This window comes from Micromonospora sp. NPDC023644, from assembly GCF_040640115.1.
GTDB lineage: Bacteria > Actinomycetota > Actinomycetes > Mycobacteriales > Micromonosporaceae > Micromonospora.
The window spans coordinates 1-57,671 of sequence record NZ_JBFABA010000027.1 but is presented as its reverse complement, the minus strand read 5'-3'; the positions used below and the strand labels follow the sequence as shown (position 1 = coordinate 57,671).

At 74.8% G+C, this 57,671-nt stretch carries 47 protein-coding genes (1 of these 47 running past the window's edge); 18 read left to right on the top strand and 29 right to left on the bottom strand.

The window, feature by feature from the left end:
- From AB0G08_RS19530 to AB0G08_RS19505, 6 genes are all read right to left on the bottom strand, one after another.
- Positions 1-1,070, bottom strand: the 5' portion of a protein-coding gene (locus AB0G08_RS19530; protein ID WP_358089682.1) for a M20/M25/M40 family metallo-hydrolase. 79 nt of this gene lie to the left of the window's left edge; 1,070 of the gene's 1,149 nt are visible here — the first part of the coding sequence; its start codon is at positions 1,068-1,070; its stop codon lies off the left edge, out of view.
- Positions 1,071-1,424: 354 nt separating this feature from the next.
- Positions 1,425-2,237: a SigB/SigF/SigG family RNA polymerase sigma factor gene (locus tag AB0G08_RS19525; protein ID WP_358089679.1), complete on the bottom strand. Its 813-nt coding sequence runs from the start codon at positions 2,235-2,237 to the stop codon at positions 1,425-1,427.
- A gap of 179 nt (positions 2,238-2,416) precedes the next feature.
- Positions 2,417-2,884: a MaoC family dehydratase gene (locus tag AB0G08_RS19520; RefSeq protein WP_358089677.1), complete on the bottom strand. Its 468-nt coding sequence runs from the start codon at positions 2,882-2,884 to the stop codon at positions 2,417-2,419.
- Positions 2,881-4,053, bottom strand: a complete 1,173-nt coding sequence (locus AB0G08_RS19515) for an acyl-CoA dehydrogenase family protein (RefSeq protein WP_358089674.1) — start codon at positions 4,051-4,053, stop codon at positions 2,881-2,883. Before AB0G08_RS19515 ends, AB0G08_RS19520 begins: the two co-directional genes overlap by 4 nt.
- Before the next feature lie 34 nt (positions 4,054-4,087).
- Entirely contained in the window at positions 4,088-4,846 is a 759-nt protein-coding gene (gene fabG / locus AB0G08_RS19510; protein ID WP_358089671.1) for a 3-oxoacyl-ACP reductase FabG, read from the bottom strand.
- Between the two features lie 15 nt (positions 4,847-4,861).
- Entirely contained in the window at positions 4,862-6,010 is a 1,149-nt protein-coding gene (locus tag AB0G08_RS19505) for an acyl-CoA dehydrogenase family protein (protein ID WP_358089668.1), read from the bottom strand.
- Positions 6,011-6,099: 89 nt separating this feature from the next.
- Between AB0G08_RS19505 and AB0G08_RS19500 the strand changes: the two genes are divergently transcribed.
- Genes AB0G08_RS19500 through AB0G08_RS19490 form a run of 3 tightly spaced genes read left to right on the top strand, consistent with a single transcriptional unit; the run spans position 6,100 to position 9,302 of the window.
- Positions 6,100-6,765, top strand: coding sequence for a TetR/AcrR family transcriptional regulator C-terminal domain-containing protein (locus AB0G08_RS19500; protein WP_358089665.1), 666 nt, complete (start codon positions 6,100-6,102; stop codon positions 6,763-6,765).
- Positions 6,766-6,813: 48 nt separating this feature from the next.
- Positions 6,814-8,232 (top strand): aldehyde dehydrogenase family protein, encoded by a 1,419-nt coding sequence (locus tag AB0G08_RS19495; protein WP_358089662.1) that lies wholly within the window; start codon positions 6,814-6,816, stop codon positions 8,230-8,232.
- On the top strand, positions 8,229-9,302 hold the full coding sequence (locus AB0G08_RS19490) for an alcohol dehydrogenase catalytic domain-containing protein (RefSeq protein ID WP_358089659.1): 1,074 nt from the start codon (positions 8,229-8,231) through the stop codon (positions 9,300-9,302). The genes AB0G08_RS19495 and AB0G08_RS19490 overlap by 4 nt, the downstream gene beginning before the upstream one ends.
- Positions 9,303-9,444: 142 nt before the next feature.
- On the opposite strand, the gene AB0G08_RS19485 is transcribed toward AB0G08_RS19490, so the two are convergent.
- The 9 genes from AB0G08_RS19485 to AB0G08_RS19445 form a co-directional block, all read right to left on the bottom strand.
- Positions 9,445-12,180: a LuxR C-terminal-related transcriptional regulator gene (locus AB0G08_RS19485; RefSeq protein ID WP_358089656.1), complete on the bottom strand. Its 2,736-nt coding sequence runs from the start codon at positions 12,178-12,180 to the stop codon at positions 9,445-9,447.
- An 86-nt stretch (positions 12,181-12,266) separates the two neighbouring features.
- Complete coding sequence (locus AB0G08_RS19480; protein ID WP_358089654.1) at positions 12,267-12,878, bottom strand: TetR/AcrR family transcriptional regulator; 612 nt, start codon at positions 12,876-12,878, stop codon at positions 12,267-12,269.
- A 103-nt stretch (positions 12,879-12,981) separates the two neighbouring features.
- Positions 12,982-13,749: an SDR family oxidoreductase gene (locus AB0G08_RS19475; protein WP_358089652.1), complete on the bottom strand. Its 768-nt coding sequence runs from the start codon at positions 13,747-13,749 to the stop codon at positions 12,982-12,984.
- 222 nt (positions 13,750-13,971) lie between these two features.
- The gene (locus tag AB0G08_RS19470) at positions 13,972-15,252 is read right to left on the bottom strand and encodes an ABC transporter substrate-binding protein (protein ID WP_358089649.1); all 1,281 of its coding nucleotides are present in this window, start codon (positions 15,250-15,252) and stop codon (positions 13,972-13,974) included.
- A 99-nt stretch (positions 15,253-15,351) separates the two neighbouring features.
- Positions 15,352-16,467, bottom strand: coding sequence for a branched-chain amino acid ABC transporter permease (locus tag AB0G08_RS19465; protein WP_358089646.1), 1,116 nt, complete (start codon positions 16,465-16,467; stop codon positions 15,352-15,354).
- On the bottom strand, positions 16,464-17,342 hold the full coding sequence (locus AB0G08_RS19460; RefSeq protein WP_358089643.1) for a branched-chain amino acid ABC transporter permease: 879 nt from the start codon (positions 17,340-17,342) through the stop codon (positions 16,464-16,466). Before AB0G08_RS19460 ends, AB0G08_RS19465 begins: the two co-directional genes overlap by 4 nt.
- 27 nt (positions 17,343-17,369) lie before the next feature.
- Positions 17,370-18,092, bottom strand: a complete 723-nt coding sequence (locus AB0G08_RS19455; protein WP_358089641.1) for an ABC transporter ATP-binding protein — start codon at positions 18,090-18,092, stop codon at positions 17,370-17,372.
- A complete protein-coding gene (locus AB0G08_RS19450) occupies positions 18,089-18,874 on the bottom strand; it encodes an ABC transporter ATP-binding protein (RefSeq protein WP_358089639.1) in 786 nt (261 codons plus the stop codon). The genes AB0G08_RS19455 and AB0G08_RS19450 overlap by 4 nt, the downstream gene beginning before the upstream one ends.
- A 214-nt stretch (positions 18,875-19,088) precedes the next feature.
- On the bottom strand, positions 19,089-19,994 hold the full coding sequence (locus AB0G08_RS19445; protein ID WP_358089636.1) for an alpha/beta hydrolase: 906 nt from the start codon (positions 19,992-19,994) through the stop codon (positions 19,089-19,091).
- Between the two features lie 170 nt (positions 19,995-20,164).
- Here AB0G08_RS19445 and AB0G08_RS19440 point away from each other — a divergent pair, with 170 nt between their 5' ends.
- The 10 genes from AB0G08_RS19440 (at position 20,165) to AB0G08_RS19395 (ending at position 29,823) form a co-directional block, all read left to right on the top strand.
- On the top strand, positions 20,165-21,379 hold the full coding sequence (locus AB0G08_RS19440; protein WP_358089633.1) for a hypothetical protein: 1,215 nt from the start codon (positions 20,165-20,167) through the stop codon (positions 21,377-21,379).
- On the top strand, positions 21,372-21,956 hold the full coding sequence (locus AB0G08_RS19435) for a hemerythrin domain-containing protein (RefSeq protein ID WP_358089630.1): 585 nt from the start codon (positions 21,372-21,374) through the stop codon (positions 21,954-21,956). Before AB0G08_RS19440 ends, AB0G08_RS19435 begins: the two co-directional genes overlap by 8 nt.
- 179 nt (positions 21,957-22,135) lie before the next feature.
- Positions 22,136-22,609 (top strand): aromatic ring-opening dioxygenase LigA, encoded by a 474-nt coding sequence (locus tag AB0G08_RS19430; protein ID WP_358089627.1) that lies wholly within the window; start codon positions 22,136-22,138, stop codon positions 22,607-22,609.
- A gap of 151 nt (positions 22,610-22,760) precedes the next feature.
- Positions 22,761-23,552, top strand: coding sequence for a shikimate dehydrogenase (locus tag AB0G08_RS19425; RefSeq protein ID WP_358089624.1), 792 nt, complete (start codon positions 22,761-22,763; stop codon positions 23,550-23,552).
- 240 nt (positions 23,553-23,792) lie between these two features.
- Positions 23,793-24,665 (top strand): STM4015 family protein, encoded by an 873-nt coding sequence (locus AB0G08_RS19420; protein ID WP_358089621.1) that lies wholly within the window; start codon positions 23,793-23,795, stop codon positions 24,663-24,665.
- Positions 24,666-24,671: 6 nt separating this feature from the next.
- Positions 24,672-25,619, top strand: a complete 948-nt coding sequence (locus AB0G08_RS19415) for an STM4015 family protein (protein ID WP_358089618.1) — start codon at positions 24,672-24,674, stop codon at positions 25,617-25,619.
- Position 25,620: 1 nt separating this feature from the next.
- Complete coding sequence (locus AB0G08_RS19410) at positions 25,621-26,796, top strand: STM4014 family protein (RefSeq protein ID WP_358089615.1); 1,176 nt, start codon at positions 25,621-25,623, stop codon at positions 26,794-26,796.
- Positions 26,784-27,587, top strand: a complete 804-nt coding sequence (locus tag AB0G08_RS19405) for an STM4013/SEN3800 family hydrolase (protein ID WP_358089612.1) — start codon at positions 26,784-26,786, stop codon at positions 27,585-27,587. Before AB0G08_RS19410 ends, AB0G08_RS19405 begins: the two co-directional genes overlap by 13 nt.
- Positions 27,584-28,906 carry an STM4012 family radical SAM protein gene (locus AB0G08_RS19400; protein WP_358089608.1) on the top strand — a complete coding sequence of 441 codons (1,323 nt, stop codon included), beginning with the start codon at positions 27,584-27,586 and terminating at the stop codon, positions 28,904-28,906. The genes AB0G08_RS19405 and AB0G08_RS19400 overlap by 4 nt, the downstream gene beginning before the upstream one ends.
- A complete protein-coding gene (locus AB0G08_RS19395; RefSeq protein WP_358089605.1) occupies positions 28,903-29,823 on the top strand; it encodes an STM4011 family radical SAM protein in 921 nt (306 codons plus the stop codon). Before AB0G08_RS19400 ends, AB0G08_RS19395 begins: the two co-directional genes overlap by 4 nt.
- A 169-nt stretch (positions 29,824-29,992) precedes the next feature.
- Here AB0G08_RS19395 and AB0G08_RS19390 read toward each other — a convergent pair whose 3' ends face one another.
- From AB0G08_RS19390 to AB0G08_RS19370, 5 genes are all read right to left on the bottom strand, one after another.
- The gene (locus AB0G08_RS19390) at positions 29,993-31,738 is read right to left on the bottom strand and encodes a LamG domain-containing protein (protein WP_358089602.1); all 1,746 of its coding nucleotides are present in this window, start codon (positions 31,736-31,738) and stop codon (positions 29,993-29,995) included.
- Between the two features lie 322 nt (positions 31,739-32,060).
- Positions 32,061-33,650 (bottom strand): MDR family MFS transporter, encoded by a 1,590-nt coding sequence (locus AB0G08_RS19385; protein ID WP_358089599.1) that lies wholly within the window; start codon positions 33,648-33,650, stop codon positions 32,061-32,063.
- A gap of 66 nt (positions 33,651-33,716) precedes the next feature.
- Positions 33,717-34,334, bottom strand: coding sequence for a TetR family transcriptional regulator (locus AB0G08_RS19380; RefSeq protein WP_358089596.1), 618 nt, complete (start codon positions 34,332-34,334; stop codon positions 33,717-33,719).
- Between the two features lie 151 nt (positions 34,335-34,485).
- Complete coding sequence (locus AB0G08_RS19375; RefSeq protein WP_358089593.1) at positions 34,486-37,110, bottom strand: discoidin domain-containing protein; 2,625 nt, start codon at positions 37,108-37,110, stop codon at positions 34,486-34,488.
- Between the two features lie 174 nt (positions 37,111-37,284).
- Positions 37,285-38,523, bottom strand: coding sequence for an ROK family transcriptional regulator (locus AB0G08_RS19370; RefSeq protein ID WP_358089590.1), 1,239 nt, complete (start codon positions 38,521-38,523; stop codon positions 37,285-37,287).
- Positions 38,524-38,744: 221 nt separating this feature from the next.
- Here AB0G08_RS19370 and AB0G08_RS19365 point away from each other — a divergent pair, with 221 nt between their 5' ends.
- From AB0G08_RS19365 to AB0G08_RS19350, 4 genes are all read left to right on the top strand, one after another.
- Complete coding sequence (locus AB0G08_RS19365) at positions 38,745-40,043, top strand: sugar ABC transporter substrate-binding protein (protein WP_358089587.1); 1,299 nt, start codon at positions 38,745-38,747, stop codon at positions 40,041-40,043.
- 67 nt (positions 40,044-40,110) lie between these two features.
- Positions 40,111-41,097, top strand: a complete 987-nt coding sequence (locus tag AB0G08_RS19360; protein ID WP_358089584.1) for a sugar ABC transporter permease — start codon at positions 40,111-40,113, stop codon at positions 41,095-41,097.
- Complete coding sequence (locus tag AB0G08_RS19355) at positions 41,090-41,929, top strand: carbohydrate ABC transporter permease (protein WP_358089581.1); 840 nt, start codon at positions 41,090-41,092, stop codon at positions 41,927-41,929. The genes AB0G08_RS19360 and AB0G08_RS19355 overlap by 8 nt, the downstream gene beginning before the upstream one ends.
- Positions 41,930-41,954: 25 nt before the next feature.
- A complete protein-coding gene (locus tag AB0G08_RS19350; RefSeq protein ID WP_358089702.1) occupies positions 41,955-43,355 on the top strand; it encodes a GH1 family beta-glucosidase in 1,401 nt (466 codons plus the stop codon).
- A gap of 78 nt (positions 43,356-43,433) precedes the next feature.
- On the opposite strand, the gene AB0G08_RS19345 is transcribed toward AB0G08_RS19350, so the two are convergent.
- A complete protein-coding gene (locus tag AB0G08_RS19345) occupies positions 43,434-43,724 on the bottom strand; it encodes a hypothetical protein (RefSeq protein WP_358089578.1) in 291 nt (96 codons plus the stop codon).
- Positions 43,721-44,041: a hypothetical protein gene (locus AB0G08_RS19340; protein WP_358089576.1), complete on the bottom strand. Its 321-nt coding sequence runs from the start codon at positions 44,039-44,041 to the stop codon at positions 43,721-43,723. Before AB0G08_RS19340 ends, AB0G08_RS19345 begins: the two co-directional genes overlap by 4 nt.
- Before the next feature lie 122 nt (positions 44,042-44,163).
- Here AB0G08_RS19340 and AB0G08_RS19335 point away from each other — a divergent pair, with 122 nt between their 5' ends.
- Complete coding sequence (locus AB0G08_RS19335) at positions 44,164-45,093, top strand: diacylglycerol kinase family protein (protein ID WP_358089573.1); 930 nt, start codon at positions 44,164-44,166, stop codon at positions 45,091-45,093.
- A 13-nt stretch (positions 45,094-45,106) separates the two neighbouring features.
- Here AB0G08_RS19335 and AB0G08_RS19330 read toward each other — a convergent pair whose 3' ends face one another.
- The 7 genes from AB0G08_RS19330 to AB0G08_RS19300 form a co-directional block, all read right to left on the bottom strand.
- Entirely contained in the window at positions 45,107-46,282 is a 1,176-nt protein-coding gene (locus tag AB0G08_RS19330) for a PLP-dependent aspartate aminotransferase family protein (RefSeq protein ID WP_358089571.1), read from the bottom strand.
- Positions 46,283-46,398: 116 nt separating this feature from the next.
- Positions 46,399-47,244 carry a carbon-nitrogen hydrolase family protein gene (locus tag AB0G08_RS19325; protein ID WP_358089568.1) on the bottom strand — a complete coding sequence of 282 codons (846 nt, stop codon included), beginning with the start codon at positions 47,242-47,244 and terminating at the stop codon, positions 46,399-46,401.
- Positions 47,241-47,570, bottom strand: a complete 330-nt coding sequence (locus tag AB0G08_RS19320) for an AzlD domain-containing protein (RefSeq protein WP_358089565.1) — start codon at positions 47,568-47,570, stop codon at positions 47,241-47,243. Before AB0G08_RS19320 ends, AB0G08_RS19325 begins: the two co-directional genes overlap by 4 nt.
- Positions 47,571-47,575: 5 nt before the next feature.
- Positions 47,576-48,454, bottom strand: coding sequence for an AzlC family ABC transporter permease (locus AB0G08_RS19315; RefSeq protein WP_358089562.1), 879 nt, complete (start codon positions 48,452-48,454; stop codon positions 47,576-47,578).
- Entirely contained in the window at positions 48,447-53,420 is a 4,974-nt protein-coding gene (locus AB0G08_RS19310) for an amino acid adenylation domain-containing protein (protein WP_358089559.1), read from the bottom strand. The genes AB0G08_RS19315 and AB0G08_RS19310 overlap by 8 nt, the downstream gene beginning before the upstream one ends.
- A 12-nt stretch (positions 53,421-53,432) precedes the next feature.
- The gene (locus tag AB0G08_RS19305; protein ID WP_358089556.1) at positions 53,433-55,208 is read right to left on the bottom strand and encodes a condensation domain-containing protein; all 1,776 of its coding nucleotides are present in this window, start codon (positions 55,206-55,208) and stop codon (positions 53,433-53,435) included.
- Positions 55,208-57,671 (bottom strand): amino acid adenylation domain-containing protein (locus tag AB0G08_RS19300; RefSeq protein WP_358089553.1); only part of this gene is annotated, 2,464 nt, incomplete at its 5' end. The genes AB0G08_RS19305 and AB0G08_RS19300, both read right to left, overlap by 1 nt.

The following is a 57,671-nucleotide window of genomic DNA, read 5'->3' as shown; positions in this document are numbered from 1 at the left end:
GGCGTGGCGAGGAGCCGGGCCGTCAGGGCGGCCAGCAGCGCGGTGCGCTCCGGCATCCGCGCGACGTCGACGTACTCGCCGCGCGCGTGCGGCAGGCCGCCCACCCCGCCCAGACCGTCCAGGGTCGGTACGCCGAGGGCCCCGGTGAAGTTGGCGTCGGAGGCGCCCGGGGCGGCGACGCCGCGCACGGCGGGGAGGCCCAGCTCCGCCGCCACCGACTGCGCGACCCGCAGCAGCGGCGTCGACACGGAGGCGGGCAGCGGGTACCGGTTGATCCCGCCGCTGACGGCCAACCGGGCGTCGGGCAGTCGGGGGGTCAGCTCCCGGACCAGCCTGTCCACCCGGTGCAGCTCCTCGCGGGTCCAGGCCCGCACGTCGACGCAGAGGACGGCGGATTCGGGCACCACGTTCGTCATGGTGCCGGCGGAGAGGGCGGTCGGGGTCACGCTCGTCTCCCCCGCCGCGAAGGCCTGCACCGCGAGGACGTGGTGCGCGAGTTCGACCCCGGCGTTGACGCCCCGGTGCGGTTCGACGCCGGCGTGCGCCGCCCGGCCCCGCACCGTGATCCGGTAGACCGATCCGCCCTTGCGCGCGACCTTCAGGTCGCCGCCCTCGGTGCTCGGCTCGCCGACGAGCACGGCGCCGGAGCGGCGGGCCTGCTCCTCAATCAGCGGCCGGGAGGTGGCCGAGCCGCTCTCCTCGTCGCAGGTGAGCAGCAACCCGACCCGCGAGGTGTCCGGCAGCAGTTCCAGGGCGGTGAGCATCTGCACGATGCCGGCCTTCATGTCGCAGACTCCGGGCCCCGTCGCGGTGTTCCCGGTGATCGTGAACGGCCACTGCTGGATGGTGCCCGCCGGCCAGACCGTGTCGTAGTGGCCGAGCAGCAGCACGCGTTGGTCGGCAGCCGCCCAGAGCAGGTGCGGCAGCCCGTCGATGACCACACGACGCCCACGCCGGCCCAGCGCGGCGTCGCCCCATGCCTCGAGCAGGTCGGCGCAGGCGGCCAGTTCCCGGCCCGCGCCCGGCGGCGACTCGCAGGTCACCAACCGCCGCAACCGGGCCGTCAGCACCGCAGCCCGAGCCTGCGCCCCACGCCGAAATACATCGACATCCACCATCATTCGATGGTGGCACCGCCACCACGTCGGCCACAGGGCACGACGCCCGACACCGCACGAATGCGGTGGTACGGCACCCGACACGGCACCCTGGAAGACAGGGCCACGGGCCGGGCCGGCCGGTCCGGCGGAGGGCGTCGGCCGGACCCGGGCCGAGGATCGCGCCACCCGAAACGGCGTCGTCCGCCCCGCCGGCGTGGCGAGGCGGACGTGGGCCGATCCGGCTCGGGTGCCGAACGACGACGTGGCCGTCGTGCGGCGGGGGTGTGCGCGCCCGTTCCCCGACGCCGAGGAACGCGGGCTTCGTCAGTGGCTGCCCTCGAGCTGCCCGCGCAGCTTGCCCAGCGCGCGGGTGAGCAGGCGGGAGACGTGCATCTGGGAGACGCCGACGCGGGCGGCGATCTCGCTCTGGGTGAGGTTGCCGTAGAAGCGCAGGGTGAGGATCTTCTGCTCGCGCTCGTCGAGGGTGGCGAGGGCCGGGCCGAGGGAGACCCGCAGCTCGGCCAGCTCGAACTCGCCGTCCTCGGCGCCCATGGTGTCGCCCAGCTCGGTGGCGCTGTCGCCGTCGCCGATCGGGGTGGAGAGGGAGACGGCGTTGTAGGCGCGGGCGCCTTCGAGCCCCTCCAGCACCTCTTCCTCGGTGATGCCGAGGTGGGTGGCGATGTCGGCGACCGTCGGCGCCCGGTTGAGCGTCTGGGTGAGGGTGCCGTTGGCCTCGGAGATGCGCAGCCGCAGCTCCTGCAGGCGGCGCGGCACCCGGATGTTCCAGGTGCGGTCGCGGAAGTGGCGCTTGATCTCGCCGAGGATCGTCGGGATGGCGAAGCCGGCGAAGTCGACGCCGCGGGAGGCGTCGAACCGGTCCACGGCCTTGATCAGCCCGAGGGCCGCGGTCTGGGCCAGGTCCCCGTTGGGCTCGCCGCGCCCGCTGTAGCGGAAGGCGAGGTGGTGGGCCAGCGGCAGCCACGCCTCGATGACCCGTGCGCGCAGCGCCGGCCGGTCGGGGTGCCCCTCCGGCAGGGCGGCGAGGGCGGCGGTCAGCTCGCTCGCGCGGGTCTCGTCACCGGAGACCGTGGTGGCGGCGTCGGTGGTGGTGGTCGGCGCGGTCGTCGTGGTGATCATGCTGCCCTTCCTGTCCCGCAGATGCGGCGACGCCGGGGTACCGGCGACCGCAGTGCCACCACCCTAGACCAACGGCCGTCGCCATATCAACCGAACGGCCGATGGATGAAGAAGACAAAAACCCCCAAAGACTGCTCGTACGGTGTGGTCCCCGCCACGAAACCGGCGCCGCCGGCGGCTCAGGAGGCCGTCGGTCCCACGTAGAGCCGGCTCACCGTCTCGGCGACGCAGACGGGCTTGCCGCCGGCGTCGCACTCCACGGTCGCGGCGGTGACCAGCTGCACGCCGCCGTCCACCGGGGACACCTCGGCGATGGTGGCGACGGCCCGGACCCCCGTGCCGACCCGCACCGGCGCGGGGAACCGCACCCGGTTGAGCCCGTAGTTGACCCCCATCCGCACGCCCCGCACCCGGTAGAGCCGACCCACCAGCGCCGGCAGCAGGGACAGGGTCAGGAAGCCGTGGGCGATCGTGCCGCCGTACGGGCCGGTGGCGGCCCGCTCCGGGTCGAGGTGGATCCACTGGTGGTCGTCGGTGGCGTCGGCGAACAGGTCGACGCGCCGCTGGTCGATCCGCTGCCACGGCCCCGGGCCGAGGGTCTCTCCGACCGCGGCGGCCAGGTCGTCGACGGAGTCGAAGGTCCTCATGCCAGGTGCCCTCCCAGCCGGGTGTAGCCGCGCAGCAGGTCCCGCGCGATGATGAGCCGCTGCATCTCGTCGGTGCCCTCGAAGATGCGGTAGAGCCGGACCTGCCGGTACCACCGCTCGACGGGCAGTTCCCGGGTGTAGCCCATGCCGCCGTGGATCTGCAGCACCCGGTCGACCACCCGGTTGACCATGCCGGCGCCGTAGAGCTTCGCCATCGAGGAGGCGTGCCGCGGGTCCATGCCCTGGTCCACGGTCCAGGCCGCCCGCAGGATCAGCCAGCGGGCCGCCTCCAGCTCGGTCTCGGAGTCGGCGATCATCCACTGGATCGCCTGGTTGTCGCCGATCGGCCGGCCGAACGTCTGCCGGGTGTTGGCGTGGTCGATCGCCATCCGCAGCGCCCGCTCGGCGATGCCGACGGCGTGCGAGGGGATGGTGTAGCGCCCCTTGCCGATCCACTCCATCGCGAGGGCGAAACCCTGGCCGGGCTCGCCGAGGATGTTCCGCCGCGGCACCCGGACGTCGTCGAAGACCAGCGCGGCCGGCCCGCCCTCGCCCATGGTCTGGATGAACTCCGAGCGCCAGCCCATCGCCCGGTCCACCAGGAAGGCCGTGGCGCCGCCGTTGCGGGCCCCCTTCTCCCGGTCGGTGACCGCGATGACGATGGCGAAGTCGGCCTCGTTGCCGCCGGTGATGAAGGTCTTCTCGCCGTTGAGCACCCAGTCGTCGCCGTCGGGCCGGGCGCTGAGCCTGATGTTGGCGGCGTCGGACCCGGCGCCCGGCTCGGTGATCGCGAAGCAGCTGCGCCGCTCCCCCTCGATCGTGGGGATCAGGAACTCCCGCTTCTGCTCGTCGTTGGCCCGGAACAGGATGTTGTCGGCCTCGCCGCCGAACCGGAACGGCACGAACGAGCGGCCGAGCTCGGTCCAGATCAGCGACTGGGCGACGGCCGGCAGGTCCATGCCGCCGTACTCCTCGGGGGTGGCCAGCCCCCAGAAGCCGAACGCCCGTGCCTTGAGCTGCAACTCGCGCAGCTCGTCGGGCTCCAGCCCGGGCCGGTGCGCGCGTTCGCGCCGGAGCAGTTCCTGCTCCAGCGGCATGACCTCTCTGGCGATGAAGTCGCGGGCCGTGTCGCGGATGGCCCGCTCGGTGTCCGAGAGCGCGAAGTCCATGTCCCCTCCGGGTCGGTGCGGCGGTACGCGCGACTCAGCGCGCGCCGCCGTTGACGTACAGAGTCTGGCCGCTGACGTACGAGGCGTCGTCGCTGGCCAGGAAGGCGATCACCGAGGCGATCTCGGCCGGCTGGGCGACCCGGCGCAGCGGGGTGTGCTCGGCGACCGTCCGCTGGTGCTCCTCGGGGCTGCTGCCCACCCGCTCGGCGGTGGCCGCGGTCATCGCGGTGGCCACGTAGCCGGGGGCGACCGCGTTCACGGTGACGTTGAACGGGCCCAGCTCGACGGCCAGGGTGGCGGTCAGGCCCTGCACGCCGGCCTTCGCCGCCGCGTAGTTGACCTGGCCCCGGTTGCCCAGCGCGGAGCGGCTGCTGAGGTTGACGATCCGGCCGTAGCGGGCCGCCACCATGTGCTCCTGCGCGGCCTGGCAGCAGAGGAACATGCTCGTCAGGTTGGTCCTCAGCACCGCCTCCCACTCGGGCAGCGCCATCTTGAACAGCAGGTTGTCGCGGGTGATCCCGGCGTTGTTGACGAGCACGTGCAGCCCGCCGTACGCCTGGACCACCTGGGCGGTCATGGCGGCCACCGCCTCGGCGTCGGTCACGTCGCAGCCGATGCCGAGGGCCCGACCACCGGCGGCGGCGATCTCGTCGGCGACGGCCCGGCTGCGCTGCGCGTCGAGGTCGACCACGGCGACCGCCGCGCCCTCGGCGGCCAGCCGGCGGGCGGTGGCGGCGCCGATGCCCTGCGCGGCGCCGGTGACGACGGCGACCCGGTCGGCGAATCTGGTCACGGTTTCTCCCTGGCTCTAGAAGGCGTTGACGCCGGTGAGCGCGCGTCCGATGAGCAGCTGCTGGATCTGGCTGGTGCCCTCGTAGAGGGTGGCGACGCGGGCGTCGCGCAGGTACTTGCCGACCGGGTACTCGTCGATGTAGCCGTACCCGCCGAAGACCTGGACGGCGTTGTTGGCCGCGCGGACCGCGGCCTCGCTGGCGAAGAGCTTGGCCATCGACGCCTCGGTGGCGAACGGCTCGCCCCGGTCGATCAGGTCGGCCACCCGCCACACCAGCAGCCGCGCGGCGTCGGTGTCGACGGCGATGGCGGCGAGCAGTTGCTGCACGAGCTGGTGGCCGGCGATGGGCTTGCCGAACTGGGTGCGCTGCCCGGCGTAGCCGACGGCCGCGTCCAGGCAGCCCCGGGCGATGCCGACGCAGCCGGCGGCCACGGACATCCGGCCCTTGGCCAGGGTGGCGAGGGCGAGCCGGAAGCCGGCGCCCTCCTCGCCCAGGCGCGCCGAGTCCGGCACCCGTACGCCGTCGAAGCGCAGCTCCCCGGTGGCCTGCCCGCGCAGGCCCAGCTTGCCGTGGATCTCCCGCCGGGTCAGGCCCGGCGCGTCGGTGGGCACCAGGAAGGCGCTGATGCCCCGGTGCCCCGGGCCGCCGGTGCGGGCGAAGACCAGCGCGACGTCGGCCGTGGTGCCATTGGTGATGAACATCTTCGCGCCCGTGATCAGCCAGTCGGTGCCGTCGCGGACCGCCCGGGTGGTCAGCGCGGCCGCGTCGGAGCCGCTGTCCGGCTCGGTCAGCGCGAAGCAGCCGAGGGCGGCGCCGGAACAGAGCCGGGGCAGCCACTCCGCCCGCTGGGCCGGGGTCCCGTGGGCGGCGACGGACTTGGCGACCAGCCCGAGGGAGACCGAGACGATGCCGCGCACGGCGGAGTCGCCCCGGCCGAGCTCCTCCAGCACGAGGCAGTAGGAGAGGTGGTCGCCGCCGGAACCGCCGTCGTCCTCGTCGATGGTGAGCCCGAGGAAGCCGAGGTCGCCGAGCTTGCCGACGATGTCGGGGTCGACGGACTCGCGACGGTCCCAGCTGGCCGCGTGCGGCGTCACCTCGCGGTCGACGAAGTCCGCGGCGAGCCGGCGGACCGCCGCCTGCTCGGCGGAGAGCTCCAGATCCATGCGCATTAAACTAGCGGTGCAAGTTTAATTCCGTCCAGACCCGGTTGTGGCAGAGTCTGCGACGGACCACCCGAGCGAAGGAGGACCGGATGCCCCGGCCGCGGCAGGCGCTGCTCAGCCGGCAGCGGATCGTCGAGACCGCCGCCGCGCTGATCGACGCCGAAGGGCTGGAGGGCTTCTCCACCCGCCGGCTCGCCGCCGAGCTCGGGGTGCGCGGGCCGTCGCTCTACAACCACTTCGCCACGAAGGACGAGATCCTCGACGCGGTGGCCGACAGCGTCACCGGCCAGGTGGACGTGTCGTTCTTCGGCAGCGTCGACTGGCGGGAGGCGCTGCGCCGGTGGGGCCACTCCTACCGCGCGGCGCTGGCCGCCCACCCGAACATCGTGCCGTACCTGGCCCGGGGGCCGGGGCGCCGGCCGGCGGCGCTGGCCATGGCCGACGCCGTCTACGGCGGACTGGTCGCCGCCGGGTGGCCGCCGGCCCGGGCGACGCACATCGGCGCGCTCATGCGCTACTTCGTGGCCGGCTCGGCGCTGGGCTCGTTCGCCCGGGGCTTCGTCGAGGACCCGGGGCTGTACGCGGAGCAGTACCCGCACCTGACCCAGGCCCACCGGCTGGCCGAGCACCAGCAGCGGGTGGACGAGGGCGCCTTCGCGCTGGGCCTCGACGCGCTGGTCCACGGGCTGTCGCGCACCTACGAGGAGCACATCGGGCCGCTGCCACCCCTCCCGCCGGCCGCCGACGCGTACTAAAGTCAAAACTTGCGCTGCTAGTTTTGGCCGACGTACGTGAGGGGCACGATGGATCTCGCACGGACCGCCTTCTACCTCGACGGAGAGTGGGTCGCCGCCGGCTCCGGGGAGACCGTCGCGGTGCGGAACCCGGCGACCGAGGAGGTCGTCGCGACCGTGCCGGCCGGCACGGCGGCCGACGTCGACCGCGCCGTCGCGGCGGCCCGGGCCGCCTTCCCCGGCTGGGCCGACGGCGCGCCCGCCGAGCGGGCCGCCCGCCTGGACCGGCTGCACGCCGCCCTCTCCGCCCGGGCCGACGAGATCGCCCGCACCGTCGCCCTGGAGCTGGGCACCCCGCTGAAGGTGGCCGCCCGGGTCCAGGCCGGCCTGCCGCTGACCGTCCTGCACAGCTACGTCGAGCTGGCCGCCCGCCCCCCGGCCGACGAGACCGTCGGCAACTCGCTGGTGGTCCGGGAACCGGTCGGCGTGGTCGGCGCGATCACCCCGTGGAACTACCCGCTGCACCAGGTCGTCGCGAAGCTGGCCCCCGCCCTGGCCGCCGGCTGCACGGTGGTGCTCAAGCCGAGCGAGCTGACCCCGCTGACGGCGTACCTGCTCTTCGACGCGATCCACGAGGCCGGCTTCCCGCCCGGGGTGGTCAACCTGGTCACCGGCACCGGCCCGGTGGTCGGCGAGGCCATCGCCGCGCACCCGGACGTCGACATGGTCTCCTTCACCGGCTCGACGGCCACCGGCCGACGGATCGCCCACCTCGCCGCCGACCGGATCGCCCGCGTCGCCCTGGAACTCGGCGGCAAGTCGGCCAACCTCGTCCTCGACGACGCCGACCTGGCCACGGCCGTGAAGGTGGGGGTCGGCAACGCCTTCCTCAACTCCGGCCAGACCTGCACCGCCTGGACCCGCCTGCTCGTGCACCGCGACCGCTACGACGAGGCCCTCGACCTGGCCGCCAAGGCGGCCGGCGGCTACCGGCTCGGCGACCCGTTCGACCCGGCCACCCGGCTCGGCCCGCTGGTCTCCGCCGCGCAGCGCGAACGGGTCCGCGACCACGTCGCCCGAGGGCTGGCCGACGGGGGCCGGCTCGTCGCCGGCGGGCCGGACGCCCCGCTGCCGGAACGGGGGTTCTTCGTCGCCCCGACGGTGATCGCCGACGTCGACCCCGACAGCGCCCTGGCCCAGGAGGAGGTCTTCGGCCCGGTGCTCGCGGTCATCCCGTTCGGCGACGACGACGAGGCGGTGGCCGTCGCCAACAACTCCCGCTACGGGCTGGCCGGCGCGGTCTGGTCGGCCGACGGGGAACGGGCGCTGCGGGTGGCCCGGCGGTTGCGCACCGGCGCCGTCGACGTCAACGGCGCCCCGTTCAACCCGCTCGCCCCGTTCGGCGGCTACAAGCAGTCCGGCCTCGGCCGGGAGCTGGGCCGGCACGGGCTCGAGGAGTTCCTCCAGGTCAAGGCCATCCAGCGATGAGGGCGCTGGTCGTCCGGGCCGTCGACGCCCCGCTGCTGGTGGAGGAGATCGAGCTGCCGGCCCCCGGCCCGGGCGAGGTGCGGGTGAGCGTCCGGGCGGCGGGTGTCTGCCACTCCGACCTGTCTATGGTGGACGGGACGCTCGCGCCGCCGTACCCGCTGGTGCTCGGGCACGAGGCGGCCGGGGTGGTGGTCGAGGTCGGCGACGCCGTCACGCGGGTCGCGCCCGGCGCGCACGTCGTGCTGAACTGGGCCCCGCCGTGCCGCAGCTGCTGGTACTGCGGGCGGGACGAGCCGTGGCTGTGCGAGCGCACCGGTTCGCCCTCGGCCCCCCGGGGACGTACGCCGGCCGGCGAGGCGCTGCACGTCACGCTCGGCCTCGGCGCCCTCGCCGAGGAGGTGGTGGTGCCGCAGGACGCCGTCATCGGAGTGGCGGCGGAGCTGCCCTTCGAGTCGGCGGCGCTGCTGGGTTGCGCCGTGCTCACCGGCGTCGGCGCGGTCCGCCGCACGGCGAAGGTGGCCCCCGGCGAGTCGGTGGCCGTGGTCGGCCTCGGCGGGGTGGGGCTGTCGGTGGTCGCCGCCGCGCGGGCCGCCGGCGCCGACCCGGTGCTCGCCGTCGACGTCTCCCCGAGCAAGGCGGCGCTGGCCACCGCGGCCGGCGCCACCGACTTCCTGCTCGCCGACGAGTCGCTCAGCCGGGCGGTCCGGCAGCGGACCGGGGGCCGGGGCGTCGACCACGCGCTGGAGTGCGTCGGGCGCAGCGCCACGATCCGCACCGCCTGGCGGGCGACCCGCCGGGGCGGGCAGGTGACCGTCGTCGGCATGGGGGCCAAGGACGACATCGTGGGGCTGGGCGCGTTGGACATCTTCCACTCGGCCCGGACCCTGCGCTCCTCGGTCTACGGCTCCTCCGACCCGGACCGCGACGTGCCCGAGCTCGCGCGGGCGGTGCTCGACGGCACCCTCGACCTCGGCTACCTGATCACCGACCGGACCACGCTCGACGGCGCCCCCGAGGCGTTCGCCCGCATGTCCCGCGGCGAGGGCGCCCGCACCGTCGTACTCCCCTGACCCCCCCCTCCCCCTCCCCTCCCCCGCACCCCCACCGGCGTCGATCATGGACTTTTGGTGGGCGATCAGTGCCGCTTCGCGGCTTTCGCGGGGCACCACGACTGCATGATCGGCGCCGGTCGAGGGTGGGGGTGGGGGCGGGTCAGGAGAGGGCGCGGGCGAGTTCCGTGCGGGAGCGGATGTTGAGGCGGTGGAAGATGTTGCGCAGGTGGTGGTCGACCGTACGGGTGGAGAGGAACATCCGGGCGGCGATCTCCCGGTTGGTGGCGCCCTCGGCGACCAGCTGCGCGATCCGCAGCTGCTGGCCGGTCAGCAGTCGCGCCGCCGACGCCTCCGGCGGGCCGACCGACTCCCCGGCCGCCCGCAGCTCCGTGGTGGCCTGTTCCGCCCAGGTGGCCGCCCCGAGCAGGGTGAACGCCTCCCGGGCGGCGTGCAGGTGCTCGCGGGCCGCGCGCGGCCGGCGGCTGCGGCGCAGTTCCCGGCCGAGGAGCAGCTCGGTTCGGGCCCGCTCGAACGCGCCGGCGTCCGTCGGGTGCAGCCGCAGGGCGGTGCGGAACTCCCGCTCCGCCTCGGCGCTGCCCCGGGGCGCGAGCAGCCCGTGGCAGCGCGCGGAGAGGGCCCGGCGGGACGGGCTCGCCGTGCTGCTGGCCCACCGGTCGAACACGGCGAGGGCGGCGCCGGCCGCCGGCCGGTCCGCGACGGCGGCGGCCGCCTCCACCAGGTACGGGGTGGCCATCACCAGGACCATCACCTGCCCCCGGCCCGTGCCGGGGCAGGCCAGCGCGGCCAGCCGCGCGGCGGCGGCGGCCGGCCGGTTGTCGACCAGGTCCAGCACGGCCAACGCCCACTGCGCGAGGGCCCGGGGCCGGCTGTGCCCGCCGGGGTCCTCGCCGAGCTCCCGAATCCGGCGCAGGCTGGTGCCGCGGTCGGCCCGGACGGCGGCCAGCACCGCCAGCATCCCCAGGTGCACGGCGGCCCAGTTGTCCTGGCCGGTGTCCCGGGCGATCCGCAGCCCCTCCCGGGAGCTCTCCACCGCGGCGTCGTGCCGGCCCAGCCAGTACTCGGCGGCCGCCCGCAGCTCCAGCGCGCGCGGCAGGGCGGACAGCTCGCCCCGCTCGCGGGCCAGCTCGACGGCGCGCTCGGCGAGCCGGTGCGCCGCGCCGTCCACGGCCACCAGCAGCCCGGCCGCCGCCGCGCAGGTCAGGGCGGAGGGGGTCAGCGCCGGCCCGGTCAGCTGTCCACCGAGGACGACCGCCCGGCGCAGGGCGGGGCCGGCCTGCTCGTGGTCGCCGCGCAGGGTCGCCGCCGTCCCGGCGACGTAGCAGCTCAGCAGCTCGGTCGCGGGCGGGTCGTCGGGGCGGCGCAACGGCTCCGCCCGCCGGGCGACGTCGGCGTAGCGGTACTGGTCACCGGCGAAACAGGCGGCCTCGCCCGCCCGCACCAGCGCGCCGAGGGCCAGCGCGCGATCGGTGCCGGCCAGCGCGTCCGCGGCGGCCAGCAGCGTGGTGAGCGCGGACCGGGGCCGGCCGGCGCGCAGCTCCAGCTCCCCGCGCAGCAGCCCGGCCCGGCCCGCCACGGCGGCGTCCACGGTGCCGGGCAGGCCTCCCAGCAGCAGTCGGGCCCGGTGCGCCCGGCCGGCCGACCAGGCGTACCGGGCGGCGGCCACCAGCCGGGCGGCGGCGCGCACCGGGTCGTCGCTGAGTTCGGCGGCCCGTTGCAGCGCCGCCGAGGCCGCCGTGGAAGCGCCCGCGCACTCGGCCGCCGCCTGCTCCAGCTCGGCGGCCAGGGCCGGGTCGGGGCCCTGGGCGGCGTCGGCGAGGTGCCCCGCCCGGCGCAGCCGGTGCCCGGCCCCGTCGAGCACGCCGGCGAGCAGCAGGTGCGCCGCGCGCCGCTCGGCCAGCGGCGCGGCGGCCCGGACCACGGCCCGGACGAGGGGCTGCGGGAACGTGACCCGTCGCGGCTCGACGCGGACCAGGCCCGCGAGCTCGGCCGGCGCGAGCGCCTCGACCGCCGTGCCGGCGACGCGGGCGGCCCGGACCAGGGTGGCCGGCTCCCCGTCCTCGTCGAGCGCGGCGAGCAGCAGGACGCGGCGGGTGTCGGCCGGCAACCGGTCCAGCCGGGCGCGGTAGGCCCGGCCCAGCCTGCCGTCGGGCGGGGGCGTCTCGGGCACCGGCTCCTCCCCGCGGGACTGGCCCGGAGTGAGCGCCTCGGCCAGGTCGACCAGGGCCTGCGGGTTGCCGCCGGCCGCCGCGCCGAGCGCGGCGGCCACGGGCGGCGCGGGTGGCCGGCCGGCCAACAGGTCGGTGAGCAGGGCGGCGCTGTCCCGGTCGTCGAGCGGGCGGAGCCGGTGGCGGGCTATCCCGCCGAGCGGGACGTCCGCGGCCGTGGTGAGCAGGACGGCCACCCGCGCCCGGCGCAGGCGGCGGGCGACGAACGCCAGCACCTCGGCGGTGGGCGGGTCGCCCCGGTCCACGTCGTCCATCGTGCACAGCAGCGGGCGCTCCCGCGCGGCGGCGGCGAGCAGGCCGAGCACGGCCAGGGAGAGCGCCAGGCGGCGGTGGGCGGGGCAGCCCGCGCCGGCCAGTGCCCGCAGCAGCACCCGGCGCTGTTGTTCCGGGAGCGCCCCGGCGCGGTCGAGCACCGGGTCCAGCAACCGTTGCAGCCCCGCGTACGGCAGGCCCGCCTCCTCGGGCAGCCCGGTGCCGGCCAGGACGGTGCAGCCCTCGGCGTGCCGGTGCGCGTAGTCGACGAGGGCGCTCCGGCCGGAGCCCGGCTCGCCCTGGACCAGCAGCGCTCCCCCGACGACGGGCAGGTCACCCAGCAGGCGCCGGATCGCGGCGCACTCGTCGGCCCGGCCGCGCAACACGGTTAATTGCACTGACGATGCAGTAACCATGAATCGAGTGTTACCTATCGGTAGCCCGATGGAAAGACCGGCGGCACCGCCTTCGCGCGGGTCGCGCGTCAGCGCGGGCCGACGTCGGCCAGCAGGGCGGCGACCGTGCGGGCCATCACCGCGCGGGCCTGGTCCACGCCCAGCCCCAGCCCGTCGCGCAGCATCGACCAGGCCGGCCACATGCTCGCGGCCACGAGGGCGTTCGCCAGCTGCTCCCGCTCGGGACCGGCCCGCTCCAGCTCGGCGGCGAAGAGGTGCTCGACCTCGTCGCGGACCCGCGCGATGTGCTTGAGGCGGTTGCGGCGCAGCTGCCCGGAGACCGGCTCGCGCATCTGGGCGGCGCGGGCCGACGGCGCGATGAGCTGGAGCAGCCGGGCCCGCTGCCGGCAGTACGCGTCGACCCGCCTGTCCAGCGGCAGCGCCGGCGAGATCGGCCGGTGGGCCGCGTCCTGCTGCCGGAGCAGCTCCGCGCCACTGGCCTCGAACAGCGTCTCCATGTCCTTGAAGTTGGTCCAGAGCGTCCGCAGCGAGATGCCGGCCCGCTCGGCGATGCGCTCGCCGGTCGGCCGCAGGTCGCCCTCGGAGATGAGCGCCAGGTGCGCCTCGACGATCGCCGCCCGGGTGCGTTCGGCCCGGGCGGTCCGGCCGTCGACCCGGACCGGAGCCTCGGCACCGCCCATCCGCGCCCGCCTCCTCATCGCCGTCACGTCGCCCGCACCGCCGCGCCGAGTCTAGCCGCGGCCGACGCCACGGCCGCCCGGCCCCGGCGCGGGCCCGACGCGGTCATCCGGCCGGCCGGCCGGCGAGGCTGACCCCACCGTCGAGGACGAGGGTCTGCCCGGTGATCCAGGCCGCGTCGTCGGACGCGAGGAAGGCGACCGCGCCGGCCACGTCGTCCGGCAGCCCGAGCCGCCTCAGCGGGTACGCCCGGGCGACCTCCTCCTCCCGCCCCTCGTGCAGCGCCGCCGCGAAGCGGGTCTTCACCACGGCGGGCGCGACCGCGTTGACCCTGACCTTCGGGGCGAGCTCGACGGCCAGGCACGCGGTGAGGTGGTCGACGGCGGCCTTGCTCACCCCGTAGAAGGCGATGCCGGGTGACGGGACGCGGCCGGCGATCGAGGAGACGTTGACGACGCAGCCGCCGCGGGCGCCCATCCCGGCGGCGACCTGCTGCACCCAGCCGAGCGTGCCGACCAGGTTGACGTCGAGGATCTTGCGGGCCGCCGCCAGGTCCAGCCCGACCAGCGGCCCGTACGCCGGATTGACGCCGACGTTGTTGACCAGCACGTCGACCGGCCCGAACGCGTCGGTGACGGCGTCGACCGCCGCCCGGCGGTGCCCGGCGTCGTCGGCCCGGCCGGGCACGGCCACCGCGCGGTCGGGCCCGCCGAGCGCCGCGACCGCCTCGGCCAGGGCCTGCGGGTGCCGGGCGGTCAGCCCCACGCGGGCGCCCTCGGCCACGAGCCGGCGGGCGATGGCGAGGCCGATGCCGCGACTGGCGCCCGTGACGAGGGCGACCCGGCCCGCGAGTCGCCCCGAATCTGCATTCACAGTGCAAATAGTAGGAGGGCTGCCGACACCCGTCAACGGCGAAACGCCGACGGACACGTCACACCGCGCCGACGGCGCCCCGGCGTGACCGCACTGCCGATGCAGATACATGACGTCGGCGGCGGCCGGGGCGCGGCGATGGTCGTCGAGCGACTGGGCCGGCACGGACGGGGCGTGGCGGGCCGGGAGGCCGACGCGCCACGCCCCGTCCGTGCCGGGTGCTCAGGAGGCCGTCGGCACCCCGTTCGCCGACGGCGTCACCGGCGGGGCCGTGTGCTCGCGTACCGGCCCGTCGCCCTCGTCCGTCTCGTACGTCGGCCCGAAGTAGGCCTGCGTCCCCCCGCTGACCCGGGTCAGCCGCTGCCCGCCGTAGCCGGAGTGGTCGCTGTCGGAGTAGCGCAGCGGGGCCAGCCCTGGCCCCTGGTAGCCGCCCCTGGCGACGGCCTCGGTCACCGCCTCGCGGCTGAGGTCCTTGCCGGCGGCGAGGAGCACCTGCACGAAGAGGTAGCCGACCGCCATGCCGTAGACGGTGTTGCCGTCGAACGGCGCGTCGCCGTTGTACTCCTTGTTCACCTTGGTGAAGAGCTGGATCCACGGGTCGGCGGCGTCGTTCTGCATCGGCAGGTAGTTGGCGCCGACCATGCCCTCGAGCAGGCCCGCCGCGGCGCCGAGCCGCTTGGCCAGCGTCGGGTGGTCGGCGCCGACGTTGGAGACCAGCCACTGCGGCCTGAAGTTCAGCCGGGCGGCGGTGCCGACGGCGAGCGCGGTGAAGCCGGGCACGGTGGCGAGGACGACCACCTGGCAGCCGGCCGCCTTGAACGCGCCGATCTGGGGCGCCACGTTGGTGTTGCTCGTGACGTACGTCTGCTTCGCCGCCACGGCGCCCGCGCCCAGCACCTTCTCCACGCCGACCAGGCTGTCCCGGCCGAAGTCGTCGTCCTGCCCGAGGAAGCAGACCTTCCGCCCCGGCAGGCTGGTCTTCACGTGGTGGGCCAGGATCTTGCCCTCCACGGTGTAGTCGGGATTGAAGCCGAACGTGCCCGGATACCGGTCGGGCTGGTCCCAGCTGCGGCTGCCGGAGGCGACGAAGAGGTCGGGCACCCGGTTGCTCTTGAGGAAGTCGAGCACACCGGTGTGGGTCGGCGTGCCGAGGCCGTTGAGGATGGCGAAGACCTTGTCCTGCAGGACGAGTTGGCGGACCACCTGCTGGGTGTTCGCCGGGTTGTAGCCGTCGTCCATGATCTTGTAGGTGATCTTCCGGCCGTGCACGCCGCCGTTGGCGTTGACGTGGTCGAAGTACGCCTTGGTGGCCGGAGCGATCTTCGAGTAGCCGGCGGAGGCCGGCCCGGTGAGCGGCATGTGCGTGCCGACCACGATCTCGGTGTCGGTGACGCCGGGGACCGCCCCCCGGCCGCCACCGTCGTCCCCGGTGCAGCCGGCGGAGGTGACGAGCAGGGTGATGGCGGTGGCGAGCGCGAGGCCGCGCCGTGCCGTTCGTGTCATGTGGGACACCGACCTTTCCTCGGTCCGGGTGGTGGTGGGTGGTCGCGGTGCGGTTGGCGGGTGGAGCGGGGGCGCGGACCGGCGGCGGGCCGGGACGGCTCAGGACCGACGCCGGCCCGGCCGGCGCGCGGAGACGGCGCGGGCCAGCCGGGACAGCAGGCCCTGCACGCCGCCGGGAGCGGCGATCATGACGACGACGAGGGTGAGCCCGAAGATCGCCAGCGGCAGGTTGCCCTCGACCCGCTGCGCGAGCGCCGGCGACAGGGTGAGCTGCTCGGTGAGGGTGTGCGTCAGGTCGGGCAGGGCGACCAGCAGGACGGCCCCCCACGCCGCGCCGGCGAGGCTGCCCAGCCCGCCGATGACGACCGCCATCAGCAGGAACAGCGACAGCGTCAGCGAGAACGCCCCGGGCGACACGCTCTGCGCGAGGACCCCGAGCAGGGCGCCGCCGAGCCCGGCGCCGGCCGCGCTGACCACGAAGGCGAGCACCTGAGTGCGGGCGACGTGGATGCCGGCGAGGCGGGCGGCGACCTCGTCGTCGCGGACCGCCCGGAAGGTGCGGCCGTACCGGCTGCGGACGAGGTTGGCCAGCAGCAGCAGGGCCAGCAGGGTGGCCGCCGCGGTGACCCAGAGCTGCCACCGCTCGTAGGGGAAGTACTCGCCGAGGAACGTCGGCGGGGGCTCGACCGGCACCGCCAGCCCCTGCTCGCCGTTGAACACGCCGTCGAAGGTGACGGCCAGCGCCGGCACCACGACCGCCACGGCCAGGGTGACCCCGGCCAGGTAGGGCCCGCGTAGCCGGGCGGCGGCCACCCCTACCACGGCGCCCACCGCGAGGGCGGCCAGGACGGCCGCGCCCAGCGAGACCGGGAGCAGCCAGCCGCCGGTCATCCCGGCGTCGGCGAACGCGTTCTGGCACAGGGCCACGGTGTACGCGCCGGTCGCCATCAGCGCGCCGTGCCCCAGGGAGAGCTGCCCGTTGAGCCCGGTGAGGACGGTCAGCCCGGCGGTGGCGCACAGGTAGGCGGCCACGGTGGCGAGCTGGAAGTTGCGGAACGGCTCCAGCCCGTAGCTGGCGGCCACCAGCAGCAGCGCGGCGACGGCCGCGAGGCCGGCGTGACGCCGCAGGGTCGAGCCTCGGCGGGACCGGGCCGGGCCGGCGCCGTCGACCCGCGCCCGCGTGCCCGGCGGGGTCGCCGCCCGGGTGGCGCTCACACCCGCCTCGCCGCGACCGGGGCGAACAGCCCGCCGGGCCGGACCAGCAGCACCGCCAGCAGCAGCACCAGCACCGCGAGCGGGGTGAGGTCGCTGCCGGCGTAGCCGCTGACGTAGGAGAGCAGCAGGCCGACCGCGAGGCCGCCGACCACCGCCCCCGGTGGGCTGTCCAACCCGCCCACCACGGCGGCGGTGAACGCCGAGACGAAGACCAGGTCCATCGCGTGCGGGTGCAGGCCCAGCTCGGTGGGGATGACCAGCATGCCGGCCAGCGCGCCGACCCCGGAGGCCAACGCCCAGCCGAGGGTGAGCATGCCGCCGACGTTCACCCCGAGCAGCCGGGAGACCTCGGGGGCGAACGCCGCCGCGCGCATCCGCAGGCCCACGGCCGTGCGGGTGAAGGTCCAGGCGAGCCCCACGACCACCACCGCGACCGCCGCGAAGACGAACAGGTCGTACGGCGAGACGACGGCGACCCCGCCCACGGTCAGCGCGGTCCGGGAGAAGGGGGTCTCGGCGGGCAGGAACTCGCTGCCGTAGACCATGCCGAGCACGGCCTGGATCAGCAGCACCAGCCCGAGCGCGACGATCACCGGGTTGAGCGGTGACGCGTGGTCGACGAAGCGCATCACGACCAGGTCGACCGCCGCGCCGAGCAGCAGCCCGGCGGCCAGCGCGGCCAGGAACCCCAGCCAGTAGGAGCCGGTCGCGGCGGAGACGCTGTAGGCGACGTACGCGGTCGCGACGGCCATCGCGCCCTGGGCGAAGTTGACGATCCGGGCCGCCCGCCAGATGAGCACCAGGGCCAGGGCGAACGCGGCGAGGACCGCGCCCCTGGACAGTCCGTCGAGGGTGAGGAAGACGAAGCGGTCCAACGGTCCTCCCTTGCGGGGACGAGGGGTTCAGAAGCCGAGGTAGGCGTGGCGCAGGTCGGCGTCGTCGCGCAGCCGGCCGGCCGGGGCGGTGGTGACGACCCGGCCCAGGGACATCACCACGCCCTGGTCGGCGATCGAGAGGGCGCTGCGTACGTTCTGCTCGACCAGCAGCACGGTCAGCCCGGTGTCGTCGCGCAGCCTGCGCAGCAGGGCCATGGTCTGGGCGACCACCCGCGGCGCCAGGCCGAGCGACGGCTCGTCGAGCAGCAGCAGGCGGGGCCGGCCGACCAGCGCCCGGCCGAGGGCGAGCATCTGCCGCTCGCCGCCGGAGAGCTGGTGCCCGTGATGTCGTCGCCGTCGGGCCAGCGGCGCGAAGAGCTGGTAGACCTCGTCGAGGGCGCGGGCGGCGTCGGCCCGGTCGCGCCGCCACAGCCCGCCGAGGCGCAGGTTCTCGTCCACCGTCAGCTCGCCGACCACCCCACGCCCCTCCGGCACGTGGGCCAAGCCGCGACGCACGAGCTGCTCCACTGCGACGCCGCGCAGGTCCTCCCCCGCCAGGACGACCCGGCCGGCCGCCGGGCGCAGCATGCCGGAGAGGGCGCGCAGCAGGGTGGTCTTGCCGGCCCCGTTGGCGCCGACCACCGCCGCGATGGCGCCGGCCGGCACGGTGAGGTCGATCCCGTGCAGCACCGGCGCGCCGCCGTAGCCGGCCACCAGGCCGCGCACCTCGAGCAGGGCGTCGCCGCTCATGCGGCGGCCTCGTCGACGGCGGCGCCGAGGTAGGCGTCGGCGACCGCCGGGTCGTCGCGCACCTCGTCGGGGGTGCCGGCGGCGATCACCCGGCCGAAGTCGAGCACCACGATCTCGTCGCAGACGGCCATCACCAGGTCCATGTGGTGCTCCACCAGCAGCACCGCGCAGGGGTCGGTGTCGCGTCGGGGCAGGCCCCGGATCAGCTCCGCCAGCTCGGCGATGTCGTCGGCGCCCAGTCCCCCGGCGGGTTCGTCGAGCAGGAGCAGCCGGGGCCGCGCGGCCAGCGCGCGGGCCAGGGCGACCCGCTGGCGTACGGCGAAGGGCAGCGTGCCCGGCGCGGCGTCGGCGTGCCCGGCGATCCCCAGGGTGTCGAGGACGTCGAGGGCGTGCCGGCGCAGCCGGCGCTCGTCGCGGTCGCTGCGGGGCAGGCCCAGCAGGGCGGAGAGGAAGCCGGCGCGGGCCGTGTGGGTGGCCCCGGTCATCACGTTCTCCAGCACGGTGAGCCCGGCGAAGAGGCCGGTGCCCTGCAACGTGCGGGCGACGCCGAGGCGGGTCAGCCGGTGCGGGCGGGGGCGCAGCGGTCGTCCGTCGAGGGTCAGCGAGCCCTCGTCCGGCGGGACGAAGCCGCAGACGACGTTGAACAGCGTGGTCTTGCCGGCTCCGTTGGGGCCGATCACGCCGACCACCCGGCCGGGCGGCACCCGCAGCGAGACGTCGTCGAGGGCGGTGAGGCCGCCGAAGCGGACCCCGATGTGGTGCAGTGCGAGCCCTTGCTCCATCACCCGTCCCCCCGGCAGCCGCCAGTATTTACACTGGGAGTGTACGTTTCTGACGTGGGCCGTCAATACCTTCGATACCCCGGGCGCACACGCTCGAAGATCACCGCCCGAGCCGGACGGCGACCGACGGTTTCTGCACCGACCGGGCAGCGACATGCCGCCGGGCGGCCACGCGCCGCGGGGCGGCCACGGGTGGTGGCCGCCCCGGGGAGCGTCAGGCGCTCGGGCAGGTGTTGCGGTACTCCTGGATCGCGGAGCCGCTCGGGCCAGGGCAGAGGAACTGCTCGTAGCGGGTGTCGTCGTCGACGAACCGCTTCAACCAGGCCACCGTCTGCCGGGCGGTGGGCGTGTTGACCGTCTGCGGGAAGAAGTGGCTCGCCCCGTTCAGCTCCAGGTACGCCTTCTCCGCCGAGGCCGGGATGCTGGTGTAGAACGGCTCCGAGTGCGACGAGACCGGCGCGACGCTGTCGCTCTCGCCGCCGATGATCAGCGTGGGCACCTGGAGGTCGGACCAGGTCTTGTCCAGGTTCCACGGCGCCAACGGCACGGCGGCCTGCAACGACGGCCGGGAGATCGCGGCCTCCAGGCTGCCGCCGCCGCCCATCGAGTGGCCGGCGACGGCGAGCCGGCTGGCGTCGATGCGGCTGCGCACCGTGCTGCGCTCCACCAGGTAGTCGAGCGCGGCGAGCAACTGCCGACCGCGGCTGTCCGGCTGGTCGAGGCGCGAGTTGGTCTCGATGCCGATCACCACGAAGCCGTGCGAGGCGATCCGCGGCCCGAGCCAGCTGAGGCTGGACCAGGCGGCGGTGTAGCCGGGCGAGATGGCGACGGCGCCGAAGGTGCCCTCGCTGGTGCTGGTCGGGTAGTAGATGACGCCCCCGCCGAAGCCGGTGACGCTGAGCGAGGAGACGGTCTGCGAGGCGGTGGCGAACGGACCGCGGCTGGCCTCCAGCAACGCGACGGTCGGGGCGGGACCGCGCTCGTACGGGTTGGCGGCGGCCTGGGCGGCGGCGGGCGGCGCGGCGAGCGCGCCCACCGCGGCCAGGACGGCGGCCACGGCAAGCCTGGCGACGCGGACGGCGGGGCGGGGACGGACGGTGGTGGTGGCTGCTGATGACACGTCGGGCACTCCCTACGGGACGGGGCATATCGACATGCATCAGTCTTGGGCGACGTCGGCGGCCCCGCATCGGTGAAATCACCAGTCCCCCGAGGAAAACCCGGGCGGGCCGTTTTCGCCCGGACTGTCGGGGTAGGGCAGTCGATACCCCGGCCGAGTAAGGAGACGCCGTGTTCAACCCGTTGGAGCACAAAGGAATCCCACTGGAGAGCCAGATCCGCAACTGGCGCGAACTCAACGTGGAGCCCATCGACCCGGAGGCGGTCGACCCGTACACCCGCTGCCGCATCATCACGATGAACGGCATCGAGGTCGAGGCGATCAACTTCCAGCACCAGTTCGCCCGCAACTGCCCCGACCAGGAGGTCCGCCGGCAGTTGGCGTACGTGCGCTATCTGGAGAGCCAGCAGCAGCGGGTGGTGAACTGGCTGCTGCCCGGCGCGGCGAGCGTGCTGGAGACGACGCTCGGCTACGAGCAGGTGGCCGTCGACCTGACCGCGTGGGTGGCCCGGCACGAGCCGGACCCGTACCTGAAGCAGGGCTACGAGTTCGGCGTCCTGGAGGACTTCGACCACCTGTACCGCTACGCCAACCTCTACGAGATGGTGGAACGGCGCAAGGCCGAGAAGGTCGTGCAGGGCCTGACCGAGGTCATGCCCGGCCGGCCCACCGTCGTCGAGCACCGGCACCCGTTCGACGAGGTGCGCACCCCGTACGACCGCAACAGCGTCGACCCCCGCTCCAAGCTGCACGCGCTGACCATCCTGTCGGCCGAGCAGCAGGTCATGTTCTATTACATGAACGTCGGGCCGCAGTACATGGAGCCGATCGCGCGGCAGCTCTACCAGGAGATCAGCCTCATCGAGCAGGAGCACGTCACGCACTACGAGTCGCTGCTCGACCCGGGCGAGAACTGGTGGGAGCGGCTGCTCACCCACGAGTACAACGAGTGCTGGCTCTACTACTCCTTCATGCAGCAGGAGAGCGACCCGCGCATCAAGGCGGTGTGGGAGCTGCACCTGCAGATGGAACTGGCGCACCTGCAGCAGGCCGTCGACCTGCTGCGCCGCCACGACGGCCGGGAGCCGGAGGAGATCGTCGGCAACGCGGGCCTGCCCGAGCCGCTGACCTTCGAGCCGAACAAGGAGTACCTGCGCCACCTGCTCGCCACCCAGGTCGACCTGAACAAGCTCGGCGAGGGGTACGTGCGGGAGGCGCACGAGCGGTTCGAGTCGATGCAGCAGCAGCTGCACGACGGGCAGAAGCCGCCGAGCGAGCAGGTGATCGACATGCACCGGGAGCGGTTCGGCGACGAGTACCGCATCGAGACCGAGGGGCCCCACCCGGTGGAGTCGCTGCGCGCGCGGGGAGGCAGCCATGCCTGACGGTGGCGCCCCCGCCACGCGCGGCCCCGAGGACGACGTCGTCGACCTGCTGCTGGCCCAGCACGCGCGGATCGAGGAGCTGTTCCTGCTGGTCATCGGCAGCACCGGAGAGACCCGCCGGGACGCCTTCGACGACTTGGTCAAGCTCCTCGCCGCACACGAGACGGCCGAGGAGGAGGTCGTCCACCCGCTGGCCCGCACCCTGCCCGGCGGGGGCGGCGACGCCATGGTCGACGAGCGGCTCGACGAGGAGCGCCAGGCCAAGGAGACGCTGAAGACCCTGATCGCCGGCGGTGTCGACGCCGAGGGCTTCGACACGGGGATCATCCTGCTGCGCGACGCGGTGCTCACCCACGCCCGCTACGAGGAACGGCAGGAGTTCCCGCTGCTGCGCCAGCACGTGCCCGCCGACCGGCTCCGTACGATGGCCGGCGCCGTACGGATGGCGGAGGCGACCGCGCCCACGCGACCGCACCCGAGCGCCCAGTCCGCGAAGGGCAACCTGGCGGCGGGACCGGCGCTGGCGGTCATCGACCGCGTCCGCGACGCCATCCGCAAGCCGTCGTCCAGCGGCTGAACGCCCGCGAGACGAGCACGCCGCGCCCACCCGACCGGATCCGGGTCGGGTGGGCGCGGCACGTCTGCCGCCGGTGCGACGGATGCGGCCCGACGTCGGGGTGCCGCTACCGTGGCGCACTTAAAGCGAAAGAGATCCGCGTCCGGGGCACCGCCCCGGGCCGCGGGAGAGGAGACATCATGACCGACACCGCCGCGAAGTCCCGGGCTGTCAGCTCCACCGTCCGGCTGCTGTCCGTCCTGGTCATCGCCGCCGGCGTGCTCATGCTGATCGGCGGGGCCGCCACCTGGTTCACAGTGCAGAGCCAACTCGCCGACGAACGCATCACCGTCTCCGACGACGCGGAGTGGTTCGCGGGCGAGAAGATCGACGGGCCGCTGACCGCGTACGCGGAGGCCGAGGTCATCGAGAAGCACTCGCTGAAGGCCAGCGGCGGCAAGACGTACGCCGAACTCGACCGGGAGGACCCCACCCGGCAGACCGTCATGACCGGGTCCTTCCTGCGCTCCTCCCTGTTCACCTCGGTCGTCTCCTTCGGGATCGCCGCGCTGGCGATGGGCCTCGGGGTGGTGCTCGCCCTGATCGGCTACTCCCTGTTCTCCCTCTCTCGACGGCTCGACGCCCTTCCCGCTTCGACCGCCACCACCTCCTGATCCGTGCCGGCGGCCCGGCCACGCCCCGTTCGGCGTGGCCGGGCCGCCGCGTCCACGGCCCGCGTCGGGGCGGGCGTCCCCGTCACGTAGGGTCGGCACCGCCCCGCTCCGGCCGCGCCGGACGACCCCTGCTCCCCGCGGAGACACCCCCATGACCGAGATAGGCGGCGCCACCCGGGTGTACGCGCTGCTCGGCGACCCGATCGCGCAGGTGCGCGCCCCCGGGCTGCTCAACCCGGTGCTGGCCCGGCGCGGCACCGACGCGGTGCTCGTCCCGGTGCACGCGGCGGCGGCCGACCTCACCCAGGTGGTGCGAGGGCTGCAACGGGTGGCCAACCTGGACGGGATGCTGGTCACCGTGCCGCACAAGGCCGCCGCGCTGGACCTCGCGGACCGGGCCAGCGACCGCGCCCGCCTCGCCGGCAGCGCCAACGCGCTACGGCGCGAGCCCGACGGGACGTGGACCGCGGACACCTTCGACGGCGACGGGTTCGTCCGCGGGCTGGTCGGGGCCGGGCACCACCCCCGGGGCCGACGGGCCTGCGTGGTGGGCGCGGGCGGGGCGGGCAGCGCGATCGCGGTGGCCCTGCTCGACGCCGGCGTGGCGGAGCTGCGGCTCAGCGACACCGACCCGGGCCGGCTGGAGACGCTGCGGCGGCGGCTGTCCGCCGCGTACCCCGGCCGGGTCGGCGCGACGACGCGACCGCGACTGGCCGACGCCGACCTCGCGGTCAACGCCACGCCCCTGGGGCTGCGCCCCGACGACCCGCCGCCGTTCGCGGTGGCCGACCTGCCGGCGGACGCCGTGGTCGCCGACATCATCATGACGCCGGCGGAGACGGTCCTGCTGGCCGAGGCGCGTGCCCGGGGCCTGCGGGCGCATCCGGGCGAGCCGATGCTCGCCCACCAGATCGACGCCTACCTCGCGTTCTTCGGGCTGTGAGCGACCGCCGGTGCGGGCCGGGAACCCCTTCGGCCCTTGGCAGGCGCCACCGGCCGCCCCCGGACACCGTCGGCCGCGGCGCCGCCGGCTGCGGCACCCGGCGACCGCTGCGCTGATCATCCTGTCGGGCGGACCTGTTACCGTCGCGCCGCCGCTGCACCAATCGGACCGGAGGTAGGCGTGATCAGCTCGCACGTGTCGTCGTTCGTCGGGTTACCGGTAGTGCCCTTCACCCCGGGAATGACGCTTCCCGACGATCCCTCGGCGGTCGCCTGGCGGCTGGAGGTCGAGGACCACGACGCGGAGCCCGAGGAGTTCGTCGGTCTCGTGCGGGCGCTGCGGGAACAGGTCCCGCCCGACTCGGTGCGCGCCCTGGTGATCGGCGAGTGGGGCGAGGCCTACGAACGGCCGTTACCGATCGCGCCGCTGGTCGAGGCGGCCGGGGAGTGGACCGGGCTGCGCGCGGTCTTCCTCGCCGACCTGACCTACGAGCAGTGCGAGATCTCCTGGCTCACCCACGGCGACATCACCGGGCTGCTCGCGGCGTACCCGCTGCTGGGGGTGCTGTGGGTGCGCGGGGCGCAGGGCCTGCGGCTGGAGCCGATCCGCCACGCCGAGCTGCGGGAGCTGCGGTTCGAGTCCGGCGGGCTGCCGGCCGCGCTCGTCCGTGCCGTCGGCGCGTGCGAGCTGCCGGCCCTGCACCGGCTGGACCTCTGGCTCGGCAGGAGGGACTACGGCGGCGACGCGAGCGCCGAGGACCTGGCCGGGGTGCTCTCCGGCGCCGGCCTGCCGGCCCTGCGGTACCTCGCGGCGTGCAACGCCGAGATCGCCGACGCGGTGGCGGCGGCCGTCGCCACCGCGCCCATCGTGCCCCGGCTGGAGGCGCTCGACCTGTCGAAGGGCACGCTCACCGACGAGGGCGCGAAGGCGCTGCTGGCCGGCCAGCCGCTGACCCACCTGACGCGGCTCGACCTGCACCACCACTACCTGTCGGAGGAGATGGCCGCGTCGGTGGTCGCCGCGCTGCCGGGCGTGCAGGTCGACCTGGCCGACGCGCAGACCGCCGAGGAGTACGACGGCAAGCCCTACCGCTACACCGCCGTCGGGGAGTGAGTGGCGGTGACCTTCGGTTCCCACGCAAGACACTTCGCCGGCCGCCCGGTGGTGGACGTCCCCGTCGACGGGCCGCTGCCCACGGTGGACGGCCCGGTCTCGTGGCGGTTCGCCCTCTGGCACTTCGACGAGACCGCGAGCTACAAGCTCTCGGAGGAGTTCCGGGTCGCGTTCGACCGGTTCGTCGCGCAGGCGGGGCCCTCCGTGGAGTCCCTGGTCGTCGGCGCCTGGGGCTACGCGGCGTTCAACACCGCCCCGATCGCGCAGCTCTGCGCCGCGGCGTCGCGGCTGCCCGCCCTGCGCGCCCTGTTCCTCGGCGACATGACCGGCGAGGAGTGCGAGGTCTCCTGGATGAAGGTGGGCGACGTCAGCCCGCTGCTGACGGCGTACCCGCAGCTGGAGGTGCTGCGGGTCCGCGGCGGCGAGGACCTCGCGTTCTCCCCCGTGCGGCACGCGCGGCTGCGGGAGCTGGCGGTGGAGAGCGGCGGGCTGTCCCGGGCGTTCGTCGGCGCGGTGCTCGACTCCGACCTGCCCGCGCTGACCGACCTGGAGCTGTGGCTCGGCACCCCCGACTACGGCGGCGACGCGCAGGTGGCCGACCTGGCCCCGCTGCTGGCCGGGGAGCGGTTCCCCGCGCTGCGCCGGCTCGGCCTGCGCAACTCGGAGATCGCCGACGACCTCGCCGAGGCGCTGGCGTCGGCGCCGGTGGTGCCAGGGCTGGAACGCCTGGACCTGTCGCTGGGCACGCTCGGCGACCGGGGCGCGGCGGCCCTGGTCGGCGGGCAGCCGCTGACCCACCTGACGGAGCTGGACCTGCACCACCACTACCTGTCGGAGGAGACGGCCGCGTCGGTGGTCGCCGCGCTGCCGGGCGTCCGGGTGGACGTGTCCGAGGAACAGGAGCCCGACGAGTACGACGGCGAGAGCTACCGCTACACGGCGGTGTCGGAGTGACATGCGCCTGACCGTCGTCGGCAACCCCGGCAACCGTCGGGTCGGCCTGTTCACCCGGGCGGTCCTCGCCGCCGGCCTGCCCCGACCGGAGGTGCTGCCGTGGCTCGACGTGCTGACCGGGGCTGCGCCACCGGGGGCCGGCGCGCTGGTGCGGGTCGACTCGCCCGGCGAGGACGCCGAGGTGGACCGGCTGCTGCGCCGGTCCGCCGTCCCGGCCCGCCACGGTGAGCTGATCGGCCTGGCCGACACGTACGCCGGGCTGCTGCGGGGCCTGGACCGGGTCGCCGCCGGCGGCGCGGAGCTGCTCAACGACCCGGCGGACGTCGCGGTGCTGTGCGACAAGCGGCGCTGCCACGCGCGGCTGGCCGCCGCCGGGGTGCCGGTGCCGGCCGCGCTGCCTGCCGTGCACGGGTGGGCGCAGCTGCGGGCGGCGATGAAGGAGGCCCGCTGGAGCCGCGTGTTCGTCAAGCCCGCGCACGGCTCGTCCGCCGCCGGGGTCGTCGCGCTGGCGGTGGCCGGGCGGCGGGTGCAGGCGGTCACCACGGTCGAGGCGACACCGGACGGGCTGTTCAACTCGCTGCGGCCGCGCCGCTACACCGACGAGGCCGAGGTCGCCGCGATCGTCGACCGGATCGGCGGAGAGGGCCTGCACGTGGAGCGGTGGCTGCCCAAGGCGGGGCTCGGCGAGCGGGTGGTCGACCTGCGGGTGGTGACGGTCGCGGGGCGGCCCACCCACGCCGTGGTGCGGGCCGCCCGGGGGCCGCTGACCAACCTGCACCTGGGCAACGCGCGCGGCGACCTCGCCGAGCTGCGCGCGGCGGCCGGGCCGGCGGCGTGGGCGGCGGCGATGGAGACCTGCGAGCGGGTCGCCGGGTGCTTCCCCCGCACGCTCCAGGTCGGGATCGACCTGATGTTCCTCGTCGGGTGGCGACGCCATGCGGTGGCCGAGGTCAACGCCTTCGGCGACCTGCTGCCGGGGGTGCTCACCGACGGCCGGGACACCTACGCCGAGCAGGTGCGCGCCCTGACCGACGGCCGGTGGGACCGCTGGCGGGCAGCGGCCGGGCCGTCGCGCGGCGACGCTGCGGGGCGGGGGGCGTCGCCCGGCGAGGCGGCGGTGCGGGAGCCGTCGCGCGGCGACGCGGCGGGGCGGGAGGTGCTCGCGTGCGGAGTCTGATCGGCAGCCACGACCTGCTCCTGCTCACCCTCGACACGCTGCGTCACGACGTCGCCGCCGACCTGGCCGCGCGGGGGCGCACGCCGCACCTGGCGCGGGCGCTGCCCGGGGGCCGGTGGGAGCGCCGGCACTCCCCCGCCAGCTTCACCTACGCCGCGCACCACGCGTTCTTCGCCGGCTTCCTGCCCACCCCGGTCACCCCCGGCCGGCACGAGCGGCTGTACGCGGCGGCGTTCCCCGGCAGCGAGACGTCCGGCGCCGACACGTGGGTGTTCGACGCGCCGGACCTGCCGACGGCGCTCGCCGGCGTCGGCTACCACACGCTCTGCCTGGGCGGGGTCGGCTTCTTCAACCGGCGCAGCCCGCTCGGGGCGGTGCTGCCGGGCCTGTTCGCCGAGGCGCACTGGGAGCCCGAGTTCGGGGTCACCTCCCCCACCTGCCTGGACGCCCAGCTCGACCGGCTGGCCGAGGTGCTGCCGCGGGTGCCGGCGCGGCAGCCGCTGTTCACGTTCCTCAACGTCGCCGCCCTGCACCAGCCCAACCGGCACCACCTGCCCGGGGCCCAGGCCGACGACCTGGCCAGCCACGCCGCCGCGCTGGAGTACGTCGACGGCCGGATCGACCGGCTGTTCGCCCTGCTCACCGGCCGGGGTCGACCGGTGTTCGCGATCGTCTGCTCCGACCACGGCACCGCCTACGGGGAGGACGGCCACACCGGCCACCGGATCGGCCACGACGTGGTGTGGACGGTCCCGTACGCCCACTTCGTCCTGCAACCGGGAGAATGGTGACCAGCACCGACACGGGCCTCGACGGCTCGCCGTACCAGCAGTACCTGTACGCGTACCCGCACAAGACCTCCTACCGGCCGCTGCGCCCGCGCCCGCTGCTGTCGGACGTGTGGCGGGCCGAGGCGCGCGAGGCGCTCTTCCTCTACGTGCACCTGCCGTTCTGCGAGATGCGCTGCGGGTTCTGCAACCTGTTCACCCGCGCCAACGCGCCGGCCGAGCAGGTGACGGAGTACCTGCGGCAGCTGCGCCGGCAGGCCGGCCGGGTCGCCGACGCGCTGGGCGACGACGCCGGCTACGCCCGCGCGGCGTTCGGCGGCGGCACCCCCACCTACCTGACCGCCGACGAGCTGACCGAGCTGTTCGCCATCGCCACCGCGATGGGGGCCCGGCTGCCGGGCGTACCGCTGTCGGTGGAGACCTCGCCGGCCACCGCGACGCCGGACCGGCTCGCGGTGCTCGCCGCGCACGGCGCCACCCGGGTGAGCATCGGCGTGCAGAGCTTCCTCGACGCCGAGGCCCGCGCCGCCGGCCGGCCGCAGCGCCGCGCGGAGGTGGAGGCGGCCCTGACGGCGATCCGCGACGCCCGGATCCCCGTGCTCAACATCGACCTGATCTACGGCATCGACGGGCAGACCGCCGACACCTGGCGGGAGAGCCTCGACGCGGCCCTGGCGTGGCGGCCGGAGGAGCTGTACCTCTACCCGCTGTACGTGCGCCCGCTGACCGGGCTCGGGCGGCGGGCGCACGGCCGCGCGGACTGGGACGCCCAGCGGCTCGCCCTCTACGAGCAGGCCGTGGCGACGCTGGGCGCGGCCGGGTACCGGCAGGAGTCGATGCGGCAGTTCCGCCGCTCCGACGCGCCCACCCCGGACGGGCCGGACTACTGCTGCCAGGACGACGGCATGGTGGGCCTCGGCTGCGGCGCCCGCTCCTACACCACGTCCCTGCACTACTCGTTCGACTACGCGGTCGGGGTGTCGCAGGTGCGGGCGGTGCTCGACGACTACCTGGCCCGACCGGCGGACGACTTCCGGTACGCCGAGTTCGGGTTCGCCCTCGACGGCGCGGAGCAGCGCCGCCGGTGGCTGCTCAAGTCGCTGCTGCGCGCCGACGGGGTCGACGCGGCGGCCTACCGGGCGCGCTTCGGCCGCCCGCCCGGCGACGACTTCCCGGAGCTGGGCCGGCTGGTCGACCGGGGGTGGGCCGACGACGGCGGGCTGCGGCTGACCCCGGCCGGGCTGGCCCGCTCCGACGCGATCGGCCCGTGGCTGACCTCGGCCCGGGTGCGCGACGCGATGACCGGGTACGTGCCGAGGTGAACCTGGCGATCCTCTACCGGGGGCCCCTGGCGAGCTGCAACTACGACTGTCCGTACTGCCCGTTCGCCAAGCGGCACGACCCGCCGGAGCTGCTGCGCGCCGACCGGGCGGCGCTGGAGCGGTTCGCCGGCTGGGCGGCGGCCACCACCGACGTGCGGCTGTCGGTGCTGTTCACCCCGTGGGGCGAGGGGCTGACCCGCAGCTGGTACCGGGACGCGATGGTGGCGCTGTCCCGCCTGCCGCACGTCGACCGGGTGGTCATCCAGACCAACCTGGCCGCCCGGGTGGACTGGCTGGCCGACGCCGACCCGCGCGCCGCCGCCCTGTGGACCACCTACCACCCCGGTCAGGTCGACCAGGACCGCTTCCTGCGCCGCTGTGCCCGGCTCTCCGAGCTGGGCATCCGCTACTCGGTCGGGGTGGTCGGCCTGCCGGAGCACCTCGGCGAGGCGCGGGCACTGCGGGCCGCCCTGCCCGCCGAGGTCTACCTGTGGGTCAACGCCGCCGAGGGCCGGCGCTACGACGCCGCCGAGGAGGCGACCTGGATGGAGCTGGATCCGCTCTTCGGCTACAGCGTCCGCCCGCACGTGTCACTCGACCGCCCGTGCCACGCGGGAGAGACCGCGATCTCGGTCCTCGGCGACGGCACGGTGCGCCGCTGCCACTTCATCGACGAGCCGATCGGCAACCTCTACGACGGGTCCTGGCGGTCGGCCCTTCGGCCGCGGCCGTGCGGCAACGCCGTCTGCGACTGCCACATCGGGTACGTCCACCTCAAGCCGCTCGGCCTGCGCGACGTCTTCGCCGGCGGGGTGCTGGAACGCATCCCGGCCGCCTGGCCGGCGGCACGCCGCCCGGTGCCGCTCCCCGCGCCGCAGCGCCGGCCGGTCCCCGCCCCGGGGCCGCTGCCGGCGTGACAGGCGGTCCGGAGCCGCTGCCGGCGTGGCGCACGGCCCGAGGCCGCTGCCGGTGTGCGCACTTCCGGGGCCGCTGCCGGCGTGGCGCGCGTCGGCGGGGCGGGCCGCCTGCTCGCCCACCCCCCGCCGACGGCCGCTCAGTCCGGGGTGCCCGGAGCGGCCGGCACGGTCACGGCAGCTGCTCCGCGCCGCTCACCCCGGCGCCCGCGGCGGGCGGCGTGGCGGAGGCGGATCCGGCCGTGTACGCGTACGGCGGCCGGGCGACGGTGTTGTCGATCCGCAGCCAGTCGTCCATCGTCTTGCCGGAGTCGTTGGCCCGGGTGATGGTGGCCTTGTCGTAGAAGTTCGTGCCCGTCCACGTCAGGCGGGTGTCGCCGTAGTCCTCGGTGATCGTCTTCGCGCTCTTCACGTGGTTGCTCTCGGCGTAGACCTGGCCGCCGACCCCGAGGCCGATGAAGTAGTCGTCGACCTCCACGAAGTTGCCGAACACGTGGGCGTAGCCGAACCGCACCCGGGGGTGGCGGGTGTTCGAGCCGTCGAACCAGTTGTGGTGGTAGGTCGCGCGCAGGTAGCCGGTGTCCTGGGCGCCGTTGCTGTCGCTGTGGCCCAGCAGCATCGACTTGTCCGTGCCGACGAACCGGTTGTACGACACCGTGACCAGGTCGGAGCCGCGCTTGACGTCCACCGAGCCGTCCGCCGAGGGGTGGAAGGTGTTGTGGTCGATCCAGACGTGGTGCGAGTAGCACTGCACGTTGATCGAGTCGTCCGGCGAGCTGCGGAACGTCAGGTTACGGATGATCACGTTCTGGACGTGGGTGAAGAGGCTCCGCTCGGCGGGGTCGCAGAGGTCTCCGCCCCAGGCCACCTCGTCCGGGCCCCAGCCGTTGACGTCGAGGCCGAAGCCACTGATCGTGGCGGTGGAGCCGACCCCGATGATCGTCTTGTTGGAGCCGACGTCCAGCATGTTGGCGCCGGTGCCGGTGATCGTGCCGGAGACGCGGACGATCCGCGGCGCGTCGTCGGCCACGGCTGCGGCCAGCTGCGCGTAGCTGCTGACGGTCACCGTCGGGCCGCCCGCTCCGCCGTTCGTGCCGGTCCGGCCGTGGCCGGTCATGGTGGCGAAGCCCTGCAGGCCGGGCGCGTTGCCGCCCGGCGGCGGGGTCGTCGGCGGCGGCGTGCTGGGCGGCGGTGTGGTGGGCGGCGGCGTCGTGGGGGGCGCGGTGGTCGGCGGCGCGGTCGTCGGGGCCGCGGTGGTCGGCGGCGCGGTCGTCGGCGGCGGGGTGCCCCCGGTGGTCACCACCACGTCGTCGAAGGAGGCCGAGGAGTACGCGGTCTGCAGGCCGATGCGACCGGCGGCGGGGCCCGACGCAGAGCGCGAGGCGAACTGCGTCCCGTCGATCGACGCGCTGACCACGGAGCCGCTGGCGGTGAGCGAGAGGGTGTACCAGGTGCCGTTGCTGACGGTCCGCGCGGAGCTGCCCAGCACGGTCACGGAGCTGCCGTTGACCGACTGCAACTCGACCCGGCCGGGCAGCAGGGCCAGCCGGTGGAAGGTCGTCGAGCCGGAGGCACGGGCGAGCAGCCCGACGAAGCCGTTGGCACCCAGGCTGACCGGCTTGACCCGGGCCTGGACGGTGTAGTCGGTGAGGCCGGTCGAGGCGTTGAAGAGTCGGGCGTTCTCGCTGGAGGTGCTGGACTGCCGCGCCACCTGGGAGCCGTCGGGCACGACCGACCAGCTGCCGCCCGACTTGGACCAGCCGGCGATGCTGCCGTCCTCGAAGTCGGCCGAGAAGGCGGTGGCGGCGCCGGCCGCCGGCGAGAAGACCAGGCTGGCGGCGGTGATCACGGCGACCGCGCCGCCGATGACGGGCCACCTCTTCCGGTACGACGGACGTGCGGGGTCCGGCCCTTCCATGACTGACCTCCTGGGGTGGTGGGGCAGGCGAGCGTGGTGGAAAGCGCTTTCCCGAGCGACCGTAACGTGCCGTTCATCACCTGTCAATCAAAGGCGTCGATGCGGCGGAGGGCCGGACGACGTGCGGCCAAGCGCCGGGACGACGGGCGGCGAGGGGACCGGACGACGGGCGGCCAGGGCCGGGACGACGGGCCGCGAGGGGCCCGGACGACGGGCGGCAAGCGGCCTAAAGGACCTCCGGCGGCGGTCGGGATCGCCCGGCGGCCCGCGCACGCGAAGGGGCGGCCCGGCACGGACCGGACCGCCCCTTCCCTCGGGTGACTCAGTGCGCGCCGGGCACGGCGGCGGCCGCCTCCTCGCGGGCGAGCCGCTCGGTGCCGCTGAGGGTGTGCAGCGGCTTCTCCCGGATGAACAGCACCACGACCACGGAGAGCAGCGCGATGGGCGCGCCGATGAGGAAGAGCTCCGCGGTGGCCGTCCCGTACACCTCCTGCACGATCCGCAGCACGGGCTCGGGCAGGGCGGACAGGTCGGGCACCTCGGCGGAGCCCTCGCCGGTGGCGCCGCCGGCCAGCGGGCCGAGCTTCTCGGCGGTCAGCGACGCGACCCGGTTGGCCAGGACGGCGCCGAGCGCGCTGACCCCGATCGTCCCGCCCATGCTGCGGAAGAAGGTCAGCGTGGAGGTGGCGGCGCCCAGTTCCTGCGCGGGCACGTCGTTCTGCGCGGCCAGCACCAGGTTCTGCATCAGCATGCCGACGCCGATGCCCAGCACCGCCATGTAGATCCCGAGCAGCAGCATGCCGGTGTTCGCGTCGATCGTGGCCAGCAGCAGCATGCCGATCGTCATCACCACCGCGCCGGCGACCAGGTAGCGCTTCCAGCGGCCGTGCTTCGTGATCAGCTGGCCGGCGACGGTGGACGAGACGAGCAGGCCGAGGATCATCGGCAGGCTCATCAGCCCCGCCATCGTCGGCGACTTGCCCAGCGAGATCTGGAAGTACTGGGACAGGAACACGGTCCCGCCGAACATGGCCACGCCGACCAGCACGCTGGCGACGGTGGTCAACGAGACCGTCCGGTTGCGGAAGATGTGCAGCGGCACGATCGGCTCCGCCGCGCGGGACTCCACCCAGACGGCCAGCGCCAGCAGGGCGAGCCCGCCGCCGACCATCAGCGCCGTCCATCCCGAGGCCCAGGCGAACCTGTTGCCGGCCAGCGACGACCAGACCAGCACGGTGGAGACCCCGGAGGTGATGAGCAGCGCGCCGAGCCAGTCGATCTTCACCTTGCGGCGGGTCACCGGCAGGTGCAGGGTGCGCTGGAGCAGGACGATGGAGAGCAGGGTGAACGGGACGCCGATCAGGAAGCACCAGCGCCAGCCGAGCCAGGAGGTGTCCACGAGCACGCCGCCGATCAGCGGGCCGGCGATGGTGCCGACGCCGAACACGGCGCCGAAGATGCCGGCGTAGCGGCCCAGCTCGCGGGGCGGGATCATGGCCGCCATCACGATGGTGGCCAGGGCGGTCATGCCGCCGGCGCCGATGCCCTGCACGACCCGGCTGACCAGCAGCACCTCGACGTTCGGGGTCAGCCCGGCGATCAGCGAGCCGGCCACGAAGAGGCCGAGGGAGAGCTGGATCAGCAGCTTCTTGCTGTAGAGGTCGGCCATCTTGCCCCAGAGCGGCACGGTCGCCGTCATGGCCAGCAGCTCGGTGGTGACGATCCACGTGTAGACGGTCTGGGTGCCGTCGAGGTCGGCGATGATGCGCGGCAGCGCGTTCGCCACGACCGTGGAGGCGAGGATCGACACGAACATGCCGACCATCAGGCCGGAGAGTGCCTGCAGCACCTCGCGGCGGGACATGCGGCCGGCGCCGACCTCGGGGGTCTTGGCGGGCACGGTGGCGGTCATCGACCTTCCTTACCGGGTACGGGATTCACGGCCTCCCGGGCACCTTTCCCGGGAGGGGCTTGCGGGTCAGGGCCGGTCGGGTTGCGGCAGCCCCTCGGCGAGGGCGGCGAACGCCTCGTCGACGAGGTCGGCCAGGTCCGGCCGGTCGGGGTGGGCGGCCCACCGGGTCATCGCGTGGCGCAGGGCGGCACCCGTCACGGCGGTGACCAGCGCCGGGTACGCGTGGTCGGAACCGACGCCGACCCGCGCCGCGACGACCTCGACGATGGCGCGTTCCGTCTCGGCGTTGCCGGCCAGCAGGCGGGGCAGCAGCGCCGGATTGCGCGTCACCACGTCCATCCGCAGGCACCACAGCTCGCGCTCGGCGCGCACCTCGTCGATCACCTCGTCGAGCGCGCTCCGCAGCGCGGCCAGCACCGGCACCTCGGGCGGCACGGCGGCCAGCCGGGCCACCAGGCGCGCCGCGACGCCCTGGTCGCCGACCAGGGCGTCGTCCTTGCAGGCGAAGTAGTTGAAGAAGGTACGCGGGGAGACGTCCGCCGCCTCGCTGATCTCCTCCACCGTCACCTGGGCCAGGCCGCGCTCGGCCACCAGGCGCAGCGCCGCCTCGGTCAGCGCGGCCCGGGTCTGGCGCTTCTTGCGGTCGCGCCGCCCGGGAGCGGGTTCGGTTCCGGCGGATGTCACGCGAGGACCCTACAAGCGATCTTGCACGCCCTGCAATGTTTTATCGTGTGAAGTGACGCGGGCCATCCGGCGCGGCCTCCCGGTCGCCCGAGGGGCAGGAGGGCGCGCGGGCCCGGCCGGGACGATCCGGCCGGGCCCGCCGCCGTACGGGTCACGGGTAGTTCGTCAGGTACACCTGCTGGTTGCCCGCGTTGGCGGTGCCGCCGGTGTCGTTGACCACCCGGTTGATGGTGCCCACCCCACCGAGGGAGACGGTGACCATGTTGGTGAACCGGACGTTCGGGTTGGTCGGCGCCTCGATGGCCCGGTCGGCGACGACCGCCGGGTTCACGTTGAAGTAGCAGTAGCTGCCCAGCCCCCACGCCTGGTGGCTGGTCACCGAGTCGGCCACCTTGTACGCCGCCCAGCCGCGGCTGGCCCCGTTCATCCAGGCGGCCTGGTTCGGCGGGTCGTACGGCATCTCGTTCTGGTAGAAGTACGTGCGCCCCCCGTTGCCGTTCCACACCGTCTGGTACCGCTGGTAGTGCTCGACGAAGAGGCCGTACATGGTCACGTCGTCGCCGTTGACCGTCAGGCCGGTGTCGGCGGTGTTCACCGTCCAGCCGACCCCGTCGCCGTGGTCGGCGCGCCAGAGCCACATGTGGTCGCCGATCACGTGGTCGCTGTTGACGGTCAGCGTGTTGGTCGCCCGGCCGACGCCCGGCCCGCCGATGCGGAAGAAGACGTCGTGCAGCGAGGTCGGGTTGGCCGCGTGGCTCGCCGCCGAGCCGGGCGGGCCGACCTCCATCAGCACCGGCGAGTTCACCTGGCCGGCCTCGAACATGATGCCCGCCACCTTCACGCCGTCCACGTCGGCGACCCGCATCGCGACGGTGCCGTCGTCGGCCTGGATGGTCGCCAGGCCGAGGCCGAGGACCACCGTGTCGGCGCGCTCCACCCGGATCGGCTCGGTGACCCGGTGCACGCCCGGGGTGAACAGCAGGTGCCGGCCCTGGGCGAGCGCGGCGTTGATGGTGGCCGCGCCGGTGCCCGGCCGGACGACGTAGAACTGGCTGAGCGAGATGGAGGAGCCGGCGGGGGTCTTGCCGTACCAGCTGGTGCCGGCCGAGTTGGCGCGCAGCGCGGGCACGAAGACGCGGTACTCGCCGGTGCCGTCGACGTAGAGGAAGGGCTTCTCGCGCACCTGGGGGGTCTGCGGGATCACGGTGTGCGAGGGGTTGGGGAAGTGGGGCGGCGGGGCGCCGGTGACGCCCTGGAAGACCATGTTCCACACCGAGCCGGTCCAGCCGCCGAACTCGCTGTTGCGCGAGTACCACTGCTGCTGGGAGCCGGAGACGACCAGGCCGTCGATCCTGGTGTCGGCCATCAGCCCGCCGCTGGACCAGCCGTCGCCGCCGTTCCACAGCTGGATCTGGTTCTGCGCGCCGCGCAGGTGCATCCGCCGGTACGGCGCGGCCTGCGAGACCGCCCACCGCTCCACGGTCACCCCGGCCGGCAGGGTCACCGAGAGGTTCTCGGCGGCCCGCCAGAAGTTCTGCGTGGCGTTGCCGCCCATCCAGAACGCCTCGGCGCGCACGTGGCCGTTGAGGTTGACGTCGTCGGGCGACATCCCGAGGCCGGCGACCTGGGTGAAGAAGCCGAGGTTGACGTCGGCGGTGTAGGTGCCGGGCTTGAACAGCACCGCGTAGCGCTCGGGGCCGAACTGGTTGCGCTCCTGCTGGGTGAAGATCGTGTTCAGCCGGCCCTGGATGGTGGCGGTCGGGGTGGACGGGTCGAAGACGAAGGTGTTCGGCCCGAAGTTCGGGTTGCGGGGGTCGGTCGGCTCCACCGGCGGGGCGTCACCGCCCGGCACGTTCACCGCCAGTTCCCAGAGCGAGTAGCCGTAGCCGGTCGCCCGCGCCGTGCCGTACACCCGCAGGTAGCGACCGCTGCCGGTGACGGCGAGCGACTGGCTGCCCCCGGTGCCGCTGGTGGTGCCGTACACGGTGGTCCAGGCGGTGCCGTCGGCCGAGGTCTGGATCTCGAACGCCCGCGCGTGGGCGGCCTCCCAGGTCAGCACCACGCGGCAGATCGACCGGACGGTCCCCAGGTCCACCCGCAGCCACTGGGGGTCGGCGGCGGCACTGGCCCAGCGGGTGCCGGGGTCGCCGTCGACCGCTGCCGAGGCGGGCAGGCCGGCGTTCTCCACCGACGACGCGACGGCCGGCCGGCCCTGGGCGACGTTGGCGCTGCCGCAGGTGGGCGCGGTGCCGCCGGTCTCGCCGTAGACCTGGAACTCCCAGAGCGAGTAGCCGTAGCCGGTGCCGCGCGCGGTGCCGTACATCCGGACGTACCGCCCGGCGCCCGCGACGTTCAGGGTCTGCGTGCCGCCGGTGCCGGCGGTGGTGCTGTGGACGGTGGTCCAGGCGGCGCCGTCGTCGGAGGTCTGGATCGCGAACGTCCGACCGTAGGCGCCCTCCCAGACCAGGGTCACCTGGCTGAGGCTGGCCCGGGCGCCGAGGTCGACCTGGATCCACTGGGGGTCGCTGAAGGCGCTGGCCCACCGGGTGCCGGCGTTGCCGTCGACGGCGGCGGACGCCGGGGTGCCGGCGTTCTCCGTCGACGAGGCGGTCGCGGGCCGGCCCTGGGACAGCAGGCTCGGCGCGGCCTGCGCCGGGGGCGTCCCGGCGGCGGGGGTGAGCGCCGCGACGAGGAGCAGCGCGAGGCCGATGAGCAGCCGCCGGGCGGGGCGCCGGGGCCGTGGCGCTGGGCGTACGGACGTAGCGCGAGATGTCATGACTTCGCCTGTCGATAGAGGGTCGCTGGCGTCGGGCGTGCCGGGGTGACGAAGGGGGCCGCGGCGCTGCGGACGGCGACGCCGGGGCGGCGTCGCGGTGGGAGAGAGCGCTCTCGTCCGAGTGTTGCGGCGGCGTCGCGCAGCCGTCAAGACATCGATAAATAACGCTGTTATTTATCCGTGAAGTTCGATTTGCTCGGTAACCGGCCGGTTCGCCGACCGGACCCCGCCGGCCGTGAGCAGCCGGGCGATCGGGAGCGTCGCCGCGCCGAGCGCCACCGCGTCGACGCCCAGCAGGCCCAGCTCGATCGAGGCCTGCTCGTACGGCTGCCGCAGCGCCTGCCGGCCGGCGGCCTCCCGCACGGCCGGCAGCAGGCCGCCCAGCGCCATGCCGGCCCAGCCCCCGAGCACGACCCGTTCCGGGTTGAAAAGGTTGATCAGGTTGGCCACCCCGGCGCCGAGGTACTCCGCCGTCTCGTCCAGCACCCGCCGGGCGGCGGCCGAGGTGCCGGCCGCCTCGATCAGGGCCGCCAGCTGGGACTCCTCGTCCCCGCCCGGGACCGGGTGACCGCCCCGGGCCTCCCGATAGCGGTCGATGACCGCCTCCGCGCCGACGTACGCCTCCAGGCAACCGCGGGCGCCGCAGCGGCAGGGCCGCCCGCCGTAGAGCAGGGTGGTGTGCCCCCACTCCCCCGCGCTGCTGGAGGCGCCCCGGTAGGTCGTTCCGTTGGTCACGACGGCGGCGCCGATGCCGGAACCGACCAGCGCGAAGACGGCGTGCCGGGCCCCCCGGCCGGCGCCGAACCACATCTCCGCCTGACCGAGCGTCTTGGCCCCGTTGTCGATGTGCAGCGGCAGGTCGGTGCCCGCCGCGATCAGCCGCTCCAACGGCACCCGGTCCCAGCCGAGCGACTGGGCGTGCACCACGGCCTCCCGGCCCTGCTCGACGACCCCGGAGACGCCGATGCCGGCGCCGAGCACCTCGTCGGCGGCCACCCCGGCCCGGGCCGTGACCACGTCGATCCCGGCCAGCACGTGCCCGGCCACCTCGGCCGGCTCCGTGCGCCGCGGATCGAGCGGGTACGCGACGCTGGCCAGCTGGGTCATCGCGAAGTCGAAGAGCTCCACCCGGACCCGGGTCTCCCCGACGTCCACCCCGACGACGAACGCGAACCGCGGCGCGACCCGCAGCATCATGCTGGGCCGGCCACCGTCGGACTCGGCGGCGCCCGCCTCGACGACCAGCCCCTCGTCGATCAGGTCGCCGACCACGTTGCTCACCGCCGGCTGGCTCAACCCCGTGCTGCGGACCAGGTCCTGCCGGGTGAGCGGGCCGTCCAGGAAGACCTTCGACAGCAGGGCGGACCGGTTGCGCAGCCGGACGCCCCGGTTGGTCGCGCGCGCCAGCTCCACCTGCCACCTCGATCCCCTCGGCCGTCCCGAGCGACTGTACGACCCCGTGCTTGACGGCCCTTCGGCCAACCACTTTAATGACCACATTCATTAAGTCGTGATGAAACTGTCGGGACGCCGGCCCCGCCGGCGCGCACCGCCCACCGTCCGCCGGCCCCCGTCACCCCCGTCCCCCGACGGAGCGCCGGCGACCCCCACCACGTGCAACGGAAGGGCATACCGTGTCGAGACGACACCTCGCGATACTCACGGCGGCCGTGCTGGCCGCCACCGCACTCACCGCCTGCGGCGACTCCGGCGGCTCCTCCGGCGCGGCCGGTAAGACCCTCACCTACTGGGCCAGCAACCAGGGCGCCAGCCTGGAGGCCGACAAGCAGATCCTCCAGCCGGAACTCGACAAGTTCGAGCAGCAGACCGGCATCAAGGTCAACGTCGAGGTGGTGCCCTGGTCGGACCTGCTCAACCGGCTGCTCACCGCCGCCACCTCCGGCCAGGGCCCGGACGTGGTCAACATCGGCAACACCTGGTCGGCGTCGCTGCAGGCCACCGGCGCGCTGGTCGAGTTCGACGACGCCACCCTCGCCAAGGTCGGCGGGAAGGACCGGTTCGTGCCCGCGGCGCTGGCCGCCGCCGGCGCCCCCGGCAAGCCGCCGGCCGCGGTGCCGCTCTACAGCCTCGCCTACGCCCTCTACTACAACAAGAAGGCGTTCGCCGACGCCGGCGTCACCAGCCCGCCCACCACCTGGGAGCAGGTCGCCGAGGTCGGCCGCAAGCTGACCGGCGGCGACCGGTGGGGCCTCGCGGTCGAGGGGGCCAACCCGTCGGAGAACGCCCACCACGCCTTCACCTTCAGCCAGCAGTACGGCGGCGAGTGGTTCGACTCCGCCGGCAAGCCCACCTTCGACACCCCGCAGAACGTCGCCGCCGTCAAGCGGTACGTCGACCTGATGGCCGTCGACAGGATCGTCAACCCGAGCAACGCCGAGTACGCGCAGAACCAGTCGGTCTCCGACTTCGCCAACGGCAAGGCCGCCATGCTGCTCTGGCAGGCCGCCGGGTCCAACCTGAAGTCGCAGAACATGGCCCCCGACGCGTACGGCGTCGCCCCGGTGCCGTTCCCGGCCGCCCCGCCCGCCGGCGGCAGGAAGGTCAACAGCATGGTCGCCGGGATCAACCTCGCGGTGTTCAAGCACACGAAGAACGCCGACGCCGCGCTGGAGTTCGTCAAGTTCATGACCAGCGACGCCGAGCAGGTGGCGCTGAACAAGACGTACGGCTCGCTGCCCGCCGTCTCCACCGTGGCGAGCGACCCGGCGTTCGCCGCCCCGGAGCAGAAGGTGCTCCAGCAGACCCTCGCCACCACGGCGGCCCCGCTGCCGCAGGTGCCCGACGAGAGCACCTTCGAGACCCTCGTCGGCACCGCCATCAAGGAACTCTTCGCCGACGCCGCCAGCGGCAGGCCCGTCACCGAGGAGAGCGTCCGGCAGAAGCTGACCCGGGCCCAGCAGCAGATGCGCTGACCCCGCCGGACCGGTGGCCGTGGGAGGGACGCCGACCCTCCCACGGCCACCCAGCGAGAGGACCCCGATGGCCACCACCACGCCCTCCCGGGACGTCGCCGCACCGCGGCGGCCCACCCGCCGCCCGACCCCGGCGCAGCGGCGCTCCCCCGGGCGCCGCCGGTCGCTGCTGCCGTACCTGCTGCTCGCCCCGGCCGTCGTGCTGGAGCTGGCGATCCACGTGGTCCCGATGCTCGTCGGGGCGTGGATGAGCCTGCGGGAGCTGACCCGGTTCCACATCCGCGACTGGTCCACCGCGCCCTTCGTGGGCTGGGAGAACTACCGGGTGGTGCTCGACGTCGACTCGGCCGTCGGGGCCGGGCTGCTGCACTCGTTCGGGGTGACCGTCGGCTACACGGTGGCCTCGGTCGGGCTCTCCTGGGTGCTCGGCACCACCGCCGCCGTGCTGCTGCAACGCCCCTTCCGTGGCCGTGGGGTGCTGCGCGCGCTCTTCCTCACCCCGTACGCGCTGCCCGTCTACACCGCCGTGATCACCTGGAGCTTCCTCTTCCAGCGGGACACCGGCCTGGTCAACCACGTGCTGGTCGACCAGCTCCACCTGCTCGACGACCGGCCGTTCTGGCTGATCGGGGAGAACAGCTTCGTCGCGCTGCTGACCGTCTCGATCTGGCGGTCCTGGCCGTTCGCCTTCCTCTGCGTCATGGCCGGCCTGCAGAACATCCCCGGCGAGCTGTACGAGGCCGCCGCCATGGACGGGGCCGGGTTCTGGCGACGGCTGCGCTCGGTGACGCTGCCCATGCTGCGCCCGGTCAACCTGGTCCTGCTGCTGGTGCTCTTCCTCTGGACCTTCAACGACTTCAACACCCCGTACGTGCTCTTCGGCGGCTCCGCCCCCGAGCAGGCGAACCTGATCTCCCTGCACATCTACCGCAGCTCCTTCAAGACCTGGGACTTCGGCGCCGGGTCGGCGATGTCCGTGGCGCTGCTGCTGTTCCTGCTCCTGGTCACCGCCGGCTACCTGCTGGCCACCAACCGCCGGAGGAACGATGCGTGAGACCGCCGCCGAGCGCTGGGCTCGCCGGATCGTGCTGACCCTGCTCGCGCTCTTCGTGCTCGTCCCGCTCTACGTCATGCTCAGCTCGGCGCTCAAGCCGTTGCAGGACGTGCAGGGCGCCTTCACCTGGTGGCCCCGGCGCCCGACCGCGCAGGCGTTCGTCGACATGTGGTCGACCGTGCCGCTGGGCCGCTACCTGGTCAACAGCCTGGTCGTCTCGACCGTGGCGGCGGTCTTCTCGGTCACCGTGGCGATCTTCGCGGCGTACGCCGTCAGCCGGTACCGGTTCCGCGGCCGGGGGCTGTTCTCGGTGACCGTGCTCTCCACCCAGATGTTCCCCGGCATCCTCTTCCTGCTGCCGCTGTTCCTGATCTACGTCAACCTCGGCACCGCCACCGGCATCCAGCTGTACGCCAGCCGTACCGGCCTGATCGTCACCTACCTGACGTTCTCCCTGCCGTTCTCGATCTGGATGCTGGTCGGCTACTTCGACTCGATCCCCCGCGGCCTCGACGAGGCGGCGCAGGTCGACGGCGCCGGCCCGCTGCGGACGCTGTTCCGGGTCATCCTGCCCACGGCGGTGCCGGGCGTCGTCGCGGTGGCCGTCTACGCCTTCATGACCGCCTGGGGCGAGGTGCTCTTCGCCTCGGTGATGACCGACGAGGGCAGCCGCACCCTCGCCGTCGGCCTCCAGGGCTACTCCACGCAGTTCAACGTCTACTGGAACCAGGTGATGGCCGCGTCGCTGGTGGTCAGCGTCCCGGTGGTGGCCGGCTTCCTGGCGTTGCAGCGCTACTTCGTCGCCGGCCTGACGGCCGGCGCGGTCAGGTGAGGCCGTGACGGCCGCACACGAGGCCATGTCGGCCGCACATCCGAAGGAGAGCCCACCCGTGCCGGACCTGTCCACGCTGCCGCCCAACTTCCTCTGGGGGGTCGCCACCGCCGCGTACCAGATCGAGGGGGCCGTCCGCGCCGACGGCCGCGCGCCGTCCATCTGGGACACCTTCTGCGACGTGCCGGGCGCCGTCGACAACGGCGACACCGGCGCGGTGGCCTGCGACCACTACCACCGGTGGCCACAGGACGTGGCGCTCATGCGGCGGCTCGGGGTGGACGCGTACCGGTTCTCGGTGGCCTGGCCCCGGGTGCGGCCCGACGGCGTCGGCCGGGTCAACCCCAGGGGCCTGGACTTCTACGACCGGCTGGTCGACGCCCTGCTGGCGGCGGGGATCCGACCGTTCGTGACGCTCTACCACTGGGACCTGCCGCAGGCGTTGCAGGACCGGGGCGGCTGGCCGGAGCGGGACACCGCCGAGGCGTTCGCCGACTACGCCGCCGTCGTGGCGGCCCGCCTCGGCGACCGGGTCGCCGACTGGACCACCGTCAACGAGCCGCTCTGCGTGTCCTGGATCGGGCACCTGGAGGGCCGGATGGCCCCCGGCGAGCGGGACCTGGCCCGGGCGGTGCGCGCCTCGCACCACGTCCTGCTCGGGCACGGGCTGGCCACCCGGGCGATCCGGGCCGCCGCCACCCGGCCCGCCTCCGTCGGGATCGTGCTCAACCCCAGCCCCTGCGAGCCGGCGAGCGACCGGCCCGAGGACGTGACCGCCGCCCGGCGGATGGACGGCCACGTCAACCGGTGGTGGCTCGACCCGCTGCACGGGCGCGGCTACCCGGCCGACATGGTCGCCACGTACGGCGTCGAGCCGCCCGTGCGGGGCGACGACCTGGCCGTCGTCGCCACGCCCACCGACTACCTCGGCCTGAACTACTACTTCCGGCAGGTGGTGGCCGACGACCCGGCGGGGCCGCCGCCGTACGCCCGGCAGGTGCCGGTGCCGGGCGCGGTCTGCACCGCGATGGGCTGGGAGGCGTACCCGGCCGGGCTGGAGGAGCTGCTGGTCGCGGTGACCGAGGAGTACGCCCCGGCGCGGCTGCTCGTCACGGAGAGCGGCTCGGCGTGGCCGGACGAGGTCACCGCCGACGGCGCCGTCGAGGACCGGGAGCGGACCGAGCACCTGGAGCGGCACCTGGCGGCGTGCGCGGCGGCGGTCGACCGGGGCGTGCCGCTGGCCGGCTACTTCGTCTGGTCGCTGCTGGACAACTTCGAGTGGGCGTACGGGTACGACAAGCGCTTCGGCCTGGTGCACGTCGACTACCCCACCCAGCGCCGGACGCTCAAGGCGAGCGGCCTGCGCTACGCCGACCTGATCCGCGCGCACCGGCGCCGCACCGGGCGGCTGACGCCGGCCCGGTGAGCCGGAGACGGATCGCCGGGCTTGGACTGGGCCCCGGGGGCGACGCCCGGGGCTCCGTCCGTCACGCGCCGGACGAGGTCAGCAGAACCAGCCGTCCTGCACCCACCCGCGCCGGTTGACGTGCCCGTAGGCGAAGCCGTAGACGTAGCCGCCGCTGCGCGGCCCCTCGACGAGGAAGGTCTGGCCGCGGTAGAGCGTGCCCATCCACGCGCCGTTCGGGTCGGTGCGGACGAAGAGATCCTGGGCGCACACCGTCTCCCGTTGCCCGATCGTCCCGTTCGCGGCGTGCCCGGGCGTCGCAGTGAGCGCCAGCACGGCGCAGCCGGCCGCCAGCGCCGCGCCGAGCCGGCGCACGGCTCCCCCGCTCACCACGAGTCGTAGCCTCCGATGCACTCGATCCGCACGTAGCCCCAGTCGTTGGGCCCGAAGTCGAAGGTGGCGGCCCAGCCGTTGTAGACGGGATGCGCGCCGGGCGTGTGGCCGATCCTGTTGCCGTACTCCAGCGTGCGCTTGAACCCGTGCGGGCCGCTCGCCGAGTCGTAGTTGGCGTAGAAGCTGGCGCTCTGGCAGACGACCACGGCGTGCCGCGGCACGACCGGGCCGGCCTGCGCGCCGGTGGCGCCCAGCGCCACCAGGGCCCCTCCCGCCGTCAGGACGCCGACCGCGCGGATGACCTGTGTTCGCATCAGCACCTCCAGGATGGGAACGCTCCTCCCCGACACCCTAACGATTGCGTCGATGAGCTTCTATGCCTGCGAATGCTCCCGACGGCGCGCCGGCGGCCCGGATGCCGATAGGGTCGGGGCCCATGCGGACGAAGCAGGAACTGGGCGCGGCCATCCGGCGGGACCGGCGGGCCGTCCTCGTCGTCAACGCCCGGTCCCGCCGGGGCCGCCACCTGCACGAGCAGGCCCGGGCGCGGCTGGCGGCGGCCGGCTTCCGACTGCTCGGCGACTTCCCCGTCGACCAGCCCGGGCAGCTCGAACGCGCCCTCGCCGCGGCCGTCGACCTCGGGCCGGACCTGCTGGTGGCCGGCGGCGGGGACGGCACCCTCAGCGCCGCCGCGCGGCTGCTCGCCCACCGCGACATGGCGCTCGGCCTGCTGCCGCTGGGCACCACCAACAACTTCGCCCGCACCGTCGGCGTGCCGCTGGAACTCGATCGGGCCGTCGACGTGCTGGCCGACGGCACGGTGATCGACGTCGACCTCGGCCTGGCCGGCGGGATGCGCTTCACCAACCACGTCGGCGTCGGCCTCTCCGCCGACATCATGCTGCGCACGCCGCCGCGTCTGAAGCGGGTCACCGGCCGGCTGGCGTACCCGCTCACCGCCCTGGCCCTGCTGGCCCGGCACCGCCCGCTGCGCGTCACCGTCCGCGCCGGCGACGCCCGGCACGAGTTCGTCACCCACCAGGTGTACGTCGCCAACGGCGGCTTCCACGCCGGCCGCCCGATCGCCGCCGACGCCGACGCCGACGACCGGCTGCTGGTCGCGTACCCGGTCGGCGGCGCGAACCGCCGCGGGCTGGTGCGGGACACCGCCCGCAACGCGGCGACCGGGCACCGGCGCTCCGTCGGCGACGAGCCGTTCCTCGCCGTCGGGGAACTGTGGCTGGAGACGGACCGGCCGGCGCGCGTCGAGGTCGACGGCGAGCTGTGCGGCCGTACGCCGATCCGGATCGGCCTCGACGCCAACGCGCTGCGCGTGATGGCGCCGGCCGGGAGCCCGGACCGCTGAGCGACGCGGCGCGCTACCCGGCGCGGTCCGCCGCGTCGAGGGCCGCCAGGAAGTCGGCGACCAGGTCCTCGGTGTCCTCGATGCCGGTGGAGACCCGGACGAGGCCCTCGCCGATGCCGGTGGCGGCCAACTGCTCGGCGTCCACGATCCCGGCCCACATCGAGCGCGGGTGCACCACGAGGGTGCTGACGCTGCCCAGGCTGGCCGCCCGCTTGGCGAGGCGGAGGCCGTCCAGCAGCCCGGCCGCCGCCCGCCCGTCGCGCAGCTCGACGCTGAGCACCCCGCCGAAGCCGGTCATCTGCCGGCCGGCCAGCTCGTGCTGGGGGTGCGTCGGCAGCCCCGGGTAGCGGACCCGTCGCACGGCCGGGTGGCCCTCGACCGCCCGGGCCAGGGCCAGCGCGTTGGCGTTGTGCCGGTCCACCCGCAGCGACAGGGTCCGGATGCCCCGCAGCAGCAGCCAGGCGTCGATCGGGCCGAGGGTGCTGCCGGTGACGATGGCGGTCTGCCAGACCCGGTCGACCAGGTCGGCGGAGCCGACGATCACCCCGGCCGAGACGTCGGAGTGCCCGCCGAGGTACTTCGTCCCGCTGTGCCACACCAGGTCGGCGCCGAAGTCGGCCGGCCGCTGGTTGACCGGGGTCGCGAAGGTGTTGTCGACCGCGACCAGCGCGTCGTTGGCGTGCGCCAGCTCGACGACGGCGGCCAGGTCGGTCAGTTCGAGCAGGGGGTTGCTCGGGGTCTCCACCAGGACCAGCCGGGTCTGCGGGCGCAGCGCCCGGGCGAAGGCTTCGGTGTCGGTCTGGTCCACCTGGGTGAAGGCCACCCCGAACCGGGCCAGCAGGCCGGTGACCAGGGACGTCGTGCCGCCGTACGTGCTGCGCTGCACGATGACGTGGTCCCCGGCGGAGAGCAGGGCCAGGGCGATCGTGCTGATCGCGCCCATCCCGGAGGCGGTGACCATGCCCGCCTCGGCGCCCTCCAGCTCGGCGACCACGGCGGCGACCTGCGCGTGGTTCGGGTTGCCGTAGCGGGTGTAGAAGGCGTGGCCGCGGGTCTCGGTGGCGATGGCGGTGAACTGCTCGTCGGACTCGGCGCTGAAGGTGGCGCTCTGCACGATCGGCGGCGACACCGCCCCGCCCGGGCTCAACCCGTCGTCGCCGTGGACAGCGATCGTGCCGGTGCCGGTCACAGGTTCTCCTCACGTGGTGGGCTGCCCCGCCGGGGCGGCGGGTCGGACAGGTGGGGGCGTCACCCGGGCGCCCGGCGACGGGTCGTCCGGCGTGGACGGTCCCGGCGGACGGGCGGTCACCCGGCCCGGACTGGCACCGCCGTCGGGGGCGGCACGGGCGCGGCCCGGTCGGCGAGCATCCGCAGCGCGTCGCGGTGCCGGCGCAGGACGGCGTCGTCCAGGTCGGCGACGGCGAGCCCGGGGCCCGTGCCGGCGTCGGCGAGGACCCGCCCGTCGGGAGCGTACACGGCGCTGCGACCGGCGAACTCCCAGCCGCCGTGCGATCCCGCGAAGTTGGCGAACAGCACGTAGCAGGTGTTCTCCAGGGCGCGGGCCGGGAAGTACACGCCGCGTCGGTGGTCGGAGTCCCCCGTCGTGAACGCCCCCGGGCAGAGGTAGGCGTCGGCGCCGGCGAGGGCCAGCGCGCGGGGATGTTCGGGGAAGCTCGCGTCGTAGCAGATCCCCAGGCCGAGCCGCCAGCCGCGCACCTCGACCAGGGTGTCGGCGTGGCCCGGCACGAACAGCTCCCGCTCGTGGCCGTCGAGGTGGCGCTTGTCGTAGCCGGCGGCGAGCCGGCCGTCCGCGCCGACCACCAGGGCGCCGATCGCCCAGCCGTCGGCGCGCCGCCGGCAGCCGCCGACCACCGCCACCACCCGGTGGGTGCGGCAGGCCTCGGCGACGACGTCGAGCGGGCGACCGCCCGGCTCGACGGCGCACCGGGCGATGTCGTCGCGCAGCAGGCCGACGTCGTAGCCGCAGAGCGACAGCTCGGGGAAGACGACCAGGTGCACGCCGCGGGCCGCCGCCTCGGCGATGCTCTCCGCCGCGGTCCGCGCGTTGCCGGCCAGGTCGCCGGGGACGGCGGTGACCTGGCCGGCCGCGACCCGCAGCGGGGCGCGGTCGACGGGACGCGCGGCCGTCACCCGGCCCCCAGCCACCAGCGCAGGCCGAAGAAGACCACCAGCCCCACCGTCCAGACGATCATGAAACGCTCGACGAAGAGGCCGGTCACCAACGTGACCAGGCCGGCCACCAGGTACGGCACGGTGACGACGGTGATCTCGATCCGGTTGTCCACCGGTGCGATCACCGACGGGACGGCGATGGCCGCCAGCAGCGCCGGCGGGAGGTAGCCGAGGAAGACCTTGACGTCGTCGGGAAGCACGCGGTCGCGGAAGACCAGCAGCGGCAGGTACCGGGGCGCGAAGGTGGCGAGCCCCATCCCGAGGATGAGCAGCAGCATGGACATTCCCGTCACCTTCCGTCCGTGTCACGGGCCGTCTCGACGGCCCGGCGTTCCCCGGCCGCCGCCCCGGCGGTACGCGGTTGCGGCGTTCGCGGTTCCCGCCCCGGCTCGCCCGGCTCCGCCGACGTCTCCCCCGGCTCGCCCGACTCCGCCGGTTCCTCCGCCGGCTTCGGCGGGAACCACCGCCGCTGGACCACCTCGCAGGCCATGCCGACGAACGCGCCGCCGAACGCCGCCACGATCAGGCCGAGGTTGTAGGGCAGCCCGAGCAGGAGCAGGGCCAGCGCCCCGGCGGAGACGGCCGTCGTCCAGACCTTCCAGCCGACCAGCGCCGAGGCGAGCACGACCAGGAAGACCGCGGTCATCGGGAAGTCCAGACCGGAGCGCAGCCGCTCCGGCAGCAGGTGACCGGCGATCATGCCGACCACGGTGGCGATCGCCCAGTTGACGTACATGACGGCGGAGGCGCCGAAGTAGAACATGCTCTTGCGCCGGGCCGGCTCGTCGCCCTTGATCCGGTCGAAGGCCACGAAGAACACCGCGTCGATCAGGCCGAAGCCCAGCAGCAGCCGCCACCGCTGCGGCAGCTCGCGCACGTGCGGCGCGAGCAGCGTGGAGTAGATCAGCATCCGCAGGCTGAGGATCAGCGTGGTCAGGACGATGACCGGCCACGCCGCGCCCTCCGAGATCAGCTTGAAGCCGATGAACTGGGCGGTCCCGGAGTTGACCACCATGGCCAGGCCGAACGTCTCCAGGTAGGACAACCCGGCGGCCAGGCCGAGGGTGCCGCCGATCACGCCCAGCGGAAAGGCGGAGAGCAGGAACGGCACCATCGAGCGGGCTCCGGCGACGAACTCGCCCCGCGCGGTCGGCGTACGGTCAGACATGATCCTCCCCAGGACGGCGGGCGGACGGTACGGCGGAGGCCGCCGGCGGCGCGCCCGTTCCCGTCGCGCCGACGATAGCGGCCACGTCGGCCGCGCGGGTACGGCAGAAGTAGTGCCCGCCCCCGTCGATCTCCCTCAGCTCCACGTCGGCGGCGATCCGTCGCCACGCCTCGTGTGCCGCGCCCGGCCCGGCCGTCAGCGGGTCGTCGGCGGCCACCACCACGGTGACCGGCACCGACAGGGGCTCCCCCACCCGCTCCCGCAGGTAGCGGTGGGAGCCGACGGCGTCGTGCCGGAAGGCGGCGACCAGCGCGTCGACGTGCCCGGCGTCCAGGCCGTCCAGCTCGGTGAAGCCGGTCTGGTCCACCAGCCAGCCCACCACGTCCGCCGACGCCATCCCGGTGACCTCCGCGATGCTGGCGTCGATCTCCTCCGGCCCGCGCAGCAGCTTGCCGCCGAGGAACAGCCGCTCGGGTGGCCGGCCCGCGGCGGCGAGCAGCCGGGTGACCTCGATCGCCGCCGCCGCGCCGACGCAGTGCCCCCACACCAGCACCGGCCGGCCGCCCAGCTCCCCGATCTCGGCGGCCACCCGGCGGGCCAGCTCCGGCAGGTCCAGCAGCGGCTCGGGCCGGCTCACGTCGTGCCCGGGCAGCGCCACGGCGTGCACCGCGATCCGGTGCGGGGCCAGCGCCTCGGCCAGCGGCCGGAAGGCGAGCGGGCTGCCCGCCGCGTACGGGAAGCAGACCAGCACCCGGTCGTACGCGGCGTCCGGCGGGGACAGCGGTTGCAGCAGCCGGTCCTCCGGCGGGGCGTCCGCCTCGACGACCCGGGCCAGCGGGCCGAGCGTGGAGGTGGTCATCAGCTGCCGCAGCGTGACCAGGGGCCGCAGCGCGGCGATCACCCGCATCGCGGCGAGCGAGTTGCCGCCCAGGTCGAAGAAGTTGTCCTCCTCGGCGATCCCGGCCACCGGCACGTCGAGCGCCCGCGCCCACGCCTCGGCGATCCGCCGGGCGACGGGCGTGCCCGGCGCGGTCCGCCCCGCCGGCGCCTCCGGCCGGCGCGGCGCCGGGTCGGCCCGGTCGAAGCGGCGCCGGGCCGGCGTGACCCGGGGCTCGGGCAGGCCGGGCCGCAGCCCGTCGTGGGCGCGCTCCGGGTCGGTCGACAGCTCCGCCAGCACCCGCCGGTAGACCTCCCCGATCCCCGCCGCCTGCTCCGGCGTGAAGGCCGCCGAGTGGTAGTGCAGGCTCAGCCGGACCCGGTCGGTGAAGAAGTCCCGCATGAACTCGGCCCGCAGCGCGAACTCCGTCTCCGTGCTGACCTGCACGTCGAGCAGGTCGAAGCCGGGCAGCTCGCGCAGCTGCTTGAGCAGGTAGAAGTGGGTGTAGTTGAAGACGGTCTCGAACAGCAGGTCGGTGGTGCCGGCGTCCGCCTTCATCTGCGCCATCGGGTAGCGCCGGTGCGGCAGCAGGTCCGCCTCCGCGCGGTACACCGCCCGGACCAGGTCGGCCCAGGAGCCGTCGCCGAGGTCCACCCGCATCGGTACGGTGTTGAGGAACAGCCCCAGGGCCCCGGTGGCGCCCTCCGCCTCGGGCCGCCCGCTCTGCTCGTACCCGGTGACCACCTCCGTGTCCCCGGCGAGCGCGCCCACCACCTTGACGTGCGCGGCCAGCAGCACGGTCTTCAGCGGCACCGCCAACCGGTCGGCCGCGCGCAGCAGCCGCTCGGAGAGCGCCTCGTCGATATCCACCTCGTGGAAGACCACCGGCCGCTCGGCCGGGACGGCCGGCGGCTCCCACCGGGGCAGCTCGGTCACGCCGCCCGCGGCGAGCACGCCGCGCCAGAAGTCGCGGTCCGCCGCCGACTCCAGCGCCCGGCGTTCCAGCCCGATGTAGTCGCGGAAGTGGTTCTCGGCCGGCGCCTCGTCCGGCCGGTCCCCGGCCAGCAGCCGGTAGTAGGTGTCGAAGAGCTGGGTGTGCAGCAGGGTGATGCTCCAGCCGTCCAACGCCGAGTTGTGCTGGCTGACGCTGTACCGGTAGAGCTCGTCGCCGAGGACGTGCACGTGGATGCGGACCAGGCCCGGCTCCTGCCAGCGGAACCGGTACGACTGCTCGCGCGCGTGCCAGTCGGCGTACCAGCGCTCCTGCTCGGCCGGGTCGCGGTCGCGCAGGTCCACCACCCACAGCGGGCTCGGCGCGTCGGCGTGCACGAGTTGCAGGTACTCGGCGAAGCCGGTCAAGTGGTAGCTGGTCCGGAAGATCGGGTGGCGCGCGACGAGGATCCGCACCGCCTCGGTGAACGTCGCCTCGTCGAACGGCGCGTTGATCAGGAAGCTGATGATGTCGTGGTACTGGGCGGCGCCCCGGGACAGCTCGTTCTCGTAGATCAACCCCGCCTGGAGCTGCCCGAGCGGGTACGCGTCGACCACCCCGGCGGGCAGCAGGGCCCGGTCCGCCCCGTCGAGCAGGGCGAACGGCGGGTGCGTCACCGCCCGCTGGGTGTCGGGCGGGCCGGCCGCGAGCAGCGCCGCGATCGTCGGGTGGCGGAACATCTGCTGGAAGGTGAGGTCGACCCCGGCGGCGTGCGCCCGGGCCAGCACGGTGACGAAGTGGATCGAGTTGCCGCCGATGGCGAAGAAGTTGTCCTCCACGCCGACCCGGTCGAGACCCAGCACGTCGGCCCAGATGTCGGCGAGGATCCGCTCCGGCCCGCTGCGCGGCGCGACGTACGGCCGCTGCGGCGCGGCCGGCTCGGGCAGCGCCCGCCGGTCCAGCTTGCCGCTGCCCGACAGCGGGAACTCCGCCAGCTCGACCACCCGGGCGGGCACCAGGTAGCTCGGCAGCAGGGCGCCCAGGTGGGCGGTGAGCGCCGCCTCGCCCACCGGCTCGTCGGCGACGACGTAGCCGATCAGGTTGCCGTCGCGGGCCACCACCACGGCGTCCTTGACGCCCGGGTGCCCGCGCAGCGCCTCCTCCACCTCGCCCAGCTCGACGCGGTAGCCGCGCACCTTTACCTGGTGGTCGAGGCGGCCGAGGTAGTCGACCGTGCCGTCGGGCAGCAGCCGGGCCAGGTCGCCGGTGCGGTACACCCGCTCCTCGCCCACCTCCGGCGCGGCGACGAAGCGGTCCCGGGTCAGCTCCGGCCGGTTCAGGTAGCCCCGGGCGAGCTGCACCCCGGCGATGCACAACTCCCCCGGCACCCCCACCGGCTGGGGGCGCAGCCGCTCGTCGAGCACGTACAGGCGGGTGTTGTCCACCGGCCGGCCGATCGGCACCCGCTCCCCGCCGGGCCGGCAGCGGTGGTGCGAGACGTCGACGGTGGCCTCGGTGGGCCCGTAGAGGTTGACCAGCGTCGCGGCGGGCAGCAGCTCCGCGAGCCGGTCCACCTGCCAGGGGCCCAGCGCCTCGCCGCTGGCGAAGACCTGCCGCAGGCTCGCCAGCCGGTCGGTGTCGGCGGTGCCGAGGTAGTCGAGGAAGGCGCCCAGCATCGACGGCACGAAGTGCAGGGTGGTGACGGCGTGCGCCTCGACGGCCGCGATGATGGCCTCCGGGTCGCGCTCCGCGCCGGGCGCGAGCAGGCAGACGGAGGCGCCCTCGCGGGCCCACCAGAACAGCTCCCACACCGACACGTCGAAGGTGGTGGGGGTCTTGTGCAGGATCACGTCGGCGGGGCCGATCGGGTACAACCGCTGCATCCAGGCCAGCCGGTTGGCCAGCGACCGGTGCTCGATCATCGCGCCCTTCGGGGCGCCGGTCGAGCCGGAGGTGTAGATGACGTACGCGAGGTCCCGCCCGTCGCGCGGCGCGCCGGGGCCGGGCGACGCGGCGGCGGGAACCGGGCCGGCGGCCGGCAGCGGGAGCACCGGCACGCCGTCGGGGACCCGCGCCGGGTCGGCGGCGAGCACCACGGCGGCCCCGCTGTCGTCGAGCAGGTAGGCGACGCGCGCCGCCGGGTAGCCGGGGTCGACCGGCAGGTAGGCGCCGCCGGCCCGCAGGGTGGCCAGGATCGCCACCAACTGCTCGCGGGAGCGGTCGGCGAGCACGGCGACGACCGACTCCGCGCCCACCCCGGCGCCGCGCAGCCGCTCGGCGTACGCGGCCACCCGGGCCTCCAGTTCCGCGTACGTCCAGCTGCCGTCGGCGGTGCGGACGGCGACGGCGTCCGGCCGGGCGACGGCCCACCGGGCGACCCACTCGTCCGGCCGGCCGGCCGGCTCCTCCTCGACGGCGGTGTCGTTGAGGCCCCGGAGCACGTCCCGGTCTGCGTCTGTCAGCAGGCTCAGGCCCGCCACCGGCGCGTCCGGTTCCGCCAGCGCCCGGCCCAGCAGCAGCGCCAGGTGGGCGCCGATCCGCTCGGCCGTGGCGCCGTCGTAGCGGCGGGCGTCGTGGTGGACCGTCACCTCGGCGGCGCCGAGAGCGAAGAACACCCCCACCCCGGCGCCGTCCGGGACGGCGCCCCCCACCGCCACGTCGACGAGCGGGTGCGGGCCGGGACCGCCGGCCGCCGCCAGTTCCTCGGCGAGCAGCTCGACCGGATAGTCGGCGTGGCGGGCCGCCTCGGGCACCGCCGTGCGCAGCTGCCCGACCAGGTCGCGGTAGCTGGTCTCCGCCGCGCAGCGCACCCGCAGCGGCAGCATGCCGGCCAGCTGCCCCGCCTCGCCGGGACGACCGACCAGCATGTCGTCGGCGCCGGTGTAGCGGCGCAGCAGGGCGGCGACCGCGGCGGTCACCAGCACCTGGCGGGCGTCCTCGCCGCCCCGGCCGGCCCGGGCGAGCCGGTCGACCAGCGCCTCGCCCAGCGGCACGGTGACGGCCGCCGGCTCGGGCGGGGCGCCGGGCGCCGGGGTGCGGTCGGCGGGGAAGCCGACCGGGTCGGCGCCGGAGCCGAGCACGGCACGCCAGTGGCGGGCGTGCTCCGGGCGGCGCGCCGCGGCGATCTTGAGCTGGCCCCGCGTCATCAGCGACTGCATGATCTCTCCGGCTCACAACTCGATGTCGATGGTGGAGGGCGCCCCGGCGGCGACCGGGCGTGCCCCGGTCAGCTCGCCGACGGGCACCCCGGGGTCGGCCAGGACGGTGTCGGCGATCTCCAGCCAGAGGTCGGCGAAGGCCCGCACCGTCGCGGGCAGGAACAGCCCGGCGTCGTACGCCCAGTGCACGCGCAGCGAATCGGCGCGCTCGTAGACCTGCATGTCCAGGTCGAACATGGCCTGGCCGGTGGGCGCGACGGCCAACTCGACCCGCCGCCCCAGGAAGTCGGCGGTGGCCACCTCGGCGTGCTGCATCGCGAACAGCGTGTCGAAGAGCGGATGCCGGTCCTGGTCACGGACCGGCAGCACCTCGGCGACCAGCGTGTCGAACGGGTAGTCCTGGTGCGCGAAGGCGTCGACCACGTCGTGCGCCACCTCGGTGAGCAGCTCCCGGAAGGTGGCCTCCGGTCGCACCCGGTGCCGCAGGCAGACCGTGTTGACCAGCATCCCCATGGTCGCGTCCAGGCCCGGGGCGCCGCGACCGGCGACCGGGGTGCCCACCGTGACGTCGGTCCCGCCGGTCGCCGAGGCGAGGAAGGTCGCGTAGACGGCGAGCAGGACCTGGAACAGGGTCACCCCCTCGCGCCGGGCCAGCGCCCGCAGCGCGGCGGTCCGCTCCGCCCCGACGTCGAACTCGACGGTGCCGGCGCGCGCCGTCGCCGGCCGGCCGGTCAGCCGCGCCGCGTCGGTGGGCAGCCGCAGGGGCGCCGGCGGCTCGGCGAAGCGCCCCCGCCAGTAGTCGCCCCCGGGCGGTTCCCCGGTCGTGGCCCACACGGCGTAGTCGGCGTACTGGGCGGGGACCGGGGGTGGTTCGCCGCCACGGTAGACGGTGTCGACCTCGCGCAGCAGCAACGCCAGGGAGAGGCCGTCGGTGACGATGTGGTGCAGGTCCAGCGCCAGCACCGGGCCGTCGCCGGTGCGCCGCAGGCCGGCCCGCAGCAGCGGCGGGGCGGCCAGGTCGAACGGCTCGACCGGGAGCGTCCCGGTGCCCCCGGTCTCCGGCAGGTCGAACGCGACGGCCGGCAGCACCCGCTGCACCGGCCGGCCCGCCTCGGTGCCGAAGGCGGTCCGGAGGATGTCGTGCCGGGCGATGACGGCGCGGAACGCGTCCGCCAGCCGGTCACGGTCGACGTCCGCCGGCAGCGGCACCAGCAGCGGCAGGTTGTAGGTGACCGAGGCGGGGTCGCGGGATTGGGCGAGGAAGACCCGGCGCTGCTGCGGGGAGAGCGGGTAGGCGTCCGCCACCTCGGCGCGGGGCAGCGGCACGGCCGCCCGGGCCCGCCCGATCTCCTCGGCGAGACCGGCCACCGTGGGGTTGCGCAGCACCGCGGCGAGGGAGACGCCCACCCCGAGGGCCCGCTGCGCCTCGACGGCCAGCCCCGTCGCGGCGAGCGAGTCGCCGCCGACGGCGTAGAAGTCGTCGAGCACGCCCAGCTTCGGCAGGCCGAGCAGGCGTTCGGCGATGCGCACCAGGACGCGCTCGGTGTCGTCGCGCGGCGGCAGGTACGCCCCGAACCGGTCGTCCGGCTCGACCAGGTCGGCGGGGTCGAGGGAGTCGACCTGCACGATGTGCCGGGGCAGGTCGGCGTCGGGCAGCTCCCGGGCGAGCAGGCCCCGCAGGTGCAGCGGGTCGAGGTAGTCGTCGGCCACCACGTACGCGCAGCTGCCCTTGACGGCCACCTCGCGCACCTGGGGCCAGAGGCGGGTCAGCGTGTCGACGTCGGCCATCACCGCTCCGATCCGCCCGCGCCGACCAGGGCGCGGACCGTGGGGTGCACGTACAGGTGGCGGGGGGTGAACTCGCCGAGGCCCTGCGCGCGCAGCTCACGCAGCAGCCGCAGGGCGAGCAGGGAGTTGCCGCCGAGGTCGAAGAAGTTGTCCTCCGGCCCCACCTCGGCGCCGAGCACCCGCTCCCAGACCACCCGGATCCGCTCGGCGCGGCTGGCTCCGGCCCCGGCGTCGGCGGGTTCCCGGGCGGCGGGCAGGGACCGGGCGGCCGGCGCGGGCAGCCGGGCCGCGTCGAGCTTGCCGTTGGCGGTGAGCGGCAGCGCGGGCAGCGGCGTCACCGTGGCCGGCACCATGTAGTCGGGCAGGATCCTGGCCGCCCGGCGGCGCAGGTCGGCGGTCGAGTCGGCCCCGTCGGCGAGCACCACGTACGCGTGCAGCCGGGCGTCGGCGGCGTCCGCGCCGGTGTCCACGGTGACCGCCACGGCCAGCACGTCCGGGTCGTCGAGCAGCACCTGGCGGATCTCGTCCAGCTCGATCCGGTAGCCACGGATCTTGACCTGGTCGTCGAGCCGGCCCAGGTGCTCCAACCGCCCGTCCGGCAGCAGCCGGCCCCGGTCGCCGCTGCGGTACATCCGCCCGCCCCGCCAGGGGTCGGGCAGGAAGCGCTGGGCGGTGAGCTCGTCGCGGTGCAGGTAGCCGTCGGCCACCCCGGCGCCGCCGACGTGGATCTCCCCGGCGGCCCCGGGCGGCAGCAGCCGCCCCGCCGGGTCGAGCACGTGGACGTACCAGCCGGGCAGCGGGCGCCCCACGGAGCGGGTGCCGGCCAGGGCCAGGCCCCGGTCGATGGTCTGCGCGGTGACGTGCACGGTGGTCTCGGTGATCCCGAACATGTTGACCATCCGGCAGGCGCGCTCCGGGTACCGGTCGAACCAGCCGGTCAGCATGCCGGCGTCCAGCGGCTCGCCGCCGAACACCACCAGGCGCAGCCCCAGCCGGCGCACGGCCCGCCGGTCGGCGTCGACGAGCTGCGCGAACGCCGACGGGGTCTGGTTGAGCACGGTCACCCGCTCCGCGCGCAGCAGGGCGTGGAACTCGGCCGGGTCGCGGACCACCAGGTGCGGGACGACGACCAGGTGCCCGCCGGTGAGCAGGCAGCCCCAGATCTCCCAGACCGAGAAGTCGAACGCGCTGGAGTGGAACATCGTCCAGGTGTCCGTCGGGCCGAGCCCGAAGTCGTCCCGGGTCGCGGCGAGCAGGGCCAGCACGTTGCGGTGCGGGACCTGGACCCCCTTCGGCCGGCCGGTGGAGCCGGACGTGTAGATGACGTACGCGGGGTCGTCCGGGCCGACCGTCGCCGCCCCGGCGCCCAGCGCGTCGTCGTCGGCGACGTCGGCGAGCAACTCGTCGAGCTCCACGCCGTCGGCGCCCACGAGCAGGGTCACCCGGGAGTCCTCGACGGTGTAGCGGATGCGCTCCGCCGGGTAGGTGGGGTCGATCGGGACGTAGGCGGCGCCGGACCTGAGCACCCCGAGCAGGGTCGCCACCAGGTCCACCGAGCGCTCCAGGCAGACGCCGACCCGCGTGCCCGGCCCGCAGCCGCGCGCCCGCAGGGCCGCCGCGATCCGCCCGGCGCGGGCGTCGAGCTGGCCGTACGTGAGCCGGTCGGCGCCGTAGGACACCGCCGGGGCGTCCGGGGTGGCCCGCGCCCACCCGGCCACCCGGTCGTGGATGCCGCCGGTCGGCTCGGGCAGGTCGACGGCCGCCCCGCCGAGCGCCACCACCCGGTCCCGCTCGGCGTCGTCGAACAGGTCGCAGTCGGCCAGGGCCCGGTCGCCGTCGGCGAGGAGCTGGGCGAGGACGCGGGTGACGTACCGGGCCACCGCGGCCACCACCTCGGCGGACCACACGCCGGTGCGGAAGTCGCAGGTGACGGTGGTCCCGCGCAGCGTCAGGGTGAGCGGCCACGGCGGCGCCAGGCTGGGCAGGTAGGTGTCGGCGGGGCCGTCGCCGGTCAGCACGCCGGCCGCGGCCTCCGGCGGCCCGGCGTCGGGTGCCCGCCCGGGGGTGGACCCCGGCGCCGGGTCGGCGGGCCGGGCCGCGAGGTCACGCAGCGTGCCGTCCACCGCCACCGGCACGACCGCCGGCCCCTCGTCGAGGAGCGTGCCCACCCGCACCCGGCGCACGCCGCCGAAGTGGGCCAGCACCGCGCCGACCGCGCCGGTCAGCGCCAGCCGGTCGGTCCCGGCGGGCACGGCGAAGGCGTACGACGCCCTCCGGTCGGCGCGGGGGTTCCCGCCCCGCCAGGCGGTGTCCCCCTCGTGCTCCGCGTCGTCCCCGGCCGGCTCCGCTCCGCCACCGGGCGAACGGTTCCCGCCGTCGGGGTCGGCGGTCGGCTCCGCCCCGGCCGGCGGCGCGCCCCCGGCCGCCTCGACCGCCAGCTCGCCCAGCGCGCGGCCGGTGAGC

Excerpts from the sequence above, each read along its gene's own strand:
- AB0G08_RS19495 (WP_358089662.1), top strand. The coding sequence starts at position 6,814 with ATGGATCTCGCACGGACCGCCTTCTACCTCGACGGAGAGTGGGTCGCC.
- AB0G08_RS19355 (WP_358089581.1), top strand. The coding sequence starts at position 41,090 with ATGCGTGAGACCGCCGCCGAGCGCTGGGCTCGCCGGATCGTGCTGACC.
- AB0G08_RS19410 (WP_358089615.1), top strand. The coding sequence starts at position 25,621 with ATGCGCCTGACCGTCGTCGGCAACCCCGGCAACCGTCGGGTCGGCCTG.
- AB0G08_RS19315 (WP_358089562.1), bottom strand. The coding sequence starts at position 48,454 with ATGTCTGACCGTACGCCGACCGCGCGGGGCGAGTTCGTCGCCGGAGCC.
- AB0G08_RS19320 (WP_358089565.1), bottom strand. The coding sequence starts at position 47,570 with ATGTCCATGCTGCTGCTCATCCTCGGGATGGGGCTCGCCACCTTCGCG.
- AB0G08_RS19390 (WP_358089602.1), bottom strand. The coding sequence starts at position 31,738 with ATGGAAGGGCCGGACCCCGCACGTCCGTCGTACCGGAAGAGGTGGCCC.
- AB0G08_RS19305 (WP_358089556.1), bottom strand. The coding sequence starts at position 55,208 with ATGGCCGACGTCGACACGCTGACCCGCCTCTGGCCCCAGGTGCGCGAG.
- AB0G08_RS19310 (WP_358089559.1), bottom strand. The coding sequence starts at position 53,420 with ATGCAGTCGCTGATGACGCGGGGCCAGCTCAAGATCGCCGCGGCGCGC.
- AB0G08_RS19340 (WP_358089576.1), bottom strand. The coding sequence starts at position 44,041 with ATGCGAACACAGGTCATCCGCGCGGTCGGCGTCCTGACGGCGGGAGGG.
- AB0G08_RS19515 (WP_358089674.1), bottom strand. The coding sequence starts at position 4,053 with ATGGACTTCGCGCTCTCGGACACCGAGCGGGCCATCCGCGACACGGCC.
- AB0G08_RS19350 (WP_358089702.1), top strand. The coding sequence starts at position 41,955 with ATGTCGGCCGCACATCCGAAGGAGAGCCCACCCGTGCCGGACCTGTCC.
- AB0G08_RS19525 (WP_358089679.1), bottom strand. The coding sequence starts at position 2,237 with ATGATCACCACGACGACCGCGCCGACCACCACCACCGACGCCGCCACC.
- AB0G08_RS19490 (WP_358089659.1), top strand. The coding sequence starts at position 8,229 with ATGAGGGCGCTGGTCGTCCGGGCCGTCGACGCCCCGCTGCTGGTGGAG.
- AB0G08_RS19420 (WP_358089621.1), top strand. The coding sequence starts at position 23,793 with ATGACGCTTCCCGACGATCCCTCGGCGGTCGCCTGGCGGCTGGAGGTC.
- AB0G08_RS19435 (WP_358089630.1), top strand. The coding sequence starts at position 21,372 with ATGCCTGACGGTGGCGCCCCCGCCACGCGCGGCCCCGAGGACGACGTC.
- AB0G08_RS19470 (WP_358089649.1), bottom strand. The coding sequence starts at position 15,252 with ATGACACGAACGGCACGGCGCGGCCTCGCGCTCGCCACCGCCATCACC.
- AB0G08_RS19425 (WP_358089624.1), top strand. The coding sequence starts at position 22,761 with ATGACCGAGATAGGCGGCGCCACCCGGGTGTACGCGCTGCTCGGCGAC.
- AB0G08_RS19455 (WP_358089641.1), bottom strand. The coding sequence starts at position 18,092 with ATGAGCGGCGACGCCCTGCTCGAGGTGCGCGGCCTGGTGGCCGGCTAC.
- AB0G08_RS19430 (WP_358089627.1), top strand. The coding sequence starts at position 22,136 with ATGACCGACACCGCCGCGAAGTCCCGGGCTGTCAGCTCCACCGTCCGG.
- AB0G08_RS19450 (WP_358089639.1), bottom strand. The coding sequence starts at position 18,874 with ATGGAGCAAGGGCTCGCACTGCACCACATCGGGGTCCGCTTCGGCGGC.
- AB0G08_RS19335 (WP_358089573.1), top strand. The coding sequence starts at position 44,164 with ATGCGGACGAAGCAGGAACTGGGCGCGGCCATCCGGCGGGACCGGCGG.
- AB0G08_RS19500 (WP_358089665.1), top strand. The coding sequence starts at position 6,100 with ATGCCCCGGCCGCGGCAGGCGCTGCTCAGCCGGCAGCGGATCGTCGAG.
- AB0G08_RS19480 (WP_358089654.1), bottom strand. The coding sequence starts at position 12,878 with ATGGGCGGTGCCGAGGCTCCGGTCCGGGTCGACGGCCGGACCGCCCGG.
- AB0G08_RS19385 (WP_358089599.1), bottom strand. The coding sequence starts at position 33,650 with ATGACCGCCACCGTGCCCGCCAAGACCCCCGAGGTCGGCGCCGGCCGC.
- AB0G08_RS19505 (WP_358089668.1), bottom strand. The coding sequence starts at position 6,010 with ATGGATCTGGAGCTCTCCGCCGAGCAGGCGGCGGTCCGCCGGCTCGCC.
- AB0G08_RS19375 (WP_358089593.1), bottom strand. The coding sequence starts at position 37,110 with ATGACATCTCGCGCTACGTCCGTACGCCCAGCGCCACGGCCCCGGCGC.
- AB0G08_RS19360 (WP_358089584.1), top strand. The coding sequence starts at position 40,111 with ATGGCCACCACCACGCCCTCCCGGGACGTCGCCGCACCGCGGCGGCCC.
- AB0G08_RS19520 (WP_358089677.1), bottom strand. The coding sequence starts at position 2,884 with ATGAGGACCTTCGACTCCGTCGACGACCTGGCCGCCGCGGTCGGAGAG.